Source organism: Fusobacterium sp. (assembly GCF_030528405.1).
In the GTDB taxonomy this organism is placed as follows: Bacteria; Fusobacteriota; Fusobacteriia; order Fusobacteriales; family Fusobacteriaceae; genus Fusobacterium.
Genome location: NZ_JAUMYY010000012.1, coordinates 1 through 45,199 on the forward strand (window position 1 = coordinate 1; position 45,199 = coordinate 45,199).

Here is a 45,199-nt window from a genome sequence, read left to right on the forward strand (position 1 = left end):
ATGCAAAAAAGAAGTAAAACTGAATGGGCAGAATACTTTTTTCATGAAGGAACAAACTATAAAGCTTTTGATTATTTAGGCTCTTTTTTAAAAAAGAATAAATGTACTTTTAGAGTATGGGCCCCGAATGCTAAAAAGGTTTATGTAACTGGAGAGTTTTGTAATTGGCAAGCCTATAAATATGAAGCAAAAAAAATAAATAAAAATGGTCTTTATGAATGTGAAATAAATAATGTAAAATTATTCGATTCATACAAGTATGTAATTGTGACTAAAAGTGGTAAAGTACTTTATAAATCAGATCCTTATGCTAAACACTTTGAAACAAGACCTGGAACTTCTTCAAAAGTTTATAATATCCCTAAATATAAGTGGAATGATAAAAACTGGATGAAAAATCGAGAAGTTCCATATAACAAACCTATGAATATATATGAAGTTCATTTGGGTTCATGGAAAAGAAAAAAAAATGGAGATTTTTATAATTATAGAGAATTAGCAAAGGAACTTATTAGTTATGTAAAAAAGATGAATTATACTCATATAGAAGTTTTACCCATATCAGAATATCCATTTGATAAATCTTGGGGTTATCAGGTGACTGGTTATTTTGCTCCTACCTCAAGATATGGCTTACCAGAAGATTTTATGTATTTTGTTGATGAATGTCATAAAAATAATATAGGAGTAATACTTGATTGGGTTCCTGGTCATTTTCCGAAAGATGAATCTGGTCTTTGCGAATTTGATGGCTCATATTTATATGAATATTCTTCAGAAAAAAAAATGGAGCATAAAGAATGGGGAACAAGAATTTTTGACTATGGAAAAAAAGAAGTTTTATCATTTCTAATTTCTAATGCAAGTTATTGGATAGAAAAATACCATGTAGATGCTTTGAGAGTTGATGCAGTTTCTTCAATGATATATTTAAACTATAATAGAAAAGATGGAGAATGGGAAGCAAATAAGTATGGTGGATGTGAAAATTTAGAGGCTATAGAATTTTTAAAAAAATTAAATAGCTATATAAATAAAACATATAAGGGTGCTTTTATGATAGCAGAAGAATCTACCGCTTGGCCTAAAGTTAGTCATCCTGTAGAAGAAGGAGGCTTAGGTTTTAATTTTAAATGGAATATGGGGTGGATGAATGATAGTTTGAAATATCATTCACAAGATCCTTATTTTAGAAAGGGTATACATAATAATATGACTTTCTCAATGACTTATGCTTTTTCAGAAAAATATATTTTACCTCTTTCACATGATGAAGTAGTACATGGGAAAAAATCTATTTTAAATAGGGCTACAGTTGAATATGAAAAAAAATTTCCGAGTTTAAGAGCTTTTTTGGCGTATATGTATGCACATCCAGGAAAGAAGTTGACTTTTATGGGTATAGATATAGCACAATTTATAGAATGGAATGAAGAAAAATCTCTTGATTGGTTACTTCTTGATTATCCTAATCATAATTTACATAATAAATTCATAAAGGAAATGAATAAAATTTATTATAAAACAGAAAGTTTATGGGAAAATGATTTTTGTTGGGAAGGTTTTCAATGGAATACAGTGGATGACACAAAAAATAATGTTTTTGCTTTTAGTAGATATGATAAAAAAGGGAATGACTTACTTGTTATAAGTAATTTTTCTTCTCAAGAGCTAAAAAAATACAAAATTGGTGTAAATAAAAGAGGAAATTATAAGATTCTTTTAAATACTGATGCTAAAAAATTTGGAGGAAATGGCTTGATTAATAGAAATATTTGTACAATTGAAGAAAGTTGGAATGGCTTTACTTTTCATATAGAACTTAATATTCCAGCATTTTCAACAATTTATTTAATAAAAAAATAATAGTTACGTAGTAATGCTTTCATATTTTAGTATATTAAAGAAAGGGGATAAACTGGTATGAGATTAAAAAAAGAAATTGTTGCAATGTTATTAGCTGGTGGTCAAGGAACGCGTCTTCAAATTTTAACTAAAAATATGGCAAAACCAGCTGTACCTTTTGGTGGAAAATATAGGATTATAGATTTTCCACTTTCAAATTGTGTTAATTCTAGTATCTCAACTGTTGGAGTATTAACTCAATTTATGCCATTGGAACTAAATTCCTATATGGGTAATGGCTCTCCATGGGATTTGGACAGAATGTATGGTGGTCTTTCAATATTGCCACCTTATACAGGTGGAGAAAGTGGAGATTGGTATAAGGGAACATCCAATGCTATATATCAAAATTTAAATTATATTGAACAATATTCACCAGAATATGTTTTAATTCTATCTGGAGATCACATTTATAAAATGAATTATAATGAAATGTTAAAATTTCACAAAAAAAATGATGCAGACCTTACTATTGCATATATTGATGTTAATCTTGAAGAAGCCTCAAGGTTTGGTATATTAAATACTTATAATGATTTATCAATAAGTGAATTTGTAGAAAAACCTAAAAAACCTATTTCTACAAAAGCTTCTATGGGAATATATATATTCAAGTGGGGAGAATTAAAAAAATATCTTATAAAATGTGAAGAGATGGAAGGTACTAGCTACGACTTTGGAAAAGATATAATTCCTATGATGTTAAAAGAAGGGAAAAAATTATTTGCTTATCCGTTTAAAGGATATTGGAAAGACGTTGGGACAATAGAAAGTTTATGGCAAGCAAATATGGACTTACTTCATAATGTAGAAGGACTTAACATCTATGATCCTCTTTGGAGAATATATTGTAGACACTATGAATCTATACCACAGTATATAGGAAAGAAAGCAAAATTATCTAATTCTATGATTTCTGAAGGTAGCTCTATAAAGGGAGCAGTTATAGACTCAGTTATTTCATCAGGCGTATATGTTGAAGAAGGAGCTGAAATCTATAACAGTGTAGTGATGAAAAATGCTCATATAAGTGCTAATGTTAAAATTTATAATTCTATTATAGCTGAAGATGCTTTTATTAAAAGTGGTGCCATAGTTGGTCATGAAAAAATAGAGCTTGGAAAAGATATGATTACAGTTGTAGGGCATAAAGATATAATAGAAGAAAATCAAATTATTAAAAAAGAAATATAGGAGGTAGGAAAGATGAATGCGTTTTGTATATTGTTTGCTGACAGCTTTAGAAACTATAGCATAGGTGGTTTTATAAAAAATAGAACTCTTGCTTCCCTGCCAATAGCATGTAGATATAGAACAGTTGATTTTATTCTTTCAAATTTAGTGAGAGCAAATGTTCCTAATATAGGGATTTTAACTACAAATAATTATAACTCACTGATGGATCATGTGGGCTGGGGAAAAGACTGGGATTTGAATAGAAAAAATAGCGGTCTTAAAATATTACCCCCTTTGGCTATATCTAACACAGGTTTATCAAAAACTAAGTTTGAGGCTTTAAATAATGCCCTACCTTATATAAATTCAATGCTTCAAGACTATTGTATTTTAACTGATTCAAATATTATATGTAACATTGATTTTAAAGATATGCTAGAATTTCATGAAAATACAAATGCTGATTTTACAGTTGCATATGTAAAAAGAAAACCTATGCCTGAAGAAAATGAAATGATTGTAGATCAAAGAAATAGAGTTTATTCTTCTCTTTATCACCAATATGGAGCGGATTATGAATGTAATACATTGGTAAAAATAATTTTAATGCATAAAGATATATTAAAAGATATAATTTTAAAGGGTACTTCTTATGGATGGGAAGATTTAGTAAAGGATTATATTTCTAAAAATTATAATAAACTAAATGTATATGCTTATGAAATAAAAGGCTATACTGCAGTTATAGATACCTTAAGTAATTACTATAATTTTAATATGGATCTATTAAATGAAGATATTAGTAGAGAAATTTTTCTTTCAGATACTGAAATTTTAACAAGAGTAAAAGACAGTGCACCTACATTTTATGGTACAAAGTCAGAAATAATTAATTCTATGTTTGCGGATGGATGTCGTATATATGGAAAAGTTGAAAACTCTCTTATATCAAGAGATGTTATAGTAGAAGAAGGGGCAGAAGTTAAAAATTCTATACTTATGTCAGGAACAGTTGTAAAATCTGGTGCAAAATTAGATTATGTTATAACAGATAAATTAGCACTGATAACTGAAGATAAAATACTTAAAGGAGATGTAAATTGTCAATTTACAGTACCAAAAAATAAAGTTATTTAAAAACATACTTTATCTGTGGGGTGATGGAAGTGAAAATTTTATTTATAGCTGCTGAATGTTCGCCTTTTATTAAAACTGGTGGACTGGGAGATGTGATTGGTTCTCTCCCTAAGGCTTTAAATAGAGAAAAAACTGATACTAGAGTAGTTTTACCACTATATTCTAATATAGATAGAAAAAAATATAAAATAAAATTTTTAAAAAATATATTTATAACATTGGGTTGGAGAAATCTTTATTGTGGCATATTTGAAGCAAAATTAAATGGAGTAAAATATTACTTTATTGATAATGAACAATATTTTAATCGTTCCAAAATTTATGGAGAGTATGATGATGCTGAAAGATTTGCTTTTTTCTCAAAAGCAGCGATAGAAATAATACCTTATATTAATTTTAAACCAGATTTGATAAATGCTAATGATTGGCATACAGCTTTATCAATAGTTTATTTAAGCATACTAAAAAATAAGAGATATGAATTTTATTCAGCAATGAAATCAGTGCTTTCAATACATAATATTGAATTTCAAGGAAGATTCAGTAAAGAGTTACTAGTGAGTTTATTTGGAATTGAAAAGAAGTATCACAATAGTTTATTATATGACAATGATGTAAATTTATTAAAAGGTGGAATCCAACTTGCAGATAGAGTAAACACAGTAAGTGAAACTTATGCAGTAGAACTTTTAGATACTTATTTTTCATTTGGTATGGATAGAATTTTAAAAATAGAGAAATGGAAGCTAAGAGGCATAGTCAATGGAATAGATCATCAACAATTTAATCCTGAAAAAGATAAAAATATTTATCATAACTATTCTAAAAGAAACTATAAAGAAAAAATAGAAAATAAATTAAAGCTACAAGAAGAACTTGGGCTTGAAATAAATCAGGAAATTCCTATAATAAGTATGGTAACAAGATTAACAGATCAAAAGGGGATAAATTTGGTGCTAGAAGTAGCAGAACAAATTCTTAATATGGGGACTCAACTTATAATTCTAGGAACTGGAGATAGTTATTATGAAAATAGACTAAAAGAATTTGAATTTTGGAGACACGATAGAGCAAGAGCTCTTATAATGTTTTCAAATGAAATATCTTCTAAGATATACGCAGCTTCAGATATATATTTAATGCCATCTAAATCTGAACCTTGCGGTCTTTCACAACTAATAGCTATGAGATATGGAACTATTCCTATAGTCAATAGAGTTGGAGGTTTAAGAGATACAGTTGAACCTTTTAATACAGAAGAAAAAACAGGGAATGGCTTTACATTTGAATCTTTTAATGCGTATGATATGTTATATGCAATAAGAAGGGCATTAAATGTCTACTATTATGATAAAGCTTCATGGAATAAAATAATAAAAAATGCTATGAGCTATAATTCAAAATGGAAGAATTCTGCTCAGCAATATTTAAAAATGTATAAGGAAGTAGTAACAGATAAATAAAAAAAGCAGGAGGAAAATATTTAAATGAGTAGTTTTACAGAAAGCATAAAAAAATATCTTGAGACAAGATTTGGAAATTCAATAGAAGAAGCTAATGAGAGGCAATTATATCAAACTTTGATGATGGTTACTAGAGATAGATTATCTGAAATGAGATATGAATATAATAAAAAATTAAAAGATAGTGAACAAAAACAGGCTTATTATATGTCGATGGAATTTTTAGTTGGGAGAACACTTAGAAATAATTTATTTAATTTAGGTTTAGAAGAAGAAGTAAAGGATCTATTATATGAAAAAGGAATGAGTATAGATAAGATTTATAATATGGAACCAGATCCTGGTCTTGGAAATGGAGGATTAGGAAGATTAGCCTCTTGTTATATGGATGCTTGGACAAGTCAGGATTATCCTGTAACAGGTTTTTCAATTTTATATGAATTTGGAATTTTTAAACAAGCCATTCAAAATGGATGGCAACAAGAATATCCTGATAATTGGTTGGAATACGGCTCATATGGTTTAACTCACAGAAAAGACGAGGATGTGGAAATTAAATTTTATGGAAAAACAACAGAAACATGGACAAAGAATGGTTTAAAAATAAAATATCAAGATTATACATCTATAATAGCAGAACCTTATGATCTTATGATTTCAGGTTATAAAACAGACTCAGTAAATGTGCTAAGACTTTGGAAAGCAAAAGCAAATTCTAGTTTTAATATGAAATTATTTGAAAGAGGGGAATATGCAAAATCTATGGAGGCTGATGCTATAGCAACCTCTATTTCTAAACTATTATATCCAGCAGATGATAATGATAATGGAAAAGCACTTAGAATAAAGCAACAATATTTCTTTACAAGTGCTTCATTACAGCAAATAGTGAAAAATCATTTTAAAGTTCATGGAACTTTAGACAACTTTGCAGATAAAGTTGCTATTCATATAAATGATACTCACCCTGCAATGTGTATACCAGAACTTATGAGAATTTTAATGGATGAATATTCTTACTCATGGGAGGCAGCTTGGGAGATAACTACCAAAACTTTTGCTTATACAAATCATACTATAATGGCAGAAGCATTAGAAAAGTGGTCAATAAATCTTTTTGAACCTATTTTACCTAGAATTTATACAATAATAAAAGAAATTAATAGTAGATTTTGTAAATATTGTTATGAAAAAGGTGCAGCAGCTGATATTGAAACAATGGCAATCATTCACCATGGTATGATAAGAATGGCCAATTTATGTATAATTTCTAGTTACAATGTAAATGGAGTTTCAAAGCTTCATTCTGATATCTTAGTCAAGGATACTTTTAGAGATTTTAATAATATATTTCCAGGAAGATTCAATAATGTTACAAATGGAATAGCACATAGAAGATGGATAGGTCAGTCTAACCCAGAGTTGACAAGCTATTTAACAGATTTATTAAAAGTTAATTTTTTAAACGATTTATCAACCATTGAAGAGCTTATGAAGTTCAAAGACGATAAAACTGTTATAGAGGAACTTAATAAAATAAAAGATATTAAAAAATCTCAACTGGCAAAATATATTAAGAATTCAATAGGAATAAATGTAGATATTAACTCAATTTTTGATATACAGGTTAAAAGATTACATGAATATAAAAGGCAATTATTAAATGCACTGCATATAATTTATCTTTATAGAGAGATAAAATTTAATGCCTTAAGACCACAACCAAGAACATTTATTTTTGGAGCAAAAGCTTCATCTGGCTATGTTATGGCAAAGAATATAATCAAATTAATTTGCTCTTTGTCCGATATGATAGAGGCAGATCCTTTGGTTAGAAACTATATAAAAGTAATATTTTTAGAGGATTATAGAGTTACTCTTGCTGAAATGATAATTCCAGCTGCAAATATAAGTGAGCAGATATCACAGGCTGGAAAAGAAGCATCAGGAACAGGAAATATGAAATTTATGCTAAATGGAGCTCTTACACTAGGGACAATGGATGGAGCTAATGTTGAAATTTATGGAGCTGTTGGTGAAGAAAACATATTTATTTTTGGCTTAAGTACTCCAGAGGTAAAAAAATTATCTATGGAAGGTTATAAGCCTTATGAGTATTATAATTTTATTCCAGAAATAAAGAACACTTTGGATTTTATGAGAACAATTGATGGAAATGGAACTAGTTTTAATAATATAGTTGACTATTTGATCAACCATGACCCTTATATGTGTCTTGCAGATTTTAAAGCATATATAGATAAACAAAAAGAAGTAGCACAAGTTTATCAAGATAAAATTAAATGGGGACAAATGAGCCTAATAAATACAGCAAAATCAGGTATTTTTTCTGCTGACAGAGCAAGCTCTGAATATGTAAATAATATATGGAAAATAGATAAAGTTAAATAATAAACTTATAAGTTGACACTCTCCTTATTTTGTTATACGATGTTTGAAAAAAGGAGAGTGTTTTATTTTTATGATTAGTAAATGTAAGATTTTATCTATTCAGGAAATAAAAAATGATAAAAAAATTATAAATAAAATGTATACTCTAATGACAGATCATTATGAAAATATAAATATAGATAAGTTTATAAAAGATCTCTATATTAAAGATAATATTTTTTTAGTTTATTCTTCTGAAGAATTAATAGGTTTTTCAACTTTAAAAAAGATAAAAATAAGTTTAGAAGAAGAAAATGAAACTATAATAGGGTTATTTTCAGGAGATACAATAATTAAAAAGGGGTTTTCTTGGAGTATTAGTTTTCAAAAAGAATGGATAAAATTTTGCTTAGAAGAAAGTGAAAAAAATAATCTATTGAATATAAAGACATACTGGTTTCTTATTTCCAAGGGAATAAAAACATATATGTATCTACCAACTTATTTTAAAAACTATTCTCCTAAATTAGGTGTTATTGAAAGTAAAAAAGAGAAGAAAATTAAAGAATTATATGGACAAAAACTCTATGCTAATAGGTATGATATGAAGAGTGGAGTAATTAGAAATGATAGTAGTAATGACTATTTAAAAGAGAATGTTGTAAGTATAAACTCTAAACAGCAATTAAATAGAGACATACAATTTTTTATTTCTAAAAATCCTAATTATAAAGAAGGAGATGAACTAGTTTGTTTAGCAGAACTTTCTTATGAAAACTTAACTAATTTAGGAAAAAGAGTAGTTAAAAATTTAAAATTATAAAGTATTTATATAGGAGGACTTTTGAATATAAAATATAGACTATTAAATAAATTATTTATATTTTTATGTAAGAAATATCATAGAAAATTCTTCAATTCAACTGTAGATATCAAAAAAATTCAAAAAAAAATTTTATTTGATATAATAATGAAAAATAGAAAAACTAAATATCTGGAGCAATTTTCTGTTTCTGATATTTTAAAAGATGATGATTTTTTAAAAGAATTTCAAAAGAGAGTCCCTATAGTTGATTATATAGATTTAGAGATTTTTATTGAAAGAATTAAAAATGGGGAAAAAAATATACTATTTGTTGATGATATAAAGCTTTTTGAATTGACTAGTGGTAGTACAACAGCAACTAAATACATACCTTATACAGACAGTTTTTTAAAAACTTATACTTCTGCTGTCTATGTTTGGCTCTATGATTTATATGAAAATAATAAAGGTCTGTATAAAGGAAGCGTATATTGGTCGCTTTCTCCTATGTTGAAGAGAGAAAGAAGTACAAAGGGCAATATAAAAGTTGGAATAGAAGACGACACCTCATATTTTAGTAAATTTTCCAGTTATATTCTCAATAAAATTTTTGTAGTACCTAAGGAAATAAAAAATATTGAAAATATAGAAGATTTTTTATTATTAACATCAGTATTTTTACTTTTAGCAAAAAAGCTTACAATGATTTCTATATGGAGTCCAAGTTTTTTATTAATTTTATTTGATTTTATAGCTAAAAATAAAATAAAAATATTAAAGTTACTAGAAGAAAAAAACTTAGAGGATGTAAAATTTAAAGATAGTAATATAGGAGATAAAAATTATTTCAAAAGTATTAAAAAGAAATATAAAAAAAATTGGAGTAAAGAGAGAGTAGAGTTTCTAAAAATAAATTTATTATCCAAAGAAAACAACTTAAATTTTTCAGAAATATGGAAAAATTTAAAAATAATAAGTTGTTGGACGGATTCAAGCTCTTTTGAGTTCTTTATTAAATTAAAAGAAAAATTTCCTCAAGTAAAATTTCAGGGTAAGGGCTTAATGTCTACAGAGTGTATACTAAGCTTTCCTCTAACAAAAATATCTAAGGGTAGTATAATAGCTTATAATTCCTTTTTTTATGAATTTATAGAAATAGGTTCTAGTTTTCATAAAAATGAGAAAAGTATAAAACTTTTACAGGAGTTAGAATTAGGGAAACAATATATTGTAATTGTAACTACAAGTGCTGGACTTTATAGGTATAATACAAATGATGTAATAGAGGTTGTAGATTTTTATGAGGGTATAGCACTTATAAAATTTATAGGTAGAAATAATAAATTTTCAGATATAGTTGGTGAGAAATTAGAATCCTCTTTTGTTGAAAAACAACTAGAAAAACTTTTTAAAGAATTAAATATAGATAGAGAATTTAATTTATTTGCACCAACAAGTTTGAAGTCTAATTATAATAATAAGAAAATAATATTCTATACTTTATTTCTAGAGTTAAAAAATAAAAATATAGAAAGAGATAAATTGAAACTTTTAGAAGATAAAATTAATTTATATTTATGTGAGGCATACCACTATAATTATGCTTTAGAATTAAAACAATTAGAAAGAGCTAGAATTTTTTTAATAGAAGAAAAAAATGCATTAAAAATATATATGAAAGAAAAATTAAAAACACAAAAATTAGGAGATATTAAATTTCAAATCTTAGATAATAGATTTGGTTGGGAAAGAAAATTTAAGGGAGGATTTATTTCTGATGAAAATAGCTTTTTTAGCTCCAGCAGGAGCAATGTATAGATTTAACGGAACTTTTAAAAAAGCTCTACACTATGCTCCACTTACCCTAACAACGCTTGCAGCTTATACACCTGAGGATGTAGAAGTGGAAATTTTTGATGAAACGATTGAAAAAATCCCTTTGGATTTGGATGCTGATGTTGTTGTTATGACCTCAATCACGGGAACTGCAGAAAGAGTCTATAGATTTGCAAATTATTTCAGGAAAAAGGGTAAAAAAGTTGTTTTAGGAGGACCACATCCTACACTTTGTCCTGAGGAAGCCATAATTTACTGTGATAGTGTTATAATTGGAAGATCCGAAAGTCTTTTTACGAAGGTAGTAGAAGATATGAAGCAAAATAAGTTAAAAAAATTTTATGTTCAAGAGAATAATAGTTTAGAAAATTTAAAATTTCCTAAAAGAAATATATTAAAAAAAGAAAGATATGTTTCAATAAATAGTATAGAAGCGACTAAGGGATGTACTCTTGATTGTAGCTTTTGCGTGGGAAAAGCACTTTATCCAACTTTTTTAAAAAGACCTGTTTTAGAAGTAATAAGAGAAATAGAAACATTTGAGAAAAAAGAAGTATTGTTTATTGACTTAAATTTAATTGCAGATAGAGAATATGCAAAAAAATTATTTACGGAACTTAAACCGTTAAAAAAATGGTGGTTTGGACTTGCAACCTCTAATCTTGTACATGATGATGAACTTATAAAATTAATGGCTGACAGTGGCTGTAAGGGGCTATTGATTGGATTTGAAGCTATGACAAAAGAATCTTTAAAAGCTATGAATAAAGGTGTAAATTTATTAGCAGATTATCATTTATTAATGAAAAAATTACATTCTTTTGATATAGCAGTAAATGGAACATTTACTTTTGGTTCCGATGGAGATGATAAAGATGTTTTTAAAAGAACAGTTGAGGAAGTAATTAAAATGAAGGTCGATTTACCTAGATATTCAATATTGACTCCTTTTCCCAAAACAAAGTTATATGAAGAGCTGGAGAACGAAGGCAGAATATTTGAGAGAAATTGGGCTATGTACGATGTTCAACACAGTGTATTTCACCCTAAAAATATGACTGCTAAAGAATTACAAGATGGAGCAATATATGCCTGGCGAGAAACATATAAATTTAGCTCTATATTTAAAAGAATTGCTAGATTTTCTATTATAGCACCCATTCTATTGAACACCAATTTAGGATATAGACATTATGCTGATAAATTAGAAGATTTTAATTATGAGAAAATGACTGATAACTCTGATATTCCAATTTTATAAAATATATATTTTTACTATGAAGGATATGACTATGAAAATAATGTTAGTATTAGCTAAAGATAATGTATATAAATTTGAGCCTACATATTTTAAAAAATACTATGCACAGATAACTTTAATAACATTAGAATCTTTAATTAACAAGGAGAAGTATGATGCTAAAATATTTTTGATAGATGAAGGAGCAGATAAATATGATGCTACTTCCGATAAATATCAAAATGAAAAATTTGATTTAGTATGTATTTCTTCTGTTATATCTGCTTCAAGAAGAGCAAAAGAAATTGGAAAATTTTGGAAGGAAAGGGGAGCACACACGCTTATAGGAGGTCATTATGCAACTGCATTAAAAGAAGAGGCATTGGAGTTTTTTGACACTGTGATAGTTGGAGCAGCAGAGATAGCTTTTCCAAATTTTTTGGAAGATTTATATAATGGAAATCCTAAGAGAGAATACTTTGAACCAGTAAATGAAAATTATGAATATAAACCTTTAAATAGAAAACTATTAAAGAGTAGAAGATACTTTTTAAGTTACGGTACAATTGTTGCTAATAATGGTTGTAATAACAGGTGTACATACTGCTCAGTTACAAGAATGTTTAGAGGAAAAAATGATTTAAGGAATATAGATTATATTATAGAAGAAATAAAAAGGAATAGGTATAGGGAATGGATATTCTACGATCCAAATATATTATCCGATAGAGAATATAGTGTAAAACTATTAAGCGAATTAAAAAAATTAAAAATTAAGTGGTCTGCCTCTGCGACAATAAATGTGGGTAATGATAAAGAGTTTTTATCTTTGATGAAGGAATCAGGGTGTATTGGATTAGTAATAGGTTTAGAAAGTTTTGTACAAGAAAATCTAAATGATGTGAACAAAGCTTTCAATAAAGTTAAAGAATATAAAAGATTAGTTAAGACAATACAGAGTTATGGTATATCAATACTTGCTACGATAATGATAGGTATGGATACAGATACTGTTGAATCCATTAGAAGAATACCAGATATTGTTGAGGATATAGGGGTAGACATACCTAGATATAGTGTTTTAACTCCATATCCAGGAACCCCTTTTTATGAACAACTAGAAAAGGAAAAAAGACTACTTACAAAAGATTGGTATTATTATGATACTGAAACAGTTGTATTTAAACCTAAAAATATGTCCTATGAAACTTTACAACAGGAGTTTTATAAGCTTTGGATTGAATCTTTTACTTTTAAAAGAATTTTAAAAAGAGTAAAAAATTCAAAAAATAAAGGCATCAAGTTAATTGCTGAAGTTTTCTTTAGACAACATGCACGCAAATTTTTAAAATACGAAAAAATATATTTTTAATGTTTTCAAAGTAGGAGGAAAATTTGAAAATTACATTTATTTTACCAGCTATAGGGAAGAAAAAGGGAGAAAAATATATAAAGACATGGAAAAATATGGAACCACTTATGATAGCAGTTCTAAAATCCCTAACTCCAAATGAAATTGAAACAAATTTTTATGATGATAGAAATCAATTTATAAATTATCAGGAAGAAACTGATTTGGTTGTAATTTCAGTTGAAACTTATACTGCTAAAAGAGCTTATGATATATCAAAAAAATTTAGAGAAAGAGGTATAAAAGTTTTAGCAGGAGGGTATCATCCAACAGTTGAAACAGAAGAGTGCTCGCAAAATTTTGATTCTATTATTGTTGGAAATGCGGAAAGTGTTTGGCATAAAATGCTAGAAGACTTAAAGGAAAATAAGTTAAAAGAAATTTATCATGGAAAACATACATTTTTTGCGATGCCAGATAGAAGTATTTATAAAGATAAAAAGTATTCTGCCTTAGCATTAGTAGAAACAGGCAGAGGCTGTATTTTTAGTTGTGAATTTTGTGCTATACATTCCTATTATCAAAAAAAATATTTTCGTAGACCTGTTGAAGAAGTAGTTCAAGATATCAAGAACTCAGGAAAAAAATATGTATTTTTTATAGATGATAACTTTGTAGCTGATCATGAATATGCTATAAAAATTTGTAAAGCCATTGTTCCCTTAAAAATAAAATGGGTAAGTCAAGGAGCTATAACAATGGCAAAAAATGAAGAGCTACTTTATTGGATGAAAAAAAGTGGATGTAAAATGATATTGATAGGATATGAATCTATGAATCCTAATATTTTAAAAGATATGGGTAAGGGATGGAGAAGTACAGTCGGAGAAATAAATGAATTAACAGAAAAAATTCATAGTTATGGAATTGGAATATATGCAACATTTGTTTTTGGTTTCGGGAATGATAGTCAAGCTGTTTTTGATGAAACTATAAAATTTGCAAAAAAACATGCTTTTTACTTTGCAGCTTTTAATCACCTAGTCCCTTTTCCTAAAACAGGAATCTATAGTAAATTAAAAGAAGAAAAGAGACTTTTATGTGAAAAGTGGTGGCTGGATTCAAATTATCCTTATGGTAGAATAGCTTTTTTACCTAAAGATCAAAGTCCAGATGAACTTTCAAAGAAATGTGCATATGCAAGAAAAAAATTTTTTGAATGGCCATCTATAATAAAAAGAGCTTTTATACAATTAAAAAGGAATTTTGATTTAGGAATGTTTATAATATTCTTTTCACAAAATTTTAATTTAAAAAATGAAGTATTTGAGAAATACGATCTCCCTTATGCTGAAAATTTAGATGAGCTGCCTAAATAAAAATTTTTTAAATTACTTTAGATTGGAGATTTATGAAAAATATAGAATTTAAAATTATAAAAAATTCAGAATATTCAAATAAAATTTCAGATATTTTAAATGAAGAGGATATGGAAGGTTTTTTAGTATTAAAATATATAAAAAATCCTAATCTTTTTGAATCTTTGAAAAAAGATGGTATTGGAGAAGTTATTATTGTAGTAGGCTTAGATAAATTAAATGAGGAAATTGTAGGTGTAGGAGCTTGTACCATACTTTCCAATAAGCTTGCTTATCTTAATTCATTTAGGATAAGAAAAGACTATAGAAATAAAATTAATTTTTCCAAAGCATATAAAATACTCATAACAGAAATAGAAAAAAAAGGAATTTTTACTATTATTACAAGTATTTTAAGTGATAATAAAATTGCTCAAAATATTTTGATAAAAAAAAGAAAATCTATGCCAACTTATGAATTCTATAAAAATATAAATTTTTATAGTATAAAAAATAAAAATATAAGAAATTTAGAAGTCGAAGATGAATTACTTATAAATCGGGGAGATATTCAAATAATATTAAAAAAGAAATCTAATAAAATCTTTACAGTAAAAGAATACAAGGGGAAATTTTTATTATTTTATAAATTGAGAAAAATAATAAGTTTTTTTGGCTATCCAGAACTAGTTGAAAAAGGTAAAAAATTTGATTTTTTATTTTTAAAAATTGAGGGAGATTATAATTCTAAACAATTTTTAGAAAATATTAAGTTTATACAAAATGCAGGCTATAATTGTTCTTTTTTTATGATAGCTGCTTATGAAAAATCTATATTAGATCAATATTTGAGTAAGTTAAAATCCTTTAAATATAGTAGCAAATTATATAAAGTATACTATGAAAAAGTGAATTACAATGAAACTGAAATAAAATTTAATTTTTGGGACTTATAAAGAATTTCTTTATCTTAAAAATTTTTTAATTTTAAATCTAATATATATTTAAAAAGTTCTCTAGTGTATTCGTGTTTTTGCTCTTTAAAAATTTCTTCTTTTGAAGATATTTCTACTATCTCTCCATCTTTTAAGACAACAACTCTATCAGATATTTTTTTTACAAAAGATAAGTCGTGAGATATAAAAATACAAGTCAATTTTCTTTCTTCTCTTATTTTTTTTAGAAGTTCTAATATTTGTTTTTGTGTTAGAGTATCTAGGGCAGAAAGACATTCATCAGCTATTATTATCTCAGGCTTAACAGCTAATGCTCTAGCAATTCCTATTCTTTGCCTTTGTCCGCCTGAAAGCTCAGAAGGATAACGCTCAAGAATATTTTCATTTAATCCTACTTCAGTCAGGAGTGAGATTAAATAATCATCCAACTTTTGTCCTTTTGGTAAAATTTTTTGATATTTTATGCCTTCAGAAATTATTTCTCTAACTTTATATCTGGGGTTTAAGCTACTATAAGGACTTTGGAATATCATTTGTATTTTATGTTTAAAATTTTTTTTACTATCAGAAATATTTATGTTTTTAAAGAATACTTCACCCTTATCTTTTTTTAACAGTCCCACTATTAATCTTGCAATAGTAGATTTTCCACTTCCAGATTCTCCGACAAGAGCTAAAACTTCACCCTCTTTTATTTCTAAATTTATATTTTTTACACCAATACCACTGTCATATATTTTTGTAATATTTTCTAATTTTAAAATATTTGCACTCATGTTATAACACCACACTTTCAATGAGCAACTTAGTATACTCATGCTTTGGATAATTAAATATATCATATGAAGAAGCATCTTCAACTATTTCGCCATTTTTCATAACTATAATTCTATTACATATTTGAGAAAGTAATCTAATATCATGGGATATATAGATGAGAGTTAAATTCTTTTCCAAACATATTTTTTTTAAAAAATTCACAAATTTATATTGATTTATAGCATCTAAAGAAGTAGTAGGTTCATCAGCTAATAATAGGTTTATATTCGCACATAGGGATAAAGCAATAGTAATTCTTTGTCTTTGTCCACCTGAAAGTTGACTGGGATAACTGTTTAAAATTATATCAATATTCTCAAATCCCATTTCTTTAAGTATTTTTTTTGTTATGCTTATTATTTTGTTTTTGTCTTTAATATTATTATGCAAAATATATGTTTCTATTATTTGATTTTTTATTTTTTCATAGGGATTTAAAGAATTAATAGAATCTTGAGGGATAATTCCTATATGTTTTTTACAAAACTCTCTTTTTTCATTATATTTTATAATTTTTTCGTTGTTTAAAATAAAAAAGTTATTAAAATATTTAATTTTTCCTGACAATAAAAAATTTTTTTCATTTAAAAAGGCAGTTATAGTATTTATAAGAGTTGTTTTTCCAGCTCCTGATTCTCCTACAATTCCTAAAAATTCACCTTTTTTTAAAATAAGATTTATATCTTTTAAAATTTTAATATTCTCTTTCTTTGATATGATTTCTAAATTTTCTATTTCTAATAAATTATTCATAAACTTTCTCCTTATCAAATAATAAATTAAAAGAAAGAGATACCCAAAAAATTGCTAAACTTGGAAATATAATCAAAAAAGGCTTTTTAATTAGATAAATTCTATATTGGTAAAGCATAGTTCCCCAATCAGGCTTTGTATAATCAGCACCCAACCCTATAAAACTTAATGCAGAATATTGTAAAATAACCGAGCTTGCAGTGTTTCCTAGATTGATTAAGAGTTGAGGTAAAATATTGAAGAAAATATTTTTGTATAAGATAATAGGTTGAGGGACTCCTAATATTATTGATGCTTCTATATACTCCTTATTTTTTTCTCTTTTGGTCAACGCTTCAGCTTGGTTCATATATGAACCTATACCAAATATACCTAAGGTCATACCAGCTGTAATAGGATTTATTCCAAAAATTGAACTTATTATTATAGCAGAGATTAAAGAAGGGACTATCATCATTAAATCTACTAGAGATTTTATAAATATACTTAAATTATTCTCAAAATATCCAGAAGTCATTCCTAAAAAACTTCCGATAAAAAAGGAAATAGATACAGATATAAGAACAACCTTCAAAGTTTTTATAGCCCCCACTATCAAAAGTGATAAAATATCTCTACCTAAATCATCAGTCCCTAATAAATTCTCAGAAGAAATGGGCATAAAAATTTTATCTAAATTAATATCTGTGTTTAATTTTTTAGAAAGAAAAAACAGTATTAATATTAAAAATAAATTTAAAAGGATTATAATTTTTGATAAATTAAAAATTTTTTTCATTTTTACCTTTTCTCCTTCAAAAAAATTAAACAAAAATCAAAAAATAAATGAACTAGAAACATCCATATAAATACAAATAAAATATAAGCTTGAATTACATTGTAATCTCTAGCAATTATACTATTTATAAGGAAGTAGCTTATTCCTGGAATTGCAAAAGCAAATTCTAAGACAGTGCTTCCACCTATAACAGAAGAGAATCTTGAAATACTTGCTGAAAAAAGTGAGTATAAAACAGGCTTATAACAATGTCTTAATAAGATATATTCCATTTTAAATCCTCTTAAAACATAAAACTTCACATAACTCTCTTCTTTTAAGCGAACAAAAGCTTGTCTAACAATTCTTGATAAAGAGCCCAATTGATAAAGAGTTAAAATTAAAATCGAAAATACTATTCCCCAAAAACTTCCATCAGTAAAGAATTTTATTGCTTTTATTTTAACACCGAAGTAGTAAATTATTAAAATAGCCCATAAAAAAGAAGGAATGGTCAAATTAAAAATTGAAAGCCCTCTAGTAAATATATCAAATAAAGAATTTTCTTTTATTGCAGATAGATATCCTAAGATAAAAGATAATACTATTGCAAGCAGAAGAGAGGAAAATCCTATAAAAAAGGAATAAGGTAATTTTCTTAACATTTCATCTCTTATAGGCATTTTTGTAAGAAAAGATTGCCCAAAATCTCCTTTTAAAAAATTTATTAGCCATTTTATATATTGTGTAAAAATATTTACATTTAATCCGAATTGTTCAATTAACATTTTTTTATTTTCTTCGGTAAAAGGTAGATTATATTGTTGTAAAAGCATTTCAACAGGACTAAATGGCATTATTCTAACAATAGAAAAAATTAATAAAGTTATTCCTAAAAATAAAAATAGCCATTTCAAAATATATTTCAATTTTCTACCTCCAAATTCTTTATTTTTAAAAGAGGTTGTTGCAAATTTAAATTATAAAAATGCAACAACCTCTTTTAGGTTTACTAGATTTCTTAAATAATATTATTTATATAATTCAGAATTAATTATATAATAATCTCCTGAGTAAGGTTTATAATTTTTTAATCTTTCAGATAAGGCTACATTCCATTCAGGGTCAACTAAGAATAAAACTGGTAAGTCCTTGTATATTTCAGCTTGAATTTCTTTTGCTACTTTAATAGATTCATCACTGAAGTTTAATTTTCCTAATTTATCAAGTAACTCATCAACATTATTAGAAGAATAATTCATCAGATTTTTAGATCCAGCTGTTCTAAAAAATTGATTTAAAAAGTATGCAGGATCTCCAGTAGGAGCAGAATGTTGTGCATATAAAATTAAATCAAATTCAGCTTTTCTAGCTTCAGCATCAATGTTATCAACTATTACAGTAGAAGCTTCTATTCCTAATTTTTTTAATTGTGCAAGCATAACTTGCATTATAGTCTTTAAATCAGGTCTACTATTATAAGTCATCAAATTAATTTTTAATTCTTTTCCATCTTTCTCTCTTATTCCAGAATTATTTAAAAGCCAACCTGCATCATCTAGAATTTTATTTGCCTTTTCTAAATTAAATTCTAAGTCAATTCCGCCAGCAAAAGAAAAATATTGTGCAAATAAACCATTAGCTATTCTTCCACCTTTTAAAACTTTAATATAATCATTTCTATCAAGTCCTAAATTTATTGCTTCTCTAACAGCTGTATCAGATAAAATTTCAGACTTTGTGTTAAATATTCCAAAATATTGATAACCAGCATCAATAGTTTCAATTATCTTTCCATTTGTTTTTAACTCATCAGCTATTTCTGGAGTTATTCCAAAAGCCATATCAAGCTCTGAAGATTCAAAAGCAAGTTTTAAAGAAGAAAGATCTTTCAATGCTTTTACTACAACTTCTCCTCTTTTATCTGCATTTTCATAATAAGGATTAGGTATAAGTTCTAATGAAACATTAGGTTCAAATCTTTTAATTATAAAAGGACCAGTAAAAATATACCCATCTTTTGTCTCTTTAAATATTATATTTGTCCATTCAGTTAAAAGAGCTTTTAAATTTTGTGTTTCTCTTTCAACAATGACTTTAATAGTATAATCTCCAGTTTTTTCAAAAAATACTTTTCCAGCGGTAGCATTAGATAAAGGATTTTTTTCCATAATTGTATTCATGGACCAAACAAGTGCTTCAGCATCTACAATGCTTCCATCAGAAAATTTAATATCTTTTTTTAAAGTTAATTCCCAAGTTAATGCATCTATTCTTTTAACATCATCAATATATCTTGAAACTAATTTCCCTTCTCTATTTAAAGAAAAAACAGTTTCACTAAGTCCATGAGTAGTTAAAGACCAAGGAGTTCCTCCCACAGTTGGTTCTATAGCACCAACAACAAATGTTTGACCTATTACTATAGCTTTATCATTTACAGCTTCAGTTTTATCTTCTTTTTTTCCACATGCTACCAGTAATACTAAACTAAGTAAGAAAAATAAAGTTAATTTCAATATTTTTTTCACTTTATACCTCCTAAATTTATTTTTATGTTATTTTAGTATAACATTTTTATTTAAATTATAAAAATAATTTTTTTGCAAAACTTAAAAATATTTTATAATCTAATAAATTTTATAAAAATAAAATTAATTCTTTTTTAAATACTTATTATTTTTAAATTTTTTTATTTAAATTGAAAACAAAAATAACACCTAAGTTTTATAGGTGTCATTTAAAATTTATTTATATTATAATAAAAATACTTATATCTTATCTTGAAAATTAATTTCCATTATATCTTTATCCTGTGATGTTAGATCTTTAAAATTAAACTTTTGTAAGTTATTTAAAAAATTATTCTCAACTTTCTCTAAGACATTAAATATAACTGAGCAACTTGTTTGCCCAACTACACAACTTTTATCCTTAATAATTATTTCAGATTCTATAGCTTCAACGGCATCTTTTAAAGTAATATCTTCAGGTTTTTTATTTAATTTATAACCACCAGCAGCGCCTTTATAAATTTTTAATAAACCCTTTTTTTCCATTTTTTTAAGAACTCTTATACTAAATAGATGAGGTATATTTTCTTTCTCAGCTATTTCGTTTGAAGTAACTATTCTATTTTTATCTTGTAATGAAAGATAATTAAGTATTCTAAAAACATATTCTATTTCATTTTTTAATCTCATTTTTCTACTCTCCTCTTTTATTCAAAAACTTCTTCAGCATTTGTAACTTCTTGCCCTAATGATGCTTTAATTGCTACTATTGCAACTTCAAGTTCTTCCATATCAGGTTCTTTTGTAGTTATTCTTTGTAATGCTAAACCAGGTAACGATATCAATTTTATAAGTGGATTATCTAAGTGTTTACTGCTATATCTCTGTAATTCATAAGATAAACTTGCAATAAGTGGCATAAGAAGTATTCTTAAAATAACTTTTATTAAAAATTTATAAAATAAATTACTAGGTATAGGAAGAATAAAGTCTATAACAGAAAAAACAATTATAGCAATAAACATTACAATAAATAAAAAGCTAGTACCACATCTAGGATGTAAAGTAGTGAATTTTTTAGCATTTTCAGGAGTTAACTCCATATCATTTTCATAAGCATAGATAGACTTATGTTCTGCACCATGATATTCAAAAACTCTTTTTACATCTTTTGAAAATGATATGAGCCATATATAACCAATAAATAAACTAAGTCTTACAATAGCTTCAGTTAAATTTGCTTTAATTTTGCTATCTGCAAAGAAAAATCCGCCAATAATAGAGGGTAGAACTATAAAGAGCCCTATTCCTAAACTCAAAGAGAAAATTGTAGTCAAAACAGCTTGTCTATCAGATAAGCTTTCTTCTTCTTCACCAGCTTGATTTGCAGAAAAGGTTAATTCTTTCACACCCAAAACAAGAGATTCAAAGAGCATAACAATACCTCTAATAAAAGGCTTTTTAAAAAATTTGTTATCTTTTCCTATTATTTTTGTTTTTTTATAGACAATCTTTCCAGAAGGTTTTCTGACCGCCGTGGCTAAGCACTCAGTTCCTCTCATCATCACTCCTTCTATGACAGCTTGTCCGCCTATAGAAACTTTGTTACTCATATTCCTCCTCATTAATTTTTACATTTTAATATTACAAAAGTTATGTCATCAACTTGCTCATGCTCTTTTCTAAATTTTAGAATTTCACTTAAGATTTTTTCTTTTAAATCTTCAGCACTAAGGCTAGAATTTTCATAAACTGTTGCTACTAATTTTTCCATTCCAAACATATTTTTTCTTTCATCTTCGGCTTCAATAATTCCATCTGTATAAAATACTACTATATCACCTTTCTTTAAAATAAGTTTTTTATCCCTATATGCATAATCATTCATAAAACCTATTGCGACACCTTTTGTACCACAGAGTTCGATTGTATCAGACGCCTTTCTATATACTACTAAAGGATTATGACCAGCACTTGAATAAGTTAATGTTGAAGTCTCCATATTATATTTTCCATTCATTATAGTTATAAACATGTCTTCAGTGATGTCTTTATATATAATCTTATTAAAAAGATTTAATTCTTCAGCGGGACTGAAACTAGATATATGCTTTATTGTTTTCAACATAGAGCGAGATAATGCCATCAAAAAAGCTGCAGGTACACCTTTTCCACTTACATCAGCTATACTCACTGAAAAAATATTATCTTTGATAGAATAATCATAATAATCTCCACCTATTTCTTTTGCAGGGGCAAAATAAGTTGCAATTTCAATATTTTTAACACCATCTATATTTGCAGGAAGGATTTGCTTTTGAATGTTTGCAGCTAAGTCTAATTCTTGTGAAATTCTTTCTTTAATTAGAAGTTCAGCATGATTATTGGCATTGTCAATTGCTATTGATGCCTGAATAGTAAGAGCAGAGATCATTTCTTTATTAATTTCAATTAATTTATTTTTATCTTGAATAGTGAATATTACTCCAATTTCCTTTGTCTTTACTTTTAAATGAGAAATTGTTATTTTTTCATCATTTAAAACAGTCATTTTTCTTGCTAAATCATAATATATCTTATTAAAATCTTCTCTTGTAAATTTATGAAAGGATTCTAAAGGATATTCTACATCTTTGGTATAATCTATAACTCCTTTTATCTTTTTATTTATAAGTTTCCCTTCATTCCAAAGATATATTGCCATTCTTTTAGTAGGAGTCAGTATAAAAAAGGCATCAGTTATAGTATCTATAATTTTATTTAGATCAAACATTGAAGATACATTTCTTGAAATTTGATTAAGATCTGAGAGATTTTTTACCCTTAATTCAAGAATTTGATTTGTATATTCTAATTGAGAAGATTTTAAAACTAAAGTGTTGTATGTTATATCCAATTCATCTCTATACTCCTTTAATTCTTCAATAGAAGTTTTTAAATCATTTTCTTGTCTAACTATTTCTTCTAAAGTTTCTTCATATTCAGCCTTAATATTTTCTGGAATATTATCAATTTTTTCTCTATTTTTCAGACCTGTTATGATTTTTAATTCTTCGTTCATATATTGGCTGATTGTTTTTTTCATATAAAGAAATGAAAAGAAAACAAAAATTATAAAGGCTATAATTATATAAAAAACTATTATCATAATTCACCATCCAGTTTAACTAATCTCACTTATTATACTATAAATAATAAAATTAGGATAAGTTATTTTTTATTTTTTCAGCGATTTTTTTAGGGATAAACTCCGAAAGTTCTTCTATAGAAGCCTTTTTTATAGCTGAAACGGTTAAAAATTTATTAAGCAGAATCTTCTTTCTAGCAGGACCAATGCCCTCAATTTTATCTAATTCTGAAGAGATGATTCTTTTACTTCTAAGTTTACTATGGTAAGCAACACCAAATCTATGTGCTTCATCTCTGACCCTTTGAAGAATTTTCAAGGCTTCATTATCTTTACTAAATCTATAAGGTGTTTTTTCACCATATTTGTATACTTCTTCTTCACGCTCTGCAAGACTTAATAAATCACTCAAACCAAATTTTCCTATTTTTTTTAATACCTCTGCTGCTGCATTTATTTGTCCTAAACCGCCATCAATTAAGATGGTATCAGGAAAATTTTTTTCATCAAGTTTGGAATATCTTCTTTCAATAACTTCTCTCATCATTAAAAAGTCATCAGGACTGTCTTTACATCTGATTTTAAATTTTCTATATTCCCTTCTAGCTGCTCGTCCTTCTATAGAAACTGACATTGATGCTACAGCATCCTTACCTTGTATATTAGATATATCAAAGCACTCTATTTTTAAAGGAAATTTCTTTAAAGAAAGCTTATAATAAAGTTCCTTGATTCCTTTTTCTATAGTATCTTTTTTGGAATAATAAGCTTCTAAATCCCTTTCTAAATTTTTATATGCCATATCTAAAAGCTCTTTTCTTCTACTCTTTATTTTAGGAAAATGTAATTCTTTTTTATTAAATTGGTTTTTTGATAAAGCTTTAATAATAAGCTCGAAATCTCTTTCATATTGGGCATCTAAAACAATGCTTTTAGGAAGTATATGTTTGGAATAATAAGACATAAAAATAGTTTCGTAAATATTATCTGTGAATTTATTTTTTAATTCAAGAGAAGTAGAGTCTTTGCCTAAAATTTTTCCTTCTCTCATATTCAAAACACAAATAAAAATTTTATCATTTATCTCTTTAAAAACAAATATGTCTTCATCTAACTCTCTAGTATATTGAATTAGCTGAGAATTTTGAATATTCTGTAATTCTTTTATTTGCTCCCTATAAATTATTGATTTTTCAAAATCCATATTTTTAGAAGAAAAAGCCATTTTTTCTTTTAATAAATTAATTACTTTACTAGTATTTCCCTTTAAAATTTCCTTCAAACTATCAACTTCTTGGTTATATTCATAAATTATATTTTTATATACACAGGGAGCTGTACAACTTTTCATATAGTATTTTAAACAGGGACGGGAGGATACTTTTTTCATATCTCTATTGCAGTCTCTGACTTTAAATAACTTCATAAAAATATTTTTTAATTTCCAAGCACCGTGAGGATAAGGACCGAAGTATTCAGCATTTTTTATATCTAGTGCTTTAGTTGTCCTCACAATTTTAATATTAGGAAAATCTTCCTTACTAATTCTTATAAAAGGATATGTTTTTTGGTCTTTTAAAAGAATATTATATTTAGGTTTATATTTCTTTATTAAATTATTTTCTAGAAGTAAGGCATCAACTTCAGTGCTAGTTATAAAAAATTCTATATCATCTATATTTTTTATAAGTTCAGAAGTTTTAAAATCTTCATGGGTCTTATTAAAATATGAAGATACTCGATTTTTTAAATTTTTTGCCTTTCCAACGTAGATAACCTTATTATTTTTTTTCATTAAATATACTCCAGAGTTTTCTGGAATATTAAATTTACCAATGTCCAATTTCTTTCTCCCTATGACTTATATAAACATTCAAGTAAGAAAATTTTACTAGATCTTCTGCTAATTTATTTATAAAGGTTACTGAACGATGTTTTCCACCACTACAACCTATAGATATAGTTAAATGCTTTTTCCCTTCCTTTATATATTGAGGAATTAAAAATTCTAAGAGTTCTTTTAATAAATTATAAAATTTTATGCTTTCAGCATGCGACATAACATAGTTTTTTACATCATCGTCATAACCTGATTTTTCCTTTAGTTCTTCTATATAATAGGGGTTAGGAACAAATCTTACATCGAACATAAGATCAGTATCAGGGGGTATACCATATTTATAGCCAAAAGATTGAAGATGAAGATTTAAAGTTGCATGACTTTCTTCAAGGTTGATATTAGCTCTTATTTTTTCCTCAAGATTTATAGGTCGTGAATTTGTTGTATCAATTATTAAATCAGCAATTTCTCTAACAGGAAAAACTATTTCTTTTTCTTTTTTTATGCTTTTAAGAAGAGTATTTTCTTTCAAAGGATGAGCTCTTCGACTTAAATTATATCTTCCTAGTATTACAGATTCTTCTGCTTCTAAAAAAATTATGTTTAAATCTAAGTTTGCCTTCAAAATAAGTTCTCTAAAATTAAAAAAATCCTCAATTTTTTTAAAAGTTCTAATATCTATACCCACAGCTATTTTTTTTAAATTGATATCAAATAAAGACTTTTCTAATCCTAAAGGAAGATTATCAATTGTATAAAATCCCATATCTTCTAAAATGTTAAGTGCAGTCGTTTTTCCTGCACCACTTAAGCCTGTTACAATAATAACTTTTTTTTTAGTCATAAGATCACCATCTTTTTTATCAAAACAAAATAATAGTTAAAAATAAAATTTCATTATTTTTAAATAATACCATTTTTATCATAAATTGTAAAGCTGAAAATTCTAATAATATAAAAGAAAAAACTTTATTGTTATATTAACTTGCTTTTTAAAATTAAATATACTACTATATTTATAAGAAAAAGTTATTTGAAATGATATACTTAGAATATTTATCGTATAGTTATATCAAAAATTTAAATAAAAAATATGTTTTAAAAACAGGAGGAAAAGATATGAATAAACAAAATTTAGCAAAACATTTGATGAAATTTATTGATGCTAGCCCTTCCAATTATTTTGCTTGCATTAATTCAAAAGATTTACTTTTGGAAAATGGTTTTACAGAACTATTTGAAGATGAAAAATGGAAATTGAAAAAGGGTGGAAAATACTTTGTAGTAGTTAATGATAGTAGTTTTTATGCTTTTACAATTGGAAGCAAAAAATTAGATGAAACAGGTTTTAAAATAGCTGGTTCACATACAGATAGCCCTTCATTTTTAATTAAACCTAATCCAGAAATAAATAAGAAGGATTTTGTTATTTTAAATACAGAAGTTTATGGTGGACCAATTTTCTATACTTGGTTTGATAGACCTCTGTCGATAAGTGGTAGAGTTTTTATAGAATCTAAAGATCCATTTAAACCTATAAAAAAATTTTTAAATTATGATAAGGATCTGTTAATTATTCCTTCACTTTGTATTCATCAGAATAGAGAAGTAAATAATGGAGTTGCATTTAATGCACAGAAGGAAACTCTTCCTTTAATAAGCATTGATAATAAAAAAAATTTTTCTTTGAAAAAAATAATTGCAGACTATTTAAATGTCAAAGAAAATACAATTCTAAGCTACGATTTGACATTATATTCAAGAGAAAAGGCATGTTTTTTAGGTATTAACAATGAATTTATTTCAGCAGGAAGGTTGGATAATTTAGCTGCTGTTCATGCGGGACTTATGGCTCTTATTGATAATAAAGTTAAAACTAATACATGTGTAGTTGCAGCTTTTGATAATGAGGAAATAGGTTCAAATACTATGCAGGGAGCAGATAGTCCTGTTTTGAGAACAATATTAGAAAGAATTGCTTTTTCATTGGAATTAGATGATGAAGAGTATGAAAGAGCACTTTCTAAATCTTTTTTAATCTCAACAGATGCTGCTCACTCAATACATCCAAACTACTTAGAAAAATCAGATCCTACAAATGAACCAAAATTGAATGCAGGACCAGTGATAAAAATGGCTGCTAATAAGGCTTATATAACAGATGGATATTCAAGAGCTGTAATAGAAAAATTAGCTAAAGATGCAAAAATCCCTGTTCAAACTTTTGTGAATCGTTCGGATTTAAAAGGTGGCTCAACTATAGGCCCTATAACTCAATCACAGATAAAAATACCTGGAATAGATATGGGTAATCCCCTACTTTCAATGCATTCTGTTAGAGAGCTGGGCGGAGTAGATGACCATTACAATATGTATAGTTTGATTGGAGAATTTTTTAAAAAATAAAAATAGCCCTAGGGCTATTTTTTTTTGTTTAGTTCATAGAGACTATAAAGACCTTTTAAACTTAAGTCATAGTCATACTCATCAATTTCATCAATTTCGGCAGAAAGAATTTTTCCTAAACCCCCTGTAGCTAAAACAAATATATCTTCTTTAATTTCCTCTTTAATTTTCTTTATTATATGTTTTATTTGACCAGCATAGCCAAAAAATATTGCTGCTTGAATTTGTTTTATAGTGTCAGTACCCAAGATACTACTAGGCGATGTAAATTTCACCCTAGGTAATTTAGCAGTATTCCCACAAAGTGCATTTATAGACATATCAATACCAGGAAGTATTCCTCCCCCCACATAGACACCTTTTTTTAAAACATCGTAGGTAGTTGCAGTTCCAAAATCAAAAATAACTAAATTTCTATTGGGATATTTTTTCATACCTTCTACAATATCAATAATTCTATCGGCTCCAAAACCAGTATTGTTTATATTTGTAGAAAAAGTAAAGGGTAATACTTTATCTATATCTACAAGTAAAGGTTCAACATTAAAATATTTTCTCGAAAAGAACTGAAAAGTTGTAATTATATTTGGAACAACAGAAGATATTAAAATATCATTTACAGAATCTATAGAAATATTATTATATTCAGTAATATTACGGAAATATGAAAAATATTCATCTTCTGTCATTTTGTCATTAGTTGCTATTCTAAATGTAGAAATTAATTTACCTGCTTCATTATAAATACCTGTTACAATATGTGTATTACCTATGTCAAATCCTATAACCATTTTTTCTCCTTATAAAGTTCAAAAAAGTATAAAGTAATTTCTTAGCAATTATAGTACCTTTTTGTTTTATTGTCAATAAAAAATAAACACTAGATAATATAGTGTACATTATATAATGGCAAAAATATTGTTTTTATATAAAAAGTATGTTATATTTTATAATAAATGAACATTAAAAAAGGGAGTTAGTCATATGAAACTTAGTGAAAGACAGCAAAAAATTTTAGAAATCATAAAAGAAACTTCGCCAATATCAGGAGACGAAATTGCAGAAAAAATTGGACTTACAAAGTCTGCTCTAAGAACAGATTTTTCGATTTTGACAAAGTTATCTCTGATATCCTCTAAGACAAAAAAAGGTTATAGTTACAAAAAAGAATGCACAGCTAATAAAGTAAAAGATGTTATGAGTCCTCAAAACTCAATAGATGCAAAGACTTCTGTATATGATGCCATAATTCATCTATTTAGTCATGACTTAGGTACTCTTTTAGTGACTGATAGAGATAATTTAGTTGGTATTATTTCAAGAAAAGATTTACTAAAATCCGTTCTTAATGGAAAAAATATAGAAAAAATTCCTGTTAATATGATTATGACCAGAATGCCAAATCTAGTATGTTGTTATGAAGAAGATGATATTTTAGAAGTAATAAAAAAACTTATAGCTCATGAAATAGATGCAATACCAGTTATAAGGAGAGAAAATAATAAGATAAAAGTGGTTGGAAGGTTTACTAAAACCAATGTTACTAAATTATATTATAAAGAACTTATAAAAAAACAATTATTTTAGAAAGGATGGTAAGTATGAGTGAAATAAAATATTTAGAACTACTTTCAAAAAGCTTTAAAAATATTGCAGAAACTTCTACTGAAATAATAAATCTACAGGCTATTATGAATCTTCCTAAGGGAACAGAACACTTTTTAACAGATGTACATGGAGAATACGAGGCTTTTAATCATATACTTAGAAATGGTTCTGGTACTATTAGAAAAAAGATAGATGATATTTTTTCAGATACATTGACAGAAAATGAAAGAAGAGAGCTGGCAACTGTTATTTATTATCCTAAAGAAAAAGTTGAACTTGTGCAAAAAGAATATAAAAAGAAAAGTATGAATTTAGATAGATGGTACATAACTACTATAAATAGATTGTTATTAGTTTGTAGGTTAGTATGCTCTAAGTATACAAGATCTAAAGTTAGAAAAGCTATGACAGCTGATTTTGAGTACATATTACAAGAACTTTTATATGAGGATGATAATTTAAAAAATAAAAAAGAATATTTTGAAGCAATAATTGATACTATTCTTTCAATAAATCGTGCTAAAGAATTTATAATTTCTATATCAGATTTAATACAGAGACTTAATATTGATCATCTTCATATCGTGGGTGATATATATGATAGAGGACCTAGCCCTCATCTCATAATGGATACTTTAGAAAAATATCATAACTACGATATTCAATGGGGAAATCATGATATACTTTGGATGGGAGCTGCTCTGGGAAATAAAGCTTGTATTGCAAATGTTATTAGAATATGCTGTAGATACAATAATAAAGAAATACTAGAAGATGCTTATGGTATAAATTTACTGCCTCTTGCTACTTTTGCAATCAAATATTATGGTAATGACGAGTGTAAGAAATTTAGGGCAAAAGAGGGAATAGATACAGATTTAATTGCACAGATGCATAAGGCTATAAGTATAATTCAATTTAAAACTGAGGGTATATATTCCGAAAGAAATCCTGATTTTAAAATGTCATCGAGAGAATTGTTAAAAAATATTGATTATGAGAAGGGAGAAATATTAATTGATGGAAAGAAATTTCTATTAAATGATAAAAATTTTCCTACAACAAATCCAAAAAATCCTTTGGAACTTTTACCAGAAGAAGCAGAAATTTTAGAAAAATTGAAACTTTCATTTATGAGTAGTGAAAAATTACAAAAACATATAAAAATTTTATTTAATAAGGGTTCCATGTATCTAAAACATAATTCAAATTTGCTTTATCATGCCTGTGTGCCTATGGAAGAAAATGGTGAGTTTTCTGAATTTGAAATAGATGGAGAAAAATATAAAGGAAAAGCTTTATTAGATAAAATTGATAGCATAGTAAGAATTACATATTTCGATAGAAAAAATACAAATAGGAATAAAAAATATGTAGATTTTTTGTGGTACCTATGGTCTGGAGAATATTCACCACTTTTTGGAAAAGATGTTATGAGAACTTTTGAAAGATATTTTATTGATGATAAGACTATTCATAAAGAATATAAAAATCCTTATCATAAATTCATAAATAGTGAAGAAGTATGTAATAAAGTTTTATTAGAATTTGGTTTAAATCCAAGTATGTCACATATAATAAATGGTCATATTCCCGTAAAGGTTAAAGAGGGGGAAAGTCCAGTAAAAGCAAATGGCAAACTTCTAATAATTGATGGAGGTTTTTCAAGGGCATATCAAAAAACTACAGGTATAGCGGGCTATACTTTAATATATAATTCACATGGTATAAGATTAGCTTCACATACTACCTTTGGTTCAAAAGAAGATGCGGTAGTAAATGAAATTGATATGGTTTCTTCACATATTATAGTTGAAGAAAAACAAAAAAGAATGCGAGTTAAAGATACAGATATAGGTAAGGAAATTCAAAATCAAATTAATGATTTAAAAAAATTGCTAAATGCCTATAGGAATGGTCAAATAAAAGTTAAGAAAAATTAACAAATTTTAATCATTTTTTAATTTTTTATTTAATAAAAGATGTTATATTACATATGTTATTTAATATAAAATATAAAAATTTTTAATAAGGGGGAAAAATGAAAAAAATTTATTTACTGACATCTCTATTGTTAGCAGCATCAGCATACGGTGCTTCAATAGATCACATACAAACTTATTCACCAGATTATTTAGCAAATCAAGCACAAACAGGGATAATAAATAATGTGTCAGCTTATTATAACCCAGCTGGAACAGGAAGATTAGAAAAAGGTAAATACATACATGCAGGAATACAATATGCAATGGGTGATGAAACTATGTCATATAAAGGCAAAGAACACACAGCAAAATTAAGACAAGCAATACCTAATTTTACTCTTTATTCTGTTGATAATAAAGGAGCTTCTTTTTTAACTTTTGGTGCCTTAGGTGGTGGTGGAGAGCTAAAATATAATGGAGTATCTGGTCTTGATGTTGCTATGGAAACAATAAGTAGAAATGTTCCACCATCTTTTTCTGGATTAGGAGTAAAAAATTTAGGAATTTATGATAAGGGAACTAAAGTGAAAGGTTCAAATCAATATGAACAATTAACTTTAGGTAGAGCTTTTAATGTAGATGATAAATTATCATTTTCAATTGCTGCTAGACTTGTTCACGGAACTAGAAAATTATCTGGAGATTTAAAAGTAGGTTTAAATCCAGATGCCCCTCCTGCAATTTTAAATGCCCTTGCTGGTAGAATACCAACTACACTAGAAGGAAATTTAAATTCTAAAAGGGAAGCATGGGGATATGCTTTCCAATTAGGGCTTAACTATAAAGTAAATGAGCAATTAAATTTAGCTGCTAGATATGATTCAAGAGTTAAAATGAATTTTAAAGCTAAGGGAAGTGAAAATGAACTACAAACAAGCGCTTTGATAGGGAAAAATATAGGTTTTTCTAGTTTCTATCCACAATACACACCTAATAGTAAAACAAGAAGAGATCTTCCAGCTATACTTTCTTTGGGTGCATCTTATAAGGTAAATGAAAAATATATGATATCAGCTGCTGGTAATTTATACTTTAATCGTCAAGCAAAAATGGATAGAATTACAGATAAATTTGGAAATTCACATGGGACTGATTATAGAAATGGTTGGGAACTTGCTTTAGGAAATGAATATAAATTAAATGAAAAATTTACTTTAATTGCTAGTGTCAACTATGCAAAGACTGGTGCAAAAGCATCTTCTTATAATGATACAGAATTTGCGATAGATTCAACAACTTTAGGAGCTGGATTAAGATATAAATATGATGAAACATTAGATTTAACAGCATCTGTAGCACACTTTATATATAGAACTTCTGAAGGAACATTTAAAGAAAGACATAAAGTAAATGAAAACCAAAAATATAAAAAGTCTATAACTGCTATTGGATTATCATTAACTAAAAAATTCTAATATTTTATATGTAGATTTTTAAATTATATATAGGAGGGACTATGCCAAAAAAAGTTGTTTTTCCTAAGGAAGCAATTATAGAAAAAGCTTTTGAAATATTTAAGGAGGAAGGAATAGACAGTATTACTGCAAGAAATGTTGCTAAAGCACTTAATTCTTCGCCTGCTCCTATTTATAGTTCTGTTGGCTCAATGGATTTATTAAAAGAAGAATTAGTAAATAGAGCTAAAAAATTGTTTATGGATTATATAACTACAGTGAGAACTGGCATAATGTTTTTAGATATTGGGATGGGAGTAGCTATTTTTGCAAGAGAGGAAAGAAAATTATTTTCAAATATTTTTCTAATAGAGAGTGTTGAAAGAGCACTAATGAATGAATTTTTAGATCTAGTACATGACGAAGCAAAAAAAGATAAAAGATTTTCTTGCTTAACTGAAGAACAAAGAAATGAACTATTTTTAAATTGTTGGATATTTGCAAATGGTCTTTCTACACTTATAGCAACTGGCTTTATACCAAATCCTAGTGATGAATATATAAAAGAGAAGTTAATGTCTAACCCTGCTAAACTTTTATATGAATACTTAGATAAACATTGTAAGGTATAAATAAAATGAGATGAACTTTATTTTTTAAAATTTAAAGTTCATTTTTTTATGATATAATATGAAAAATTAGAAAATTTTTAAATTAAACTTTTTTAAATGAGGTGATATTATGCAAAAAATTACAATTCAACAGGCTATATTTTTATTATCAACTTTAATTGAGAAAGAAAGAGAGTTTTCTTCTGCGTTAAATGAATATAAGGTTCCTTTATATGTTAATGGAAAGGATGTAAGTAATCCTAAAAAAAAGGAAGAAATGCTAGAAGATATAAAGGAATTAAATTCTATACAGGAAGATATAATAACATTGAAATCAATTCTTGCTAAATCAAATGTAAATACCATTATAGATGGCAAGTCTATCAACTATTATTTAGAAGAGGTTAGAATAAAGAGAAATTATTTAAATACACTAAATAATCTTTTGAGATCCAATTATACAAAGGTTGAAAATGCAGTTGGAGTTGTTCAATATGGGGTTTTAAATGAAGAGAAGCTGAGAAAAGAAGCTAGGGAATTAGAAACTAAAGTGAATGAATTATCTCAAAAAATAGATTCAATAAATTCAAGTACTTATATTGAAATTGAATTAAAAGCAAAGAAATAAGATTCGCTAGGTAATCTCTATTTTCCAACTAAAATTTATCGAATATTTACGAATCCGATTTATATTTCATATTTTTTTTAAGATTTAAATTTTACATTTCATAACATTGAAAGACAAATAGAAGATGATGGGTGTTCAGAGTAATATCAAAAACTATGGAAATGATGAGTTTTGCCTTTACATCTTTCCACTAAAAAAGCTGGATTTTATTCCAGCTTTTTTATTTAGAACTTATTCATTAATTCTTTAATTTTTATAACTATATCATCTTTAAAAACCTCAAAGGTTTCACCTGTTTTTCTTATTTTTAGCTCAACAATTCCCTCTTCAGCTTTTTTTCCTACAACAATCTTAAAGGGAAAACCTATTAAATCAGCATCTTTAAATTTAAAACCTGCCTTTTCATCTCTATCATCAAGCATAGTATCTATATTTTCTCTTTTTAAATTTTCATAAATATTTTCTGCTAATTGTAATTGTGTTTCATTTTTTATATTTGCAGGAATAACATCCACAACATATGGTGCTATTGCTACAGGCCAAATTATTCCATTTTCATCATAATTTTGTTCTATGGCAGCAGCCATAGTTCGAGATACACCTATACCATAGCATCCCATAATCATAGTTTGGCTTTGACCATTTTTATCTAAATAAGTAGCACCTAAGGCTTCAGAATATTTTTTACCAAGTTTAAATACATGACCACATTCAATACCTCTAGCACTATGAAGCTTTCCATTTGATTTAGGACAAATTTCTCCAACTTTTACAGTTCTTATGTCCTTTACTATATCAGCTTTATAGTCTCTATTATAATTAATATTTATAAAATGATAATCTTTTTTATGTGCACCAACTATATGATTAGAAAGATCTATTACTGATAAATCTGCTATAATTTTTATATTTTTATTTGCCAAATTATAGGGTCCTATATAACCTTTTACCAAACCAAGTTTTTCTATTTCAGCATCACTTGCCAACTCAATAGCTACGGCATTTATTGCATTTTTTAATTTTACTTCATTGACATCAAAGTCTCCTCTGATTAAAACTAAGTAGAAATCATCAGTTCCCATATCCTTATACATCAAAGATTTAACAGTTTTTGATAGGGGAATATTTAAATAATCAGCTAATTTTTCAATTGTAGGAGAATTGGGCGTAAATACAAGTTCTATTTCTTTTGCATCTTCTTTAGGTGGATTTATTAGTTTACTAGTTGCTGTTTCAATATTAGCAGCATAATCGCAAGCATCAGAATAAATAATTTCATCTTCTCCAGATTCAGCTAATACATGAAATTCTTGCGAACCACTTCCCCCAATTGCCCCTGAATCAGCCTCAACAGGTCTAAATTTTAAACCACATCTTTCAAATATTTTAGTGTAGGCAGCCTTCATATTTTCAAATTCTTCATCTAATGATTCTTCAGAACAATGAAAAGAATATGCATCTTTCATTAGAAACTCTCTGCCTCTCATAAGTCCAAATCTGGGTCTTCTTTCATCTCTAAATTTAGTTTGAATTTGATATAGGTTTATGGGTAGAGATTTGTAAGATGAAATATCATTTCTGACAATATCAGTTATAACTTCTTCATGAGTTGGTCCCAATATAAAATCTCTTTCATGCCTATCTTTTAATCTAAACATTTCTGGTCCCATAACAGACCATCTTCCACTTTCTTGCCAAAGTTCTGATGGTTGAACCACAGGCATATGAACTTCTAAAGCTCCTGCATTGTCCATTTCTTCACGAACTATGTTTTCAACTTTTTTAAGAGCTCTATAACCAAGTGGCAAATAAGAATAAATTCCACTTGCTAATTTTTTTATCATTCCAGCTCTTAACATAAGTATATGGCTTATTACTTCAGCTTCTTTAGGGGTTTCTTTTAAAGTCTTAATGTAACTTTTAGTAAATTTCATTTTTTCCTCCAGTATTGACTTAATTTTATATTTCATTTTAACATACTAAAAAAAGTTTTGCAAAATAAGCTCTTATAAATTTCACTTAAATTAATTATTTATAGTATTTTTTTCAAATTTTTTTTCAATATCATAAGCTAGATAGGAATCTATTATTTTTCCATTACTTTCTTTTAAATAGTTCATACATTCATCACGTACTAATTTTATAGTTTTTATATCATAAATAATATCTATGAATTTTAAATCACTAAAACCACTTTGTCTGAGTCCAAAAATTTCTCCAGAATTTCTAAGTCTTAAATCTTCTTCAGCTATTTTAAAACCATCTTGAGTTTTTTCCATTATTGATAGTCTTTGTATTGAACTTTCTGTATTAGTTTCCGAAATCAAAAAACAATAAGATTGTTTCGAACCCCTTCCTACCCTTCCTCTTAATTGATGTAATGCCGAAAGTCCAAATCTTTCAGCGTTATATATGGACATAATTGTAGAGGAAGGAACATCAATTCCAACTTCAATAACTGTAGTTGCAATTAATATATCATAGTTTTTATTTTTAAAATTTAACATGATTTCATCTTTTTCCTTTGCCTTCATTTTTCCGTGAATGATAGCAATTTTATTATTTGGAAATTTTTTAAATATTTCTTTTTCTAAATTTACGATTGATTTCAAAGATAATTTTTCACTTTCTTCTATTAAGGGTGCAACAAAATATGCTTGATTGCCTTCTTGAATTTTCTTTAAAATAAAATCATACATTTTACCTAAGTCACTAGAATTATTTATCCATTTTGTTTTTATAGGACTTCTTCCAGGTGGTAATTGGTCGATTATTGATAAGTCCAAATCTCCATAGATAGATAAAGCTAATGATCTTGGAATAGGCGTAGCAGACATAACCAAAAGATTTCCTAAAAAACCTTTTTCTCTCAGTTTATTCCGTTGATTTACTCCAAATCTATGTTGTTCATCTATTACAATCAATCCTAATTTGTTAAAACTAACAGCTTCCTCAATAAGTGCATGAGTTCCAATTACAATATTCACTTCTCCACTTTTAATTTTTTCTAAAAGTTCTATTCTTTTTTTTCCTTTTATGTTAGAGGTTAAAAGTTCAATTTTTAATCCTAAATTTTCTAATTTATCTTTTATTCCAGAATAATGTTGATTAGCTAATATTTCTGTAGGAGCCATTAAAGCTCCTTGATAACCATTCTCTGCCATATATATGAGCATTATTATTGCAACAATAGTTTTACCACTGCCAACATCACCCTGTATAAGTCTATTCACTATTTTTCCTTTAGCGATCTCATCATATATTTCTTTAATTACTCTTTTTTGTGCCATAGTTAAACTAAAAGTTAATGTAGTCAAAAAAGTTTTAACTTGTTCTTTTTTCCCTTCTAAAATATATTTTTTAGTTGAATTTTCTATTAAAAATCTATTTTTCAATATACCTAATTCTAAAATAAGAAGTTCTTCAATCGCAAATCTTCTTTTTGCTTCCTCAATATTTTTAATATTACTTGGAAAATGTATTTCTTTTATGGCTTTTTTTCTCCTCATGATATTATATTTTTTAAGTATTTTCTCAGGAATATTTTCTTCTATATTTTCAATAAAAGAAGCGATAAATTTTTCAAAAATTTTTCTCAAATTACTTTGACTTATATTTTTATTAGAATTATAAATAGGTAAAATTTCATCTATTTTGTGTTTAGTTTGTGAGGATGCCATTTTATATTCAGGGTTAATTAGTCTAAAAATACTGGCCCTTTTAGTTTCTCCTATAAAAATATACTCCTCTCCGATTTTTAAAGTTCTCTTTAAATATGGCATACCAAACCAATAAATTTCAAGTATTCCACTTCCATCAGTTACCTTAGCACTAACTGCTGTTTTTCCCATTTTAGTTTTAATAAAATTAACTGTTAAAATACTTGCTTTTACAACAACATATTCATTTAAAAAAAGTTCAGCAATTTTTTTTATATTTGTTCTGTCATCATAAGCTCTAGGAAAATAATATAATATATCATAAACTGTTTCTATGTTTAAAGTCTTTAAATTTTTAAGCTGTTTCTCTGTAAGGAACTTTGCACCTAATTTTTCAAGGGGCAAATACAGATATTTATAATTTTCAAGCATAAAAACTCCTTATATAAGAAAGGGGGCTCAATGCCCCACATTTTTAAATTATAAAATTAATCTAATTGCTCTAAAATATAGTCAGCTATGTCAAAGTTAGAATAAACATTCTGAGAATCATCTAAATCTTCTAGAGCATCAAAAAGTTTCATTACAGCTTTAGCTGTTTCAAGATCATTTATTTGTACTTTATTATCTGGGATCATTTCTAATTCTGCTTCTTCATAAGAATAGCCAGCTGTTTTTAAATTTTCTAATACTTCTTGAAATTGGGTATAATCAGTTATTACATCAAAATAACCATCATTTTCTACCACATCTTCAGCTCCTGCTTCTAATGCTACCATCATAAATTCATCTGCATCAAGCCCATCTGCTTTTAGAGAAATAAGTCCCTTCTTTTTAAACATCCAAGCAACAGCTCCATCAGCACCTAAATTTCCACCATTACGAGAAAAGGCAACTCTTATTTCAGAGGCAGCTCTATTTTTGTTATCAGTAACTACATCTACTATAAAAGCTGTACCAGCTGGTCCATAACCTTCATATCTCATTTCAATAAAGTCTACTCCTTCAAGTTCTCCTGAGCCTTTTTTTATCGCTCTTTCTAATATATCTTTAGGCATATTTCCAGCTTTTGCCTTCTCAATAGCTAGTCTCAGTCTAGGATTGAATGCAGGGTCACCTCCACCTTCTCTAGCAGCTATAGTTAACTCTCTACCAAATTTTGTAAATAGTTTAGCTCTTTTTTTATCTTGAGCACCTTTCCTATGTTGTATATTTGCCCATTTACTATGTCCTGCCACAAAAAATCCCCCTTAATTAAAAAATTTCAATATAATTTTAACATAGAAATTAATCCAAGTAAATAAAAAACTGATATAAGTATTGAACTTATATCAGCTTTTCTAATAGAAATTATTTAACAGCTTCTATATTTGTTTCTTTTCCATTTAATTTAACAGTACCTTCATTACCTTTAAAGTGAATTTCATTTCCTTTTTCATCGGCAAATCTTACTCCACTTCCAGCAACAGCAGCTTTTAGAGGAAATTCTTCACCAGTAGAAGTTTTTAAAATTGCATTATCTCCAGCTATATCTAAATTATACTCAGTTCCATCAGCAGCTTTAAATTTTAAAGCATCAGACATCATTGCAGCATTATCTTCTGATAAAGCTTTAATTGTAGTTTCTTTTCCATCTAAATTAACTACACCTTCATCACCTTTGAAGTGAATTTCATTTCCTTTTTCATCAGCAAATCTTACTCCGCTTCCAGTTACAGCAGCTTTTAATGGGTATTCTTTTCCAGTAGAAGTCTTTAAAACTGCATTATCTCCAGTTATATCTAAACTATATTCAGTTCCATCAGCAGCTTTAAATTTTAAAGCATCAGACATTGCAGCTTTAGCATCAGCTATAACTTCAGAAGCAGCATTTTTAGCACTTTCAACTGCCTTTTCAGCAGATTCTTTAGCTTCTGCCACAGCCTCAGTAGCAGTTTCTTTTACTTGCTCAACTGTTTGAGTAGCAGCCTCTTTAACTTCTTCAACTTTTTTTTCACCACAAGCTACTAATGCTAAACTTAAAAGAATAGCCATAAGTGTTATCTTTTTCATAATAAGTCCTCCTAAATAAATATATCATAATAAATTTTATGTACAAGTAAATGATATATTATAAAGTTGAAAAAATCAAATTTTTTTCTTTTTTCCCAGTTATTTTTTTTAAATTGACTTTTTTTTTGTTTTTATGTTCTTTTTTAATACTATAGTGTGTGCTATTTTAGAAAGATATCTTAGAAGCAATATTTTATTGTATTTACATTAGAGAAGTGATATAATAAAAAAATATAAAATTGGAGGTAATTATTATGTCATACCAAGCAAAACTTACACTTGTTGAAACAGAAATAGCTATAAAAAAAGTTAAAGATTTTTTTCAAAAAGAATTATCAGAAGAGTTGGAGTTACTAAGAGTTTCTGCTCCTCTGTTTGTAATACCCGAATCAGGATTAAATGATAATTTAAATGGTACAGAGAGACCTGTTTCTTTTGATACTAAAAGTGGAGAGAGAGTAGAAATAGTTCATTCTCTAGCTAAATGGAAGAGAATGGCATTATATAGATATAATATAGATTCGCATAAAGGAATTTATACAGATATGAATGCTATCAGAAGAGATGAAGATACAGATTTTATTCATTCATATTATGTTGATCAATGGGATTGGGAAAAAATTATTGAAAAAGAAGATAGAAATGAAGAGTATTTGAAAGAAACAGTAAGGAAAATCTATTCAGTGTTTAAAAAAACAGAGGCTTATATAACAAAAGAGTACCCTCAACTTTCTAAAAAACTTCCAGATGAAATATTCTTTATAACAGCACAGGAATTAGAAGATAAATATCCTAAACTTACGCCTAAAAATAGAGAACATGCTATTGCTAAAGAATATGGAGCAGTATTTATTATGAAAATAGGGGCTAAACTTGCTTCAGGAGAAAGGCATGATGGAAGGGCACCTGATTATGATGACTGGGGTTTAAATGGTGATATACTTTTCTATTATCCGCCTCTAGGAATAGGTTTGGAATTATCATCAATGGGAATTAGAGTAGATGAAACTTCACTTGACGAACAGTTAAAATTAGCTAATTGCGAAGATAGAAGAGGAACTCCTTATCATCAAATGGTTTTAAATAAAGTTTTACCATATACTATTGGAGGAGGGATTGGGCAATCTCGTATTTGTATGTTTTTCTTAGATAAATTACATATTGGCGAAGTACAAGCTTCTATTTGGTCACATGAAGTACATGAAATTTGTAAACAAATGAATATAATGCTTTTATAATTGAAAAAAGGGGCTGCTGCAAATTTTTAAAATTGCAACAAGCCCTACTTTTTTATGTAAAAAAGCATAAATTCCATGTATTTTTTATATTTTTATTGCAGTTTCTAGTGCCAATTCTATCATGTTAAAGAATGTTTTTTCTCTTTCTTCTGCACTTGTTATTTCAGAAGAAACTAAAGAATCCGAAATTGTGAGTATAGAAAGTGCTTTAACTTTATACTTAGCAGCTATAGTATAAAGAGCTGCAGTTTCCATTTCAACTGCTAAGACACCAAAATCAGCCCATTTTTTATAATAGTTAGGATCATCAGTATAAAATTCATCAGAAGTTAAAATATTTCCAGCATTGATTTTTATATTTTTTTCTTCTGCTATTTTTAAAGCGGCAAAAAATAAATCAAAATTTGCAGTTGGTGCAAAGTTGGCGTTATTAAATCTTTTATTATTTATAGAAGAATCTGTGGATGTTGCCATAGCAATGACTATATCACGAACTTTTATATCTTTTTGATAAGAGCCAGCAGACCCCACTCTAATTAAATTTTTAACTCCATAATCTTTTATAAGTTCATTTATATAAATTGATGCAGATGGAATCCCCATACCTGTTCCTTGAATTGAGATTTTTTCCCCCTTATATGTACCAGTAAAACCTAACATCCCTCTTATATCTGTATAACAGAAAACATTTTCCAAAAAGGTTTCTGCTATCCATTTTGCTCTCTTTGGATCTCCTGGTAATAAAACTGTCTCTGCAATTTCTCCTTTTTTTGCAGCTATGTGTATACTCATACTTTTTCCTCCTTTTAATTTCAGTATTTATATTCAAGTACTTTCTTAAACTTTAATTTCTAAATTATCATTTTGTCAAGCTCACTACCTAATTTCTTTAAGTCATCTTTTATAATCTTTTTTACATTCCTCTTTCTACTATGGTAGAATTATTATATCCTGGGATTCTTTCCTTATTGTATCACAATTCGATATATTGATAGAGTAATTTCTTTTATTCAATTTTTCTCTTGCCTTCTTTATTTAATTTCTTTCATCTTAGCTATAAATCTTTTAAAATTTATTTGAGCTAGCTAGAAAAAATTTATTAAATTATTAAATTAAATCTAAAATTGGTTTGAAGGTATTATTCATTTCTAAAAATTCATCATAACTCATTTCAACTTTATCATTAAATATTATGTAAACTCCATCCAGTATTGATAATACTTTCTTTGCTTTTCCCTCCAACCTTCTTATTATTTCATCTCTTCTTAGCTTTAATACTTCTTTGCACATTTCTCCGCTAAAATACATTACCGGTTGAAGTATAAAGAGATTTTCTCCTAATTTATTTGGTGTAATACCCATACTTTTTAACTTTTTATATGCTGGATTTATTGGGTCTTTATATTTAAGTGTTTCCGGTGTTCTTCCTTCTTTATAGGCAAGACTGTATGCAATATAGCAATCCACTATATACGAATCATATAGTTCTATTACTTTAGGTAAATCAATAGTTATTATTTCCTCATAGTTTATTAATTTATATGTTGATTTAAATTTGTAGACTAAATCATCCCAATCTATTGTATTTTTATAGTTTTCATTTCCAGGGGTCTCAATCCATTTTATTAATTTTTCTTTAGCTGCATTATTTGGAAATTCATAAATTACTTTTATATCTGGATTTTGCTTTTTAGCTTCATTTATTCTTTTTAAAGTATCACTAAATGTTGTACCCATAGCTTTTTTATTCCAATAAGGAATATTAGTTTTAGAATCTATTAGATAAGTTCCATTTTTTTCTATTCCATCAAATTTTATATAGCTTCTTCCTCTTTCGTTAGGATTGTCGTATCTAAGTGCAGGTACTATGTTATTTTTAGTTGCTACATCTGATACAGAACCTGTTGTTCCTGACTGGAATGCTTGTGCTTTTTCATTTCCTCTAGGTTTTTCATAGATATATTCAATACCTCTGTTTGGAGAACCCGTAGTTTTCTCTAAATTATTTAATTCTTTTTCAGTATATACCTTTCTTCCATCATAGAATAAGTTATTTCCATTTTGTTTATTTGGATTTATTTTATCTTTATTAACCCCAATAGCATAAGGCGCTAATTGACCTACCCCTACTTCTGTTACTACTTCTAAAGCATTATAAAAATCCCTATATTCTACACTTGGATTTACATATATTAATGTATCTTTTATTGGGTTTAACCCTTTTTTTACTTCTCTTCCATATACTCCATTAAATATTTGTGATATTCCTGATATAAGTTTATTACTTCCTACTATTAACCCTGTTGCTCCTATTACTTTTGCTCCTGTTGATGGAATTAATGTTGTTCCAAAACTTACTGTGTCAACTCCTACTGAAGATGCTATTATTATTGCTGAACCTACTGCTGTTGTACCACCAACAGTCATATCAACTGTACCATCTTTAATTCGTGAAAGTCTTTCATCAGTGAAATATATTATATTTTTTAGCTTCTCACTTCTTTTATTTAAACTATAAATCTTTTAATAACTAGCTCAATATTTATTTGAGCTAGCTAGAAAAAATTTATACCTCTTTTTCTTTTATTCTTTCTTCTAATATTCTTTTTATCTCCATTCCTTTTTGATATGATAATGAATAACCCCATTCATACTCTTTTCCATCTTTTGTAATAAACTTTATTGTACTTCTATCTTTAAAATCACCTCTAAAAGTTGCATTTTTATAACGTAGAGATGTATAACCATAAAATGGAGAAATTTTTATTTCATTTAAAAAATTATAGTTAAATTTAGTATCATAATTTGGAGTAAAAATTCTTATTTCTTCATCACAAACTATTATTTCTAAATACATTGCAAGTCCAAATGAATTCGTATGTAAAATAATAGAAAAAAATAGTATTACATAATTTAATTTTATTAAAAACACTATAAGAGGAATGTTATTAATGATTTCTAAAGCTTTATTAAAAAAATAAATTGTTGATAGCTCTCCCAAGGCTAAAAATATAAATAAAAATATTATAATTAAGTAATATACAAAAAAGTAAATTTTTTTTAAAAATCCTTTTTTTATATAAATTTTTTCATTTGATATTTTAATATTGACATTATCCATTACCATTCACCACCACTTTCTCTGGATTCTTTTAAGAAATTTTTAAAAACTTCATATCCTTCTTTATCCACTTTTATATTTTGTGGTGTTCCTATTTCTATAAAAGTTGTGTGCCCTTCATAGCTAAATGGGGTAGAAGCTCCTTTTCCTACATAAATTCTTATACCTCTTGGGATATAACTTTCTTTTTTAAAAAGTAAATCTGCTCCCAAACTCATACCCCCAAACGTTTTACTACCACCAATTGAAGTAGTCAATTTTGATAAATCTTCAATATTATCATCTAAATATAACCCTATTTCTGCACTTACTCCTATATCTAATGAGCCAAATCCTATACTTGTGCTTCCTACATTATATGTTGTTAATGTTTCAGTTTTCTTGTCTAACAAAGTAAAAAATGATTGAGTTCTTGACATTCTTCCTCCAAATGAATATGCTTCTGATGTATAAAGCTCTATTCCATAATTCTCCCTATCTTCACTCGGAATACTCTTAGCTAAACTAAACTGCTCTTCCAATGTCTTATCTATAGATACATTCTTTCTTAAATTTGATAGATATTCTTCCTGCTCTTTTGATTTAAACTTATTTTTAGATTTACTTTCCCCTATCTTTGTTTCTGCATATTTTGCTATCTCTTCATCTTTATCATAATAAACTAAATGCGCATTCTCATGTCCATATAATAATGCTGATGGATTACCTCTTTTTAAATCATTTAGTGATATAAATATTTTTCTGGTTCCTCCATTTTTACCATCTACTGCAAAAGAATTAGGCTCATCTGTTAAATAAAGTTCCGGTAAGGCACCCTCATAACCTTCTCTTCTATATAATTCTGATTGTAATTCTCTTAAAGCTCTTAGCTTATCTAAAGGTGCTGTATTTTCATCATCAATAAAAGCAAATTCTTTTTCTTTATCTTTTCTTAATTCATCTATATGAATTGCTCTTAAACCTGCTTTATATATATCAAATTTATCTGCTCCCTTATCCTCTGTAAGTGCATCTACCACAGCAACTATCTTTCTTCCTGCTGATACTATTTCATCTCTTTTTTCCTTATC

At 27.1% G+C, this 45,199-nt stretch carries 37 protein-coding genes; 18 read left to right on the forward strand and 19 right to left on the reverse strand.

What is annotated here, in order from left to right:
• The 11 genes from glgB to Q4A58_RS03260 all read left to right on the forward strand — a co-directional run.
• On the forward strand, positions 1-1,866 hold a 1,866-nt coding region (gene glgB, locus Q4A58_RS03210), incomplete at its 5' end, for a 1,4-alpha-glucan branching protein GlgB (RefSeq protein ID WP_303116529.1).
• A 57-nt stretch (positions 1,867-1,923) separates the two neighbouring features.
• On the forward strand, positions 1,924-3,099 hold the full coding sequence (locus Q4A58_RS03215; protein ID WP_303116531.1) for a glucose-1-phosphate adenylyltransferase: 1,176 nt from the start codon (positions 1,924-1,926) through the stop codon (positions 3,097-3,099).
• Positions 3,100-3,111: 12 nt separating this feature from the next.
• The gene (gene glgD, locus Q4A58_RS03220) at positions 3,112-4,218 is read left to right on the forward strand and encodes a glucose-1-phosphate adenylyltransferase subunit GlgD (RefSeq protein WP_303116532.1); all 1,107 of its coding nucleotides are present in this window, start codon (positions 3,112-3,114) and stop codon (positions 4,216-4,218) included.
• A gap of 29 nt (positions 4,219-4,247) precedes the next feature.
• Positions 4,248-5,681 (forward strand): glycogen synthase GlgA, encoded by a 1,434-nt coding sequence (glgA, locus tag Q4A58_RS03225; protein WP_303116534.1) that lies wholly within the window; start codon positions 4,248-4,250, stop codon positions 5,679-5,681.
• Positions 5,682-5,705: 24 nt separating this feature from the next.
• Positions 5,706-8,093, forward strand: a complete 2,388-nt coding sequence (locus tag Q4A58_RS03230; RefSeq protein WP_303116535.1) for a glycogen/starch/alpha-glucan phosphorylase — start codon at positions 5,706-5,708, stop codon at positions 8,091-8,093.
• A gap of 70 nt (positions 8,094-8,163) precedes the next feature.
• A complete protein-coding gene (locus Q4A58_RS03235; RefSeq protein ID WP_303116537.1) occupies positions 8,164-8,895 on the forward strand; it encodes a hypothetical protein in 732 nt (243 codons plus the stop codon).
• A 21-nt stretch (positions 8,896-8,916) separates the two neighbouring features.
• On the forward strand, positions 8,917-10,695 hold the full coding sequence (locus tag Q4A58_RS03240; RefSeq protein WP_303116538.1) for a GH3 auxin-responsive promoter family protein: 1,779 nt from the start codon (positions 8,917-8,919) through the stop codon (positions 10,693-10,695).
• The gene (locus Q4A58_RS03245) at positions 10,655-11,974 is read left to right on the forward strand and encodes a radical SAM protein (RefSeq protein WP_303116539.1); all 1,320 of its coding nucleotides are present in this window, start codon (positions 10,655-10,657) and stop codon (positions 11,972-11,974) included. The genes Q4A58_RS03240 and Q4A58_RS03245 overlap by 41 nt, the downstream gene beginning before the upstream one ends.
• 31 nt (positions 11,975-12,005) lie before the next feature.
• Positions 12,006-13,325, forward strand: a complete 1,320-nt coding sequence (locus Q4A58_RS03250; RefSeq protein WP_303116540.1) for a radical SAM protein — start codon at positions 12,006-12,008, stop codon at positions 13,323-13,325.
• Between the two features lie 23 nt (positions 13,326-13,348).
• Positions 13,349-14,683 (forward strand): radical SAM protein, encoded by a 1,335-nt coding sequence (locus tag Q4A58_RS03255; protein ID WP_303116541.1) that lies wholly within the window; start codon positions 13,349-13,351, stop codon positions 14,681-14,683.
• A gap of 32 nt (positions 14,684-14,715) precedes the next feature.
• Complete coding sequence (locus Q4A58_RS03260) at positions 14,716-15,618, forward strand: GNAT family N-acetyltransferase (protein WP_303116542.1); 903 nt, start codon at positions 14,716-14,718, stop codon at positions 15,616-15,618.
• Positions 15,619-15,632: 14 nt separating this feature from the next.
• Here Q4A58_RS03260 and Q4A58_RS03265 read toward each other — a convergent pair whose 3' ends face one another.
• The 10 genes from Q4A58_RS03265 to rapZ form a co-directional block, all read right to left on the reverse strand.
• Positions 15,633-16,394 (reverse strand): ABC transporter ATP-binding protein, encoded by a 762-nt coding sequence (locus Q4A58_RS03265; RefSeq protein WP_303116544.1) that lies wholly within the window; start codon positions 16,392-16,394, stop codon positions 15,633-15,635.
• A gap of 1 nt (position 16,395) precedes the next feature.
• On the reverse strand, positions 16,396-17,190 hold the full coding sequence (locus Q4A58_RS03270; RefSeq protein WP_303116545.1) for an ABC transporter ATP-binding protein: 795 nt from the start codon (positions 17,188-17,190) through the stop codon (positions 16,396-16,398).
• Complete coding sequence (locus Q4A58_RS03275; protein WP_303116547.1) at positions 17,183-17,968, reverse strand: ABC transporter permease; 786 nt, start codon at positions 17,966-17,968, stop codon at positions 17,183-17,185. The genes Q4A58_RS03270 and Q4A58_RS03275 overlap by 8 nt, the downstream gene beginning before the upstream one ends.
• Before the next feature lie 2 nt (positions 17,969-17,970).
• Positions 17,971-18,876 carry an ABC transporter permease gene (locus Q4A58_RS03280; RefSeq protein ID WP_303116549.1) on the reverse strand — a complete coding sequence of 302 codons (906 nt, stop codon included), beginning with the start codon at positions 18,874-18,876 and terminating at the stop codon, positions 17,971-17,973.
• A 102-nt stretch (positions 18,877-18,978) separates the two neighbouring features.
• On the reverse strand, positions 18,979-20,478 hold the full coding sequence (locus Q4A58_RS03285; RefSeq protein WP_303116550.1) for an ABC transporter substrate-binding protein: 1,500 nt from the start codon (positions 20,476-20,478) through the stop codon (positions 18,979-18,981).
• Between the two features lie 240 nt (positions 20,479-20,718).
• Positions 20,719-21,150, reverse strand: a complete 432-nt coding sequence (locus Q4A58_RS03290; RefSeq protein ID WP_303116551.1) for an Rrf2 family transcriptional regulator — start codon at positions 21,148-21,150, stop codon at positions 20,719-20,721.
• 17 nt (positions 21,151-21,167) lie between these two features.
• Positions 21,168-22,073 carry a DUF1385 domain-containing protein gene (locus Q4A58_RS03295; protein ID WP_303116553.1) on the reverse strand — a complete coding sequence of 302 codons (906 nt, stop codon included), beginning with the start codon at positions 22,071-22,073 and terminating at the stop codon, positions 21,168-21,170.
• Positions 22,074-22,084: 11 nt separating this feature from the next.
• Positions 22,085-23,608, reverse strand: coding sequence for a PP2C family protein-serine/threonine phosphatase (locus Q4A58_RS03300; protein ID WP_303116554.1), 1,524 nt, complete (start codon positions 23,606-23,608; stop codon positions 22,085-22,087).
• 52 nt (positions 23,609-23,660) lie between these two features.
• Positions 23,661-25,430, reverse strand: coding sequence for an excinuclease ABC subunit UvrC (gene uvrC / locus Q4A58_RS03305; RefSeq protein ID WP_303116555.1), 1,770 nt, complete (start codon positions 25,428-25,430; stop codon positions 23,661-23,663).
• On the reverse strand, positions 25,417-26,271 hold the full coding sequence (rapZ, locus tag Q4A58_RS03310; RefSeq protein ID WP_303116557.1) for an RNase adapter RapZ: 855 nt from the start codon (positions 26,269-26,271) through the stop codon (positions 25,417-25,419). Before rapZ ends, uvrC begins: the two co-directional genes overlap by 14 nt.
• A gap of 275 nt (positions 26,272-26,546) precedes the next feature.
• On the opposite strand from rapZ, the gene Q4A58_RS03315 reads away from it, so the two are divergent.
• Positions 26,547-27,833, forward strand: coding sequence for a M18 family aminopeptidase (locus tag Q4A58_RS03315; RefSeq protein WP_303116560.1), 1,287 nt, complete (start codon positions 26,547-26,549; stop codon positions 27,831-27,833).
• Positions 27,834-27,847: 14 nt separating this feature from the next.
• Here Q4A58_RS03315 and Q4A58_RS03320 read toward each other — a convergent pair whose 3' ends face one another.
• Positions 27,848-28,624, reverse strand: coding sequence for a type III pantothenate kinase (locus tag Q4A58_RS03320; protein WP_303116561.1), 777 nt, complete (start codon positions 28,622-28,624; stop codon positions 27,848-27,850).
• A gap of 193 nt (positions 28,625-28,817) precedes the next feature.
• On the opposite strand from Q4A58_RS03320, the gene Q4A58_RS03325 reads away from it, so the two are divergent.
• The 5 genes from Q4A58_RS03325 (at position 28,818) to Q4A58_RS03345 (ending at position 34,059) form a co-directional block, all read left to right on the forward strand.
• Positions 28,818-29,420, forward strand: a complete 603-nt coding sequence (locus Q4A58_RS03325) for a helix-turn-helix transcriptional regulator (protein ID WP_303116562.1) — start codon at positions 28,818-28,820, stop codon at positions 29,418-29,420.
• Between the two features lie 14 nt (positions 29,421-29,434).
• Positions 29,435-31,384, forward strand: a complete 1,950-nt coding sequence (locus tag Q4A58_RS03330) for a fructose-1,6-bisphosphatase (protein WP_303116563.1) — start codon at positions 29,435-29,437, stop codon at positions 31,382-31,384.
• A gap of 98 nt (positions 31,385-31,482) precedes the next feature.
• A complete protein-coding gene (locus Q4A58_RS03335) occupies positions 31,483-32,841 on the forward strand; it encodes an OmpP1/FadL family transporter (protein WP_303116564.1) in 1,359 nt (452 codons plus the stop codon).
• A 41-nt stretch (positions 32,842-32,882) separates the two neighbouring features.
• The gene (locus Q4A58_RS03340) at positions 32,883-33,452 is read left to right on the forward strand and encodes a TetR/AcrR family transcriptional regulator (protein ID WP_303116565.1); all 570 of its coding nucleotides are present in this window, start codon (positions 32,883-32,885) and stop codon (positions 33,450-33,452) included.
• Positions 33,453-33,561: 109 nt separating this feature from the next.
• Entirely contained in the window at positions 33,562-34,059 is a 498-nt protein-coding gene (locus Q4A58_RS03345; RefSeq protein ID WP_303116566.1) for a hypothetical protein, read from the forward strand.
• 224 nt (positions 34,060-34,283) lie between these two features.
• On the opposite strand, the gene Q4A58_RS03350 is transcribed toward Q4A58_RS03345, so the two are convergent.
• The 4 genes from Q4A58_RS03350 to Q4A58_RS03365 all read right to left on the reverse strand — a co-directional run bounded on the left by Q4A58_RS03350 (position 34,284) and on the right by Q4A58_RS03365 (position 39,770).
• Positions 34,284-35,993, reverse strand: coding sequence for a proline--tRNA ligase (locus Q4A58_RS03350; RefSeq protein WP_303116568.1), 1,710 nt, complete (start codon positions 35,991-35,993; stop codon positions 34,284-34,286).
• Between the two features lie 90 nt (positions 35,994-36,083).
• Positions 36,084-38,150, reverse strand: a complete 2,067-nt coding sequence (gene recG, locus Q4A58_RS03355) for an ATP-dependent DNA helicase RecG (RefSeq protein WP_303116569.1) — start codon at positions 38,148-38,150, stop codon at positions 36,084-36,086.
• Positions 38,151-38,206: 56 nt separating this feature from the next.
• Positions 38,207-38,956, reverse strand: a complete 750-nt coding sequence (locus Q4A58_RS03360; protein ID WP_303116571.1) for a YebC/PmpR family DNA-binding transcriptional regulator — start codon at positions 38,954-38,956, stop codon at positions 38,207-38,209.
• Positions 38,957-39,068: 112 nt separating this feature from the next.
• Entirely contained in the window at positions 39,069-39,770 is a 702-nt protein-coding gene (locus Q4A58_RS03365; protein ID WP_303116572.1) for an MliC family protein, read from the reverse strand.
• A 254-nt stretch (positions 39,771-40,024) separates the two neighbouring features.
• On the opposite strand from Q4A58_RS03365, the gene asnA reads away from it, so the two are divergent.
• Positions 40,025-41,008: an aspartate--ammonia ligase gene (gene asnA, locus Q4A58_RS03370; RefSeq protein WP_303116573.1), complete on the forward strand. Its 984-nt coding sequence runs from the start codon at positions 40,025-40,027 to the stop codon at positions 41,006-41,008.
• Between the two features lie 84 nt (positions 41,009-41,092).
• Here asnA and deoD read toward each other — a convergent pair whose 3' ends face one another.
• The 4 genes from deoD to Q4A58_RS03390 form a co-directional block, all read right to left on the reverse strand.
• Complete coding sequence (gene deoD, locus Q4A58_RS03375; RefSeq protein WP_303116574.1) at positions 41,093-41,800, reverse strand: purine-nucleoside phosphorylase; 708 nt, start codon at positions 41,798-41,800, stop codon at positions 41,093-41,095.
• A gap of 315 nt (positions 41,801-42,115) precedes the next feature.
• Positions 42,116-43,435, reverse strand: coding sequence for a hypothetical protein (locus Q4A58_RS03380; protein WP_303116575.1), 1,320 nt, complete (start codon positions 43,433-43,435; stop codon positions 42,116-42,118).
• A 139-nt stretch (positions 43,436-43,574) separates the two neighbouring features.
• On the reverse strand, positions 43,575-44,129 hold the full coding sequence (locus Q4A58_RS03385; protein WP_303116576.1) for a hypothetical protein: 555 nt from the start codon (positions 44,127-44,129) through the stop codon (positions 43,575-43,577).
• The coding region (locus Q4A58_RS03390; protein WP_303116577.1) for a hypothetical protein at positions 44,129-45,199 on the reverse strand (1,071 nt) is incomplete at its 5' end. The genes Q4A58_RS03385 and Q4A58_RS03390, both read right to left, overlap by 1 nt.

Coding starts and splice junctions, on each gene's coding strand:
- Q4A58_RS03250 (WP_303116540.1), top strand. CDS start 12,006: ATGAAAATAATGTTAGTATTAGCTAAAGATAATGTATATAAATTTGAG.
- recG (WP_303116569.1), bottom strand. CDS start 38,150: ATGCTTGAAAATTATAAATATCTGTATTTGCCCCTTGAAAAATTAGGT.
- Q4A58_RS03315 (WP_303116560.1), top strand. CDS start 26,547: ATGAATAAACAAAATTTAGCAAAACATTTGATGAAATTTATTGATGCT.
- Q4A58_RS03340 (WP_303116565.1), top strand. CDS start 32,883: ATGCCAAAAAAAGTTGTTTTTCCTAAGGAAGCAATTATAGAAAAAGCT.
- Q4A58_RS03295 (WP_303116553.1), bottom strand. CDS start 22,073: ATGAGTAACAAAGTTTCTATAGGCGGACAAGCTGTCATAGAAGGAGTG.
- asnA (WP_303116573.1), top strand. CDS start 40,025: ATGTCATACCAAGCAAAACTTACACTTGTTGAAACAGAAATAGCTATA.
- Q4A58_RS03385 (WP_303116576.1), bottom strand. CDS start 44,129: ATGGATAATGTCAATATTAAAATATCAAATGAAAAAATTTATATAAAA.
- Q4A58_RS03265 (WP_303116544.1), bottom strand. CDS start 16,394: ATGAGTGCAAATATTTTAAAATTAGAAAATATTACAAAAATATATGAC.
- Q4A58_RS03245 (WP_303116539.1), top strand. CDS start 10,655: ATGAAAATAGCTTTTTTAGCTCCAGCAGGAGCAATGTATAGATTTAAC.
- Q4A58_RS03235 (WP_303116537.1), top strand. CDS start 8,164: ATGATTAGTAAATGTAAGATTTTATCTATTCAGGAAATAAAAAATGAT.
- Q4A58_RS03215 (WP_303116531.1), top strand. CDS start 1,924: ATGAGATTAAAAAAAGAAATTGTTGCAATGTTATTAGCTGGTGGTCAA.
- Q4A58_RS03270 (WP_303116545.1), bottom strand. CDS start 17,190: ATGAATAATTTATTAGAAATAGAAAATTTAGAAATCATATCAAAGAAA.
- Q4A58_RS03260 (WP_303116542.1), top strand. CDS start 14,716: ATGAAAAATATAGAATTTAAAATTATAAAAAATTCAGAATATTCAAAT.
- Q4A58_RS03275 (WP_303116547.1), bottom strand. CDS start 17,968: ATGAAAAAAATTTTTAATTTATCAAAAATTATAATCCTTTTAAATTTA.
- Q4A58_RS03300 (WP_303116554.1), bottom strand. CDS start 23,608: ATGATAATAGTTTTTTATATAATTATAGCCTTTATAATTTTTGTTTTC.
- Q4A58_RS03335 (WP_303116564.1), top strand. CDS start 31,483: ATGAAAAAAATTTATTTACTGACATCTCTATTGTTAGCAGCATCAGCA.
- Q4A58_RS03325 (WP_303116562.1), top strand. CDS start 28,818: ATGAAACTTAGTGAAAGACAGCAAAAAATTTTAGAAATCATAAAAGAA.
- Q4A58_RS03365 (WP_303116572.1), bottom strand. CDS start 39,770: ATGAAAAAGATAACACTTATGGCTATTCTTTTAAGTTTAGCATTAGTA.
- Q4A58_RS03350 (WP_303116568.1), bottom strand. CDS start 35,993: ATGAAATTTACTAAAAGTTACATTAAGACTTTAAAAGAAACCCCTAAA.
- Q4A58_RS03330 (WP_303116563.1), top strand. CDS start 29,435: ATGAGTGAAATAAAATATTTAGAACTACTTTCAAAAAGCTTTAAAAAT.
- Q4A58_RS03320 (WP_303116561.1), bottom strand. CDS start 28,624: ATGGTTATAGGATTTGACATAGGTAATACACATATTGTAACAGGTATT.
- Q4A58_RS03290 (WP_303116551.1), bottom strand. CDS start 21,150: ATGAGATTAAAAAATGAAATAGAATATGTTTTTAGAATACTTAATTAT.
- Q4A58_RS03230 (WP_303116535.1), top strand. CDS start 5,706: ATGAGTAGTTTTACAGAAAGCATAAAAAAATATCTTGAGACAAGATTT.
- Q4A58_RS03345 (WP_303116566.1), top strand. CDS start 33,562: ATGCAAAAAATTACAATTCAACAGGCTATATTTTTATTATCAACTTTA.
- glgD (WP_303116532.1), top strand. CDS start 3,112: ATGAATGCGTTTTGTATATTGTTTGCTGACAGCTTTAGAAACTATAGC.
- deoD (WP_303116574.1), bottom strand. CDS start 41,800: ATGAGTATACACATAGCTGCAAAAAAAGGAGAAATTGCAGAGACAGTT.
- Q4A58_RS03380 (WP_303116575.1), bottom strand. CDS start 43,435: ATGACTGTTGGTGGTACAACAGCAGTAGGTTCAGCAATAATAATAGCA.
- rapZ (WP_303116557.1), bottom strand. CDS start 26,271: ATGACTAAAAAAAAAGTTATTATTGTAACAGGCTTAAGTGGTGCAGGA.